General features: G+C 69.7%; 58 protein-coding genes and 2 pseudogenes (2 of these 60 running past the window's edge). 46 read left to right on the top strand and 14 right to left on the bottom strand.

Annotated elements, in window-relative coordinates; translation table 11 throughout:
• From BMY74_RS18760 to BMY74_RS46235, 3 genes are all read left to right on the top strand, one after another.
• On the top strand, positions 1-1,857 hold the 3' portion of the coding sequence (locus BMY74_RS18760; RefSeq protein WP_089917580.1) for a [protein-PII] uridylyltransferase. Its footprint begins 468 nt before the window's first position; 1,857 of the gene's 2,325 nt are visible here — the last part of the coding sequence; its start codon lies beyond the left edge, outside the window; the stop codon is at positions 1,855-1,857.
• A gap of 285 nt (positions 1,858-2,142) precedes the next feature.
• Entirely contained in the window at positions 2,143-2,703 is a 561-nt protein-coding gene (locus BMY74_RS18755) for an AAA family ATPase (RefSeq protein WP_089917578.1), read from the top strand.
• Positions 2,700-3,314: an HAD family hydrolase gene (locus tag BMY74_RS46235; RefSeq protein WP_089917576.1), complete on the top strand. Its 615-nt coding sequence runs from the start codon at positions 2,700-2,702 to the stop codon at positions 3,312-3,314. Before BMY74_RS18755 ends, BMY74_RS46235 begins: the two co-directional genes overlap by 4 nt.
• 617 nt (positions 3,315-3,931) lie before the next feature.
• Here the strand turns inward: BMY74_RS46235 and BMY74_RS46835 are convergent.
• Positions 3,932-5,716: pseudogene (locus tag BMY74_RS46835) on the bottom strand (nSTAND1 domain-containing NTPase); the annotation flags it as partial.
• Between the two features lie 72 nt (positions 5,717-5,788).
• Here BMY74_RS46835 and ffh point away from each other — a divergent pair.
• Positions 5,789-7,339 (top strand): signal recognition particle protein, encoded by a 1,551-nt coding sequence (gene ffh, locus BMY74_RS18740; protein WP_089917573.1) that lies wholly within the window; start codon positions 5,789-5,791, stop codon positions 7,337-7,339.
• A gap of 2 nt (positions 7,340-7,341) precedes the next feature.
• Positions 7,342-8,397: an amidohydrolase family protein gene (locus BMY74_RS18735; protein WP_089917766.1), complete on the top strand. Its 1,056-nt coding sequence runs from the start codon at positions 7,342-7,344 to the stop codon at positions 8,395-8,397.
• Here the strand turns inward: BMY74_RS18735 and BMY74_RS18730 are convergent.
• A complete protein-coding gene (locus BMY74_RS18730; RefSeq protein WP_089917571.1) occupies positions 8,394-8,870 on the bottom strand; it encodes a carboxymuconolactone decarboxylase family protein in 477 nt (158 codons plus the stop codon). The genes BMY74_RS18735 and BMY74_RS18730 overlap by 4 nt on opposite strands.
• 115 nt (positions 8,871-8,985) lie before the next feature.
• Here BMY74_RS18730 and BMY74_RS18725 point away from each other — a divergent pair, with 115 nt between their 5' ends.
• The 17 genes and pseudogenes from BMY74_RS18725 (at position 8,986) to BMY74_RS18645 (ending at position 23,166) form a co-directional block, all read left to right on the top strand.
• Entirely contained in the window at positions 8,986-9,861 is an 876-nt protein-coding gene (locus BMY74_RS18725; protein ID WP_089917569.1) for an RNA polymerase sigma-70 factor, read from the top strand.
• A 241-nt stretch (positions 9,862-10,102) separates the two neighbouring features.
• Positions 10,103-10,891, top strand: coding sequence for a CPBP family intramembrane glutamic endopeptidase (locus tag BMY74_RS18720; RefSeq protein WP_089917567.1), 789 nt, complete (start codon positions 10,103-10,105; stop codon positions 10,889-10,891).
• Entirely contained in the window at positions 10,891-11,622 is a 732-nt protein-coding gene (locus BMY74_RS18715; RefSeq protein WP_089917566.1) for a LamB/YcsF family protein, read from the top strand. The genes BMY74_RS18720 and BMY74_RS18715 overlap by 1 nt, the downstream gene beginning before the upstream one ends.
• A gap of 124 nt (positions 11,623-11,746) precedes the next feature.
• A complete protein-coding gene (gene rpsP, locus BMY74_RS18710) occupies positions 11,747-12,190 on the top strand; it encodes a 30S ribosomal protein S16 (protein ID WP_086663382.1) in 444 nt (147 codons plus the stop codon).
• A complete protein-coding gene (locus tag BMY74_RS18705; RefSeq protein WP_030468017.1) occupies positions 12,187-12,426 on the top strand; it encodes an RNA-binding protein in 240 nt (79 codons plus the stop codon). Before rpsP ends, BMY74_RS18705 begins: the two co-directional genes overlap by 4 nt.
• A 19-nt stretch (positions 12,427-12,445) precedes the next feature.
• Entirely contained in the window at positions 12,446-12,961 is a 516-nt protein-coding gene (rimM, locus tag BMY74_RS18700) for a ribosome maturation factor RimM (RefSeq protein ID WP_089917564.1), read from the top strand.
• Entirely contained in the window at positions 12,951-13,697 is a 747-nt protein-coding gene (gene trmD, locus BMY74_RS18695; protein ID WP_089917562.1) for a tRNA (guanosine(37)-N1)-methyltransferase TrmD, read from the top strand. The genes rimM and trmD overlap by 11 nt, the downstream gene beginning before the upstream one ends.
• Before the next feature lie 152 nt (positions 13,698-13,849).
• Complete coding sequence (rplS, locus tag BMY74_RS18690) at positions 13,850-14,209, top strand: 50S ribosomal protein L19 (RefSeq protein WP_089917560.1); 360 nt, start codon at positions 13,850-13,852, stop codon at positions 14,207-14,209.
• Between the two features lie 3 nt (positions 14,210-14,212).
• Positions 14,213-14,941, top strand: a pseudogene (gene lepB / locus BMY74_RS18685) (signal peptidase I); the annotation flags it as partial.
• A 16-nt stretch (positions 14,942-14,957) separates the two neighbouring features.
• Complete coding sequence (gene lepB / locus BMY74_RS18680) at positions 14,958-15,821, top strand: signal peptidase I (protein WP_089917557.1); 864 nt, start codon at positions 14,958-14,960, stop codon at positions 15,819-15,821.
• Positions 15,818-16,609, top strand: a complete 792-nt coding sequence (locus tag BMY74_RS18675; protein ID WP_089917556.1) for a ribonuclease HII — start codon at positions 15,818-15,820, stop codon at positions 16,607-16,609. Before lepB (BMY74_RS18680) ends, BMY74_RS18675 begins: the two co-directional genes overlap by 4 nt.
• The gene (locus BMY74_RS18670) at positions 16,609-16,932 is read left to right on the top strand and encodes a DUF2469 domain-containing protein (RefSeq protein WP_030468024.1); all 324 of its coding nucleotides are present in this window, start codon (positions 16,609-16,611) and stop codon (positions 16,930-16,932) included. The genes BMY74_RS18675 and BMY74_RS18670 overlap by 1 nt, the downstream gene beginning before the upstream one ends.
• A 374-nt stretch (positions 16,933-17,306) precedes the next feature.
• A complete protein-coding gene (locus BMY74_RS18665) occupies positions 17,307-17,699 on the top strand; it encodes a YraN family protein (protein WP_245786212.1) in 393 nt (130 codons plus the stop codon).
• Position 17,700: 1 nt separating this feature from the next.
• Positions 17,701-19,221 carry a YifB family Mg chelatase-like AAA ATPase gene (locus tag BMY74_RS18660; RefSeq protein ID WP_089917554.1) on the top strand — a complete coding sequence of 507 codons (1,521 nt, stop codon included), beginning with the start codon at positions 17,701-17,703 and terminating at the stop codon, positions 19,219-19,221.
• A gap of 527 nt (positions 19,222-19,748) precedes the next feature.
• The gene (gene dprA, locus BMY74_RS46225) at positions 19,749-20,933 is read left to right on the top strand and encodes a DNA-processing protein DprA (protein ID WP_425434844.1); all 1,185 of its coding nucleotides are present in this window, start codon (positions 19,749-19,751) and stop codon (positions 20,931-20,933) included.
• A 285-nt stretch (positions 20,934-21,218) separates the two neighbouring features.
• Positions 21,219-22,196 carry a tyrosine recombinase XerC gene (locus tag BMY74_RS18650; protein ID WP_089917552.1) on the top strand — a complete coding sequence of 326 codons (978 nt, stop codon included), beginning with the start codon at positions 21,219-21,221 and terminating at the stop codon, positions 22,194-22,196.
• Between the two features lie 31 nt (positions 22,197-22,227).
• Entirely contained in the window at positions 22,228-23,166 is a 939-nt protein-coding gene (locus BMY74_RS18645) for a FliA/WhiG family RNA polymerase sigma factor (protein ID WP_425434843.1), read from the top strand.
• 908 nt (positions 23,167-24,074) lie between these two features.
• Here the strand turns inward: BMY74_RS18645 and BMY74_RS18640 are convergent.
• On the bottom strand, positions 24,075-24,548 hold the full coding sequence (locus BMY74_RS18640) for a M23 family metallopeptidase (protein ID WP_089917548.1): 474 nt from the start codon (positions 24,546-24,548) through the stop codon (positions 24,075-24,077).
• A gap of 374 nt (positions 24,549-24,922) precedes the next feature.
• On the opposite strand from BMY74_RS18640, the gene rpsB reads away from it, so the two are divergent.
• The 5 genes from rpsB (at position 24,923) to BMY74_RS18615 (ending at position 29,024) form a co-directional block, all read left to right on the top strand.
• The gene (gene rpsB / locus BMY74_RS18635) at positions 24,923-25,765 is read left to right on the top strand and encodes a 30S ribosomal protein S2 (protein WP_089917546.1); all 843 of its coding nucleotides are present in this window, start codon (positions 24,923-24,925) and stop codon (positions 25,763-25,765) included.
• A gap of 71 nt (positions 25,766-25,836) precedes the next feature.
• Positions 25,837-26,652, top strand: coding sequence for a translation elongation factor Ts (gene tsf, locus BMY74_RS18630; protein ID WP_089917544.1), 816 nt, complete (start codon positions 25,837-25,839; stop codon positions 26,650-26,652).
• Between the two features lie 121 nt (positions 26,653-26,773).
• The gene (gene pyrH / locus BMY74_RS18625; protein WP_301325822.1) at positions 26,774-27,484 is read left to right on the top strand and encodes a UMP kinase; all 711 of its coding nucleotides are present in this window, start codon (positions 26,774-26,776) and stop codon (positions 27,482-27,484) included.
• 61 nt (positions 27,485-27,545) lie between these two features.
• Positions 27,546-28,103: a ribosome recycling factor gene (gene frr / locus BMY74_RS18620; RefSeq protein ID WP_089917541.1), complete on the top strand. Its 558-nt coding sequence runs from the start codon at positions 27,546-27,548 to the stop codon at positions 28,101-28,103.
• 66 nt (positions 28,104-28,169) lie between these two features.
• Positions 28,170-29,024 (top strand): phosphatidate cytidylyltransferase, encoded by an 855-nt coding sequence (locus BMY74_RS18615; protein WP_089917539.1) that lies wholly within the window; start codon positions 28,170-28,172, stop codon positions 29,022-29,024.
• A gap of 3 nt (positions 29,025-29,027) precedes the next feature.
• Here the strand turns inward: BMY74_RS18615 and BMY74_RS18610 are convergent, their stop codons facing one another.
• Positions 29,028-29,837 carry a VOC family protein gene (locus tag BMY74_RS18610; protein WP_089917537.1) on the bottom strand — a complete coding sequence of 270 codons (810 nt, stop codon included), beginning with the start codon at positions 29,835-29,837 and terminating at the stop codon, positions 29,028-29,030.
• A 94-nt stretch (positions 29,838-29,931) separates the two neighbouring features.
• Here BMY74_RS18610 and BMY74_RS18605 point away from each other — a divergent pair, with 94 nt between their 5' ends.
• Both BMY74_RS18605 and BMY74_RS18600 read left to right on the top strand, forming a co-directional pair.
• A complete protein-coding gene (locus tag BMY74_RS18605; protein WP_245786211.1) occupies positions 29,932-30,675 on the top strand; it encodes a class I SAM-dependent methyltransferase in 744 nt (247 codons plus the stop codon).
• Between the two features lie 22 nt (positions 30,676-30,697).
• Complete coding sequence (locus tag BMY74_RS18600) at positions 30,698-31,675, top strand: aldo/keto reductase (RefSeq protein WP_089917535.1); 978 nt, start codon at positions 30,698-30,700, stop codon at positions 31,673-31,675.
• 1 nt (position 31,676) lies between these two features.
• Here BMY74_RS18600 and BMY74_RS18595 read toward each other — a convergent pair whose 3' ends face one another.
• Positions 31,677-32,063, bottom strand: coding sequence for a PadR family transcriptional regulator (locus BMY74_RS18595; RefSeq protein ID WP_245786210.1), 387 nt, complete (start codon positions 32,061-32,063; stop codon positions 31,677-31,679).
• Between the two features lie 203 nt (positions 32,064-32,266).
• On the opposite strand from BMY74_RS18595, the gene rlmN reads away from it, so the two are divergent.
• Positions 32,267-33,373 carry a dual-specificity RNA methyltransferase RlmN gene (rlmN, locus tag BMY74_RS18590; RefSeq protein ID WP_089917533.1) on the top strand — a complete coding sequence of 369 codons (1,107 nt, stop codon included), beginning with the start codon at positions 32,267-32,269 and terminating at the stop codon, positions 33,371-33,373.
• Positions 33,374-33,395: 22 nt separating this feature from the next.
• Here the strand turns inward: rlmN and BMY74_RS18585 are convergent, their stop codons facing one another.
• Positions 33,396-34,370, bottom strand: coding sequence for a hypothetical protein (locus BMY74_RS18585; protein ID WP_143091615.1), 975 nt, complete (start codon positions 34,368-34,370; stop codon positions 33,396-33,398).
• A 133-nt stretch (positions 34,371-34,503) separates the two neighbouring features.
• Between BMY74_RS18585 and BMY74_RS18580 the strand changes: the two genes are divergently transcribed.
• The gene (locus BMY74_RS18580) at positions 34,504-34,932 is read left to right on the top strand and encodes a hypothetical protein (RefSeq protein ID WP_089917530.1); all 429 of its coding nucleotides are present in this window, start codon (positions 34,504-34,506) and stop codon (positions 34,930-34,932) included.
• On the opposite strand, the gene BMY74_RS18575 is transcribed toward BMY74_RS18580, so the two are convergent.
• Both BMY74_RS18575 and BMY74_RS18570 read right to left on the bottom strand, forming a co-directional pair.
• Positions 34,929-35,420 carry a beta-class carbonic anhydrase gene (locus BMY74_RS18575; RefSeq protein WP_089917529.1) on the bottom strand — a complete coding sequence of 164 codons (492 nt, stop codon included), beginning with the start codon at positions 35,418-35,420 and terminating at the stop codon, positions 34,929-34,931. The two genes, BMY74_RS18580 and BMY74_RS18575, sit on opposite strands and share 4 nt — an antisense overlap.
• A 118-nt stretch (positions 35,421-35,538) precedes the next feature.
• Positions 35,539-36,732 carry a ricin-type beta-trefoil lectin domain protein gene (locus BMY74_RS18570; protein WP_089917527.1) on the bottom strand — a complete coding sequence of 398 codons (1,194 nt, stop codon included), beginning with the start codon at positions 36,730-36,732 and terminating at the stop codon, positions 35,539-35,541.
• Between the two features lie 137 nt (positions 36,733-36,869).
• Here BMY74_RS18570 and BMY74_RS46830 point away from each other — a divergent pair, with 137 nt between their 5' ends.
• Complete coding sequence (locus BMY74_RS46830; RefSeq protein ID WP_342717294.1) at positions 36,870-37,688, top strand: serine/threonine-protein kinase; 819 nt, start codon at positions 36,870-36,872, stop codon at positions 37,686-37,688.
• A gap of 755 nt (positions 37,689-38,443) precedes the next feature.
• Here the strand turns inward: BMY74_RS46830 and BMY74_RS18560 are convergent.
• Together BMY74_RS18560 and BMY74_RS18555 are read right to left on the bottom strand one after the other, a co-directional pair.
• Positions 38,444-38,830, bottom strand: coding sequence for a winged helix-turn-helix transcriptional regulator (locus BMY74_RS18560; protein ID WP_218159662.1), 387 nt, complete (start codon positions 38,828-38,830; stop codon positions 38,444-38,446).
• 97 nt (positions 38,831-38,927) lie between these two features.
• Positions 38,928-39,185 carry a DUF2631 domain-containing protein gene (locus tag BMY74_RS18555; RefSeq protein ID WP_089917754.1) on the bottom strand — a complete coding sequence of 86 codons (258 nt, stop codon included), beginning with the start codon at positions 39,183-39,185 and terminating at the stop codon, positions 38,928-38,930.
• 155 nt (positions 39,186-39,340) lie between these two features.
• On the opposite strand from BMY74_RS18555, the gene BMY74_RS18550 reads away from it, so the two are divergent.
• Both BMY74_RS18550 and BMY74_RS18545 read left to right on the top strand, forming a co-directional pair.
• Entirely contained in the window at positions 39,341-40,480 is a 1,140-nt protein-coding gene (locus tag BMY74_RS18550) for an ABC transporter ATP-binding protein (RefSeq protein WP_089917526.1), read from the top strand.
• Complete coding sequence (locus BMY74_RS18545; RefSeq protein ID WP_089917523.1) at positions 40,473-41,603, top strand: polyamine ABC transporter substrate-binding protein; 1,131 nt, start codon at positions 40,473-40,475, stop codon at positions 41,601-41,603. Before BMY74_RS18550 ends, BMY74_RS18545 begins: the two co-directional genes overlap by 8 nt.
• On the opposite strand, the gene BMY74_RS18540 is transcribed toward BMY74_RS18545, so the two are convergent.
• Both BMY74_RS18540 and BMY74_RS18535 read right to left on the bottom strand, forming a co-directional pair.
• Positions 41,590-42,702 (bottom strand): cytochrome P450, encoded by a 1,113-nt coding sequence (locus BMY74_RS18540; protein WP_143091614.1) that lies wholly within the window; start codon positions 42,700-42,702, stop codon positions 41,590-41,592. The genes BMY74_RS18545 and BMY74_RS18540 overlap by 14 nt on opposite strands.
• Positions 42,677-43,216 carry a TetR/AcrR family transcriptional regulator gene (locus BMY74_RS18535; protein ID WP_089917519.1) on the bottom strand — a complete coding sequence of 180 codons (540 nt, stop codon included), beginning with the start codon at positions 43,214-43,216 and terminating at the stop codon, positions 42,677-42,679. Before BMY74_RS18535 ends, BMY74_RS18540 begins: the two co-directional genes overlap by 26 nt.
• A 55-nt stretch (positions 43,217-43,271) precedes the next feature.
• Between BMY74_RS18535 and BMY74_RS18530 the strand changes: the two genes are divergently transcribed.
• The 3 genes from BMY74_RS18530 (at position 43,272) to BMY74_RS18520 (ending at position 45,835) form a co-directional block, all read left to right on the top strand.
• Complete coding sequence (locus BMY74_RS18530; protein WP_245786209.1) at positions 43,272-44,111, top strand: ABC transporter permease; 840 nt, start codon at positions 43,272-43,274, stop codon at positions 44,109-44,111.
• Complete coding sequence (locus BMY74_RS18525) at positions 44,108-44,914, top strand: ABC transporter permease (protein WP_089917516.1); 807 nt, start codon at positions 44,108-44,110, stop codon at positions 44,912-44,914. Before BMY74_RS18530 ends, BMY74_RS18525 begins: the two co-directional genes overlap by 4 nt.
• 84 nt (positions 44,915-44,998) lie before the next feature.
• The gene (locus BMY74_RS18520) at positions 44,999-45,835 is read left to right on the top strand and encodes an ArsR/SmtB family transcription factor (RefSeq protein WP_089917514.1); all 837 of its coding nucleotides are present in this window, start codon (positions 44,999-45,001) and stop codon (positions 45,833-45,835) included.
• Positions 45,836-45,904: 69 nt separating this feature from the next.
• On the opposite strand, the gene BMY74_RS18515 is transcribed toward BMY74_RS18520, so the two are convergent.
• On the bottom strand, positions 45,905-46,369 hold the full coding sequence (locus BMY74_RS18515; RefSeq protein WP_143091613.1) for a hypothetical protein: 465 nt from the start codon (positions 46,367-46,369) through the stop codon (positions 45,905-45,907).
• A gap of 185 nt (positions 46,370-46,554) precedes the next feature.
• On the opposite strand from BMY74_RS18515, the gene BMY74_RS18510 reads away from it, so the two are divergent.
• Positions 46,555-48,159 carry a sensor histidine kinase gene (locus tag BMY74_RS18510; protein WP_143091612.1) on the top strand — a complete coding sequence of 535 codons (1,605 nt, stop codon included), beginning with the start codon at positions 46,555-46,557 and terminating at the stop codon, positions 48,157-48,159.
• Positions 48,156-48,806, top strand: a complete 651-nt coding sequence (locus BMY74_RS18505; protein ID WP_089917510.1) for a response regulator — start codon at positions 48,156-48,158, stop codon at positions 48,804-48,806. Before BMY74_RS18510 ends, BMY74_RS18505 begins: the two co-directional genes overlap by 4 nt.
• A gap of 292 nt (positions 48,807-49,098) precedes the next feature.
• Here the strand turns inward: BMY74_RS18505 and BMY74_RS18500 are convergent, their stop codons facing one another.
• Complete coding sequence (locus BMY74_RS18500) at positions 49,099-49,365, bottom strand: GlsB/YeaQ/YmgE family stress response membrane protein (protein WP_089917507.1); 267 nt, start codon at positions 49,363-49,365, stop codon at positions 49,099-49,101.
• A gap of 136 nt (positions 49,366-49,501) precedes the next feature.
• Here BMY74_RS18500 and dxr point away from each other — a divergent pair, with 136 nt between their 5' ends.
• The 7 genes from dxr to map all read left to right on the top strand — a co-directional run.
• The gene (gene dxr, locus BMY74_RS18495) at positions 49,502-50,632 is read left to right on the top strand and encodes a 1-deoxy-D-xylulose-5-phosphate reductoisomerase (protein WP_089917506.1); all 1,131 of its coding nucleotides are present in this window, start codon (positions 49,502-49,504) and stop codon (positions 50,630-50,632) included.
• 7 nt (positions 50,633-50,639) lie between these two features.
• The gene (locus tag BMY74_RS18490) at positions 50,640-51,851 is read left to right on the top strand and encodes a M50 family metallopeptidase (RefSeq protein ID WP_245786208.1); all 1,212 of its coding nucleotides are present in this window, start codon (positions 50,640-50,642) and stop codon (positions 51,849-51,851) included.
• A gap of 50 nt (positions 51,852-51,901) precedes the next feature.
• Positions 51,902-53,032 (top strand): flavodoxin-dependent (E)-4-hydroxy-3-methylbut-2-enyl-diphosphate synthase, encoded by a 1,131-nt coding sequence (ispG, locus tag BMY74_RS18485; RefSeq protein ID WP_089917747.1) that lies wholly within the window; start codon positions 51,902-51,904, stop codon positions 53,030-53,032.
• A 119-nt stretch (positions 53,033-53,151) separates the two neighbouring features.
• Positions 53,152-54,003 carry a GNAT family N-acetyltransferase gene (locus BMY74_RS18480; RefSeq protein WP_089917504.1) on the top strand — a complete coding sequence of 284 codons (852 nt, stop codon included), beginning with the start codon at positions 53,152-53,154 and terminating at the stop codon, positions 54,001-54,003.
• 18 nt (positions 54,004-54,021) lie between these two features.
• Positions 54,022-55,812, top strand: coding sequence for a penicillin-binding transpeptidase domain-containing protein (locus BMY74_RS18475; RefSeq protein ID WP_089917502.1), 1,791 nt, complete (start codon positions 54,022-54,024; stop codon positions 55,810-55,812).
• Positions 55,812-55,934, top strand: a complete 123-nt coding sequence (locus BMY74_RS46660) for a hypothetical protein (protein WP_281244984.1) — start codon at positions 55,812-55,814, stop codon at positions 55,932-55,934. Before BMY74_RS18475 ends, BMY74_RS46660 begins: the two co-directional genes overlap by 1 nt.
• A 393-nt stretch (positions 55,935-56,327) precedes the next feature.
• A protein-coding gene (gene map / locus BMY74_RS18470; RefSeq protein ID WP_089917500.1) for a type I methionyl aminopeptidase crosses the window boundary here: on the top strand, positions 56,328-56,420 show its 5' end (the start). It continues 765 nt past the right edge of the window; the window shows 93 of its 858 coding nt (coding positions 1-93); its start codon is at positions 56,328-56,330; its stop codon lies beyond the right edge, outside the window.

Below are 56,420 nucleotides of genomic sequence, written 5' to 3'. Positions count from 1 at the left end.
TGGCGCGGCAACGTTCGCAACCGGCTCGACGAGATGGCCGAGTCGTCGCAGAAGCGCTGGGCGCGCAGCGGTGAGATCGCCCACCGCGTCGAGCCCGACCTGAAGCACGGCCGCGGCGGGCTGCGGGACCTCACGATGCTGGACGCGTTGTCCCTCGCGCAGTTGGTGGACAGGCCGTCCGCCGACGTCGACGAGGCGCGCCGCCTGCTGCTGGACGTCCGCACCGAACTCCGCCGCGTGGCGCGCAAACCCCGCGACGTGCTGCGGGCGCAGGACGGTGACGAGGTCGCGTCCGCGCTCGGCCTGGCGGACCGCTTCGCTCTGGCCCGTTCGCTCTCCTCGGCCGCACGAACGGTCGTCTACGCGTTCGACGTGGCCATGCGGGCCGCCCGTGCCGCCGCACCCAAGCGCGGCCTCGGAGCGTTCCTCAGGGGACAACCGCCGCGCAGGCCGTTGGACGAAGGCGTTGTGCTGCACGGGTCTGAGGTGTCGCTGGCCCGTGACGCGATTCCGAGCCGTGATCCGGCGTTGTTGTTGCGTGTCGCGACGGCGGCTGCACGCAGCAAGCACCCGATCGCGAACGGGACGCTGACCCGGCTCGCCGACTCCGCGCCCGAGCTGCGCCAGCCGTGGCCGCGCGAGGCCCGCGAGGAACTGCTGGCGTTGCTGGGTAGCGGAAGCGGGCTCGTGGACGTCGTGGAGGCCTTGGACCGCACGGGTCTGTGGGGCCGGCTGTTCCCCGAGTGGGGCGCGGTGCGGGACCTGCCGCCGCGCGACGCCGCGCACGTGTGGACGGTCGACCGGCACCTGGTGCAGACGGTCGCGCACGCGGCCAGGCTGGCGACGACGGTGTCACGACCCGACCTGTTGCTGCTGGGCGCGATGATCCACGACATCGGCAAGGGCCGGCAGCAGGACCACTCCGAGGTGGGCGCCGCGCTGGCGACCCAGATCGGCGAGCGGATCGGGCTGTGGCCGCAGGACGTCGAGACGTTGTCGGCGATGGTGCGCCACCACCTGCTGCTGCCGCACACCGCGACCCGCCGCGACGTCGAGGACGAGGCGACGGTCCACCGGGTCGTCGAGACGCTCGGTGGTGACGCGGTCCTGCTGGAACTGCTGCACGCGCTGGCGGAGTCGGACTCCATCGCGACCGGTCCGGGTGTGTGGACGGACTGGAAGGCCTCGCTGCTGGCCGACCTGGTCAAGCGCTGCCGCACGGCGATGGCGGGGGAGGCGCTGCCCAAGCCGGAACCGCTCGACCCCGTGCACGTGGCCATGGCCGAACGAGTCGCGGCGTCGGGGAAACCGGACGTGCTGCTGGAGAAGCAGGACCACGCGGCGGTCGTGACGGTGATCGCGCCGGACCGTCCGGGACTGCTCTCCAAGGCCGCCGGGGTGCTCGCGCTGAACTCGCTGGAGGTGCACGCGGCGACGTTGCACTCGCACGGTGGCGCAACGGTCGACACGTTCACCGTGTCACCGCGCTTCGGCTCGTTGCCCGACGCGACCCTGTTGCGCGAACAGCTCTCCAGGGCGATCGAGGGCTCGTTGCCGCTGGCGGACAAGCTCGCCGCGAAGGAACGCGACTACGGCGGCCCGCCCGTCGACCCGCCGCCGTCGAAGGTGCTGTGGTTCGACGACGAGGCGACCGGCGCGGTGGTGCTGGAACTGCGGGCCGCCGACCGGATCGGGCTGCTGCACCGCGTGGCGGGCGCGTTGGAGCAGTGCGGAGCGGACGTGCAGTGGGCGCGGGTGTCCACGTTGGGCGCGACGGTCGTCGACTCGTTCAGCATCGCGGGCGACGACCTCGACCGCCGCCGGATCGAACGGGCGGTGCTCGACGCGGCCAGGTAGAGGTTGAGTAGCTCTACGCACAACCTCTCCGGGTGCTCACGCTCCTGCGCGACCTCCGGAACCGGCAGTCTTCGTGGTGTCCGGAAAGCGTCCTCGAGGGGTGGACCGCTTCCCGGACGGGCAGAAGCGGTGGTGCGCGGTGACGGTGCCGGGGGAGGTCCCGCGCACCCGCACCACCGCCGAGTCCCTCTCGGGTGTTCCGTCACCGTTGCGCGGAAAGCTATGCATTTCGTGTGAAATCGGACCAAACTGAACGAGAGGGATGGTCAGAACGTCTTCTAGGACATGACCGCCGTGTTGAACACGCAGATCGCCACCGTCCGAGTGGAGCCGCGCTCGCTCGTCGTCCTCGCCGGGATCCCCGGCGCGGGCAAGACGACGCTGCTCACCCGCCTGGACGCGGACGAACCGGTCACCGTCCTCGACTCCGACCAGGTGCGCACGTGGCTCGAACCGCGCGTGCGGCTCCCGTACCGGTTCTGGCGCGTGTTCGTGCACCTCACACACCGGATGCGCGTGTTCTGGGCAGCGCTGTTCAGCCCGGGCCTGCTGGTCGTCCACGAGCCGTCCACGAGGCCCGGCACGCGCTTCATGCTGCTGCTCGCCGGCGTGCTGTCGCGGCGTTCCCGCCACTTCCTGTGGCTCGACGCCTCGGCGGCCCAGGCGCTGGACGGCCAGATCGCCCGCAAGCGCGTCGTCCGCACGCACGCGTTCGAACGGCACGTCCGCCGCGGCTCGTCGATGCGCGCGCGGTTCGAGGCGGGCTGGGTGCCGTTCGGATTCACCGGCGTGACGCTCCTCACCCGTGCGGGGACCTCGGGTGGTCTGCGCATCATGGTGTCGTGATCAAGGCCGTCCTCTTCGACTTCGCCGGCACCCTCTTCGGGCGCCCGTCCCACCCGTGGCTGCCGGCGCGGCACCTCTCCGTGCTGCGCGCCCCGGCACCGTTCGTGGCGCGGATGAACGCCGCCGAGCGCGCGGTCTGGGACGCCAGGGACCTCACGGCCCTGGCCAACCGCTCCGCCCACTGGACCCTGTTCCGCCTGGCCGGGCTCACGATGACCGACGACCTGTTCCACCGCCTGCACAACCCGGCCTTCTGGCTGCCCTACGCGGACACGGCGGCCGCCCTGGCCACCACCCGTCCGCTGAAGGTCGGCGTGCTGAGCAACATCTCGTGGGACATCCGCGCCCTCTTCCGGCGCGAGTCGCTGGCCGTGGACGCCTTCGCCCTGTCCTACGAGATCGGCTTCTCCAAGCCCTCCCCGCGCGCCTTCGACGCCGCCTGCACGCGGCTCGACGTCGCCCCGTCCGAGTGCCTGTACGTCGGTGACGACCCGGTGGCCGACGGCGCGGCCGTGGCGGCGGGGCTGCGGTTCGCGCAGATCTCCACGGCCCCGGTGGGGCGCCGCGAGCCCGTGCTGCTGGAGGCGCTGGCGCAGCACGGGATCAGCTGATCCGCCAGGAGCCGGTGGTGGTCGTCGTACCGGACGCCGGCCGGCCAAGACAATGAGCCGATCTCGTTCGCCCGCCGTTCCTCGATCTCGCGCGTTCTGCGCAGCCAGGCCGAAGGCGTGAACCGTTCGCTCCCGTGCAGCGAGCACAGGGCGTCTTCGAGTGAGTCGGCGGTGGAGTACCTCTGCAGGTCGTGGACCCCGTCCACAGCGCCGGTGACCTGCCGGGGCATCTCGAGCCGTCTGTCGACCAGCGGCTCGGCGTGCCCGACGTCGGCCGAACTGCTCTGATCGGGTTCCGGGCTCTGGTCGGGCACGCCCTGGTCGTGGTCGCGCGGGCCGGCGTCCGAAGACCTCCTGGTCCCGTCCTCGACGGAGGTGCCAGGAGGCGCGCCGGGTTCGCGGTGGCCGGCCACCCGCTCGCCGGACGCGGTGCCTGCTGGTCTGCGGGGCTCGTCGACCGGTACCGGGGTGTCGCTCTCGGCTCTCCACAGGTACGCGCCACCGTCGTCGCAGGCGACCAGGACGCGTTGCCCGTCGCTGTCGAAGCGCACCGACCGCGGGCCGGCCGGGAGCCCGATCACCTGGATCTGCCTGCGGGTCCGCGCCGACCACAACCGCAGCGTCCTGTCGGTGGAGACCGAGGCGACGACGTCACCCTTCGGCGACCAGGCGACGGCCCTGACCTCGCCGCGTTCGTCGCCGTGGGTGAAGACGTGCTCGCACTCGCCCGTCTCGGCGTCCCACAACCGGACCGTGCCGTCCTTCGAACCTGTCACGAGCGCGGTGTCGTCCGGCGACCAGTCCACGCCGCAGACGCCGTCGGAGTGCCCGGTGAACGACCGCAGGAGGTGCGTGGAGGCCGTGGCGCGCAGAAGACTTCGCCGCCAGCCGGTCGGGTCCGGCGCGTTCACGAGCAACCGGACGGCGTCGTCGGGGTCGAGCCCGTCCGCTCCGCGCCACGCCCACGAATGATCGCGTTCCAGTTCCTCCCGTAATCGCGGCCAGTGCAGGAACAGGCTCTCGTGCGCCACCTCCACGGTCTCGCGGGTCGCGGTGAGCACGCGGTTGGTGATGAACGGGTCCAGCAGCCGCCGGTTCTCCGCGGACAGGTCGGACGCCGCCACCGAGCAGCGGGTGAACTTCCCCGTCTCGTCGACCGCGACCAGCCGCCGCAGGGCCTGCAGCACGCGGTGCTCGGCGTCGCGGACCGAGGGCCACGAGCCGTCCTCGTCGCGCACCAGGTCGCGGGCCATCGCGAGGGCCTCGTCGGCCTGGAACCGCAGCACGTCCATGACGCGGCCGGACGCCACGTACTCGGCGCGGGTGATCGGCCTGGGGGCGCGTTTGCCGTCCGGGTTCACGTGGCGCCACAGGTTCTCCAGTGCGAAGGCCAGCAGCGGCAGTGACTCACGGCTGGCGTCTTCCTGGATGAGGCCCAACGCGGCGTCGTCGACGCTCCAGCCGAAGGAGCGCAACGGACCGTTCACGACCACCGGTAGTTCGGCCTTCGTGAGTGGCGTGACCAGGAAATCGTCGCGTAAGAGAGGTGCGAAGTCCTCTCTGCTCATGAGCTCGTCCAGGAAATCGGCGCGCACGGTGTACACGACCCATGCTTCGCCACGGCTCGCGTCGACCAGTTGCTGCACCAGGTCGGAAGACTCGGTCATCAGCAGTTCCTCGGCCTGGTCGAGCACCACGAGCCGGCGTCCGGGGCCCTCGATCGGCGGCAGCACGCCCTGCGAGGGCGTCACCGGGCCGATGATCGTCCAGCCCTCGCGGCGCAGCAGCGGGATCAGACCGGCGCGGACCAGCGACGACTTGCCGGCGCCAGACGGGCCGATGACCGCCATCGCGCCGTGCGAGCGGCGGCCGAGCAACGGTTCGGCGAGGCGCTGGATGTCGTCTTCGCGCCCGAAGAAGAGAGAGGCCTGGTGTTCGTCGAACGCCTTCAGACCGGGGAAGGGGGACGAGAGAGGTGCGGCCTTGCTGACCCCCGCACGTTCGAGCACCTCCAGCACCGTGTCGCGGGCGGCGGCCAACGAGGCGGGCGAGGTGGCATCGACGCGTTGGGCTTGGAGGTCGTTGAGGATCGCACGGTGCTGGGAGCGGGCACTGAAGAACTCGATGCACGGCGCGTGCGGCTTGCGTTCGCGGAAGACAGACGACTCCCAGATGCACCACTCCGAGAACGAACCGGGTGAGGTGACCGCGATCAGGGCGTCGGCGCCGAGCAGTTCGCGGCGCAGGCTGTCCTTCCACGGCAGGGAGACGTCGGGTCCGGAGCCGGGCGCGGTGTAGGCGTGGACGTCCTCGAAGCCCGCGGCCAGCAGGGCGTCACGCAGGTAAAGCGCGATGGCGTCGCCCTCGTCGTGACCGTGGTAACTGAGGAAGATTCGCCCCATGCGCAGCATCCTGCATCACGGGCCTGGGGAGGCACACCGGGCGCGACGAGGTGAACGGCTAGTCTGGGAGGCGTGTTCTCCACGCTTTCCGACCGGCTGACCACGGTTCTCCAGGGCCTTCGCGGCAAGGGCCGGCTCAGCGACGCCGACATCGACGCGACCGCCCGCGAGATCAGGGTCGCCCTGCTCGAGGCCGACGTCGCGCTGCCCGTTGTGCGCGGCTTCATCGCCAAGGTGAAGGAACGCGCCAAGGGCGCGGAGGTCCACCAGGCGCTGAACCCCGCCCAGCAGGTCGTGAAGATCGTCAACGAGGAGCTCGTCAACGTCCTCGGCGGCGAGACCCGCAGGCTGAACCTGGCGAAGAACCCGCCCACGGTGATCATGCTGGCGGGTCTGCAGGGTGCCGGCAAGACGACGCTCGCGGGCAAGCTGGCCAAGTGGCTGAAGGGCCAGGGCCACACGCCGCTGCTCGTCGCCGCCGACCTGCAGCGCCCGAACGCCGTCACGCAGCTCCAGGTCGTCGGTGAGCGCGCGGGCGTGCCCGTGTTCGCCCCCGAGCCCGGCAACGGCGTGGGCAACCCCGTCGAGGTGTCGCGCCGCGGCATCGACGAGGCCAAGGCCCGGCAGCACGACATCGTCCTCGTCGACACGGCCGGCCGGCTCGGTGTCGACGAGGAGATGATGAAGCAGGCCATCGACATCCGGGCCGCCGTCAACCCGGACGAGGTCCTGTTCGTGGTCGACGCCATGGTCGGTCAGGACGCGATCAACACCGCCACGGCGTTCCGCGACGGCGTCGGCTTCACCGGTGTCGTGCTCACCAAGCTCGACGGTGACGCCCGCGGTGGTGCCGCGCTGTCGGTCCGCGAGGTCACCGGCCAGCCGATCCTCTTCGCGTCCAACGGCGAGAAGCTCGAGGACTTCGACGTCTTCCACCCCGACCGGATGGCCTCGCGCATCCTCGGCATGGGCGACGTCCTGACGCTGATCGAGCAGGCCGAGCAGCACTTCGACCAGGAGCAGGCCGAGAAGGCCGCCGCGAAGCTGCACACCGGCCAGCTCACGCTCGAGGACTTCCTCGAGCAGATGCTCGCCATCCGCAAGATGGGTCCGATCGCGAACCTGCTGGGCATGCTGCCCGGCGCGGGTCAGATGAAGGACCAGCTGGGCCAGCTCGACGAGAAGCACCTCGACCGCATCCAGGCGATCATCCGCGGCATGACCCCGGCCGAGCGCGACGACCCCAAGATCATCAACGGCTCCCGCCGGCTGCGCATCGCGAACGGCTCGGGCGTCAAGGTCAGCGACGTCAACGACCTGGTCAACCGCTTCTTCGAGGCCCGCAAGATGATGGCCTCGATGGCCGGCCGGATGGGCTTCGGCGGCGGTGGCGGCAGCAAGAACCGCAAGGGCAAGAAGGGGAAGAAGGGCAAGGGCGGACGCGGCCCGACGCCTCCCAAGATCAAGGGCGGCTTCCCGCCGGGGATGTTCCCCGGTGGCATGCCCGGGATGCCTCCCGGCGGCATGCCCGACCTGTCAAAGCTCACCGGCGGCATGAACGAGCTCCCGCCCGGCTTCGACCCGTCGAAGTTCAAGTTCGACGGGGACGACAAGAAGAAGTGACCATGCACCTGCGCGGCGTCGTCCTGCCGGACGGCGAGCCGCGAGACCTGTGGGTCGTCAACGGCCGCGTCCGCACCAGGCCGGTGCCGGGCGCGCAGACCGTGGTCGACGGCGGGTTCCTCGTCCCGGGCCTGGTCGACGCGCACTGCCACGTCGGCCTGGGCCCGCAGGGCGGGGTCGAGCTGCCCGAGGCCGTCGAGCAGGCGATCACGGACCGCGACGCGGGCACGTTGCTGATCCGCGACTGCGGCTCGCCGATCGACACCACGCCGTTGCAGGAGCGCCTGGACCTGCCGCGGATCATCCGCGCGGGCAAGCACATCGCCCGTCCGAAGCGCTACATCCCGGGCATCAGCGTCGAGGTCGAGACCGACCTGGTGTCGGCGGTGGCCGAGCAGGCCGCGCACGGCGACGGCTGGGTGAAGCTGGTCGGCGACTGGATCGACCGCGGCGAGGGCGACCTCGCTCCACTGTGGACGGACGACGAGCTGGAGCAGGCGATCAAGGTCGCCCACGCCGCCGGCGCGAAGGTCACCGCCCACGTGTTCGGCGAGGACGCGCTGCCGGGCCTGATCAACGCGGGCATCGACTGCATCGAGCACGGCACCGGCCTGACCGACGACACGATCTCGCTGATGGCCTCGCGCGGCACCGCGCTGGTGCCGACGCTGATCAACATCGAGACCTTCCCCGGCATCGCCGAGAAGGCCGGCAAGTACCCGAAGTACGCGAACCACATGCGTGACCTGCACGCCCGTGTGTCGCGCACGGTGGCCTCCGCGATCGAGGCGGGCATTCCCGTCTACGCGGGCACCGACGCGGGCGGTGGCATCCGGCACGGCCGCATCGTCGACGAGATCGTCGCGCTGCACGGCGTGGGGATGAGCCCTCTGGACGCCATCGGCGCCGCGTCGTGGAACGCCCGCGAGTGGCTCGGCTTCCCGTCGCTGACCGAGGGCGCGGCCGCGGACATCGTCGTGTACGACGAAGATCCGCGGGAGAACCTCGAGGTCCTCCGGTCGCCGCGCGTGGTCATGCTCAGGGGCCGCATCCACTAGCCGTGCTGGGCGAACGCGCCCACCTGGTAGTCGCCGCCCTTCTGGCGGGTGATCACGTTGAGCCGGTTCGCGGCGTTGATCAGGCTGATCAGGCTGACCAGCGCGACGGTCTCCTCGTCGTCGAAGTGCTTGCGCACGGCCTCCCAGGTCTCGTCGCTCGTGCCGAGCGGCGTCAGCTGGGTCCCCTCCTCGGTGAGCGCGAGCGCGGCCCGTTCGGCGTCGGTGAAGACGGTGGTCTCGCGCCACCCGGCCACGAGGTGCAGCCGCAGCGGGTCCTCGCCCTGCGCGATGGCCTCCTTGACGTGCATGTCGAGGCAGAGGCCGCAGCCGTTGATCTGGCTCGCGCGCAGGCTGACCAGTTCGATCACGCTCTTCGGCAGCGTCGACTCGTGCAGCACCGCGTTGAGACCCGCGAACCGCTTCGCGAGCTTGGCGCCGGTCTGGGTGGCGAAGAGGTTGATGCGCGGTTCCATGGTGGTTCCTCCCTCGTGGGCCTTGCTGGACGACCACGAGATGCCGGTGCCGCGTTCCGTGTGACTATGATCCGCGCCACTGTCACAAACGCCGTTCCCCTGGTGTCTTGTGTCCATGGACGTCGCGACCGACTCGTTCGTCAGCCACCGCAACCTGCTCTTCACGATCGCCTACGAGATGCTCGGCTCCGCCGCCGACGCCGAGGACGTGCTGCAGGAGACCTGGCTGCGCTGGTCCGGCGTCGACCACGGCACGGTCGACAACCACCGCGCCTACCTGGTCAGGATCGTGACCCGCCAGGCGCTGGGCCGCCTGCGCACGCTGGGCCGCCGCAAGGAGTCCTACGTCGGCTCCTGGCTCCCGGAACCGCTGCTGACCACGCCGGACGTCGCCGAGGACGTCGAACTCGCCGACAGCGTCTCGATGGCGATGATGCTGGTCCTCGAAACCCTCACCCCGACCGAACGCGCCGTCTTCGTCCTGCGCGAGGTCTTCGACCTGGACTACGACGAGATCGCCAGGGCCGTCGACAAGAACCCGGCCGCCGTCCGCCAGATCGCCCACCGCGCCCGTTCCCACGTGGCGGCCCGACGCCCGCGCGAGGTCGTCACCCAGGCCGCGTCCCGCGAGGCCCTGGCCGCCTTCCAGCGCGCCACCGAGACGGGCGACCTCCAGGCGTTGCTCGACCTGCTCGCCCCCGACGTGGTGTTCATGGGCGACGGCGGCGGCGTCAAACAGGCCGTCCCGCGCCCGGTCGTCGGGTCCTCGAAGGTCGCGCGGATGCTGCTCGGCGGCATGCTCAGGGTGACCGGCTGGACGATGGAACCCGCCCAGGTCAACGGGTACCCGGCGCTCGTCGTGCGGTTCGGTGGCGAGCTCGACACCGTGATCGCGGTGCGGGTGGAGGACGGGCGGATCAGCGGGCTGTACGCGGTGCGCAACCCGGAGAAGCTCTCGCACATGACCCGGGAGACGTCTCTGCGTCGTTGATCAGCGGTCAAGGGTTTAGTAGCAGCCGTTGTACGCCGATCCACCCATCGGGAGCAGGACAACCGGCGGAGACCCGATCTGACCAATTATTGGCCAGGCGGTTGGTCCGGTTTCCGCCGGTGCCGCACAGTAATCTCGGATTTCCTGGGCGGCTGCGTCGATCGCGAGGTGGGCTGATCATGTGTGTGCCAGTGCCTGCTGTTCCGCCGCCGGCAGCCGCCCCGTGACTAGATTGCAGAGCGTGAGTGAGCCGGAATCCCTGAAGCCCAAGCGCGGCTTCGTCGCGGGCTTTGTCGACTCGGTGCGGGACATCAGTCGCAACCCGGAGCCCGAACGGGTGGGCCAGCGCTGGGGGTTCGGCGCGTTCCTGCTGGTGGAAGCCGTCTTCATCCTGAGCGCCGTGTTCATCACGGCGATCGCGAAGCAGTTCGGCGTCAGCCTGCTCGACTCCGTGCCGCTGGTGCTGATCGGCTCGATCGTGCCGACGGTGCTCGCGGCCGGCGTCGCGATCGTGATCACGTACGTCCGCGGCAACGGCCCGAAGATCGACCTCCGGTTCAGCATGACCAGGGAGGACGTGGCGATCGGCCTGAAGCTCGGCATCCTCGGCCTCGTCCTCACCTACGCCGCCGCCACGGTCTGGGCGAAGGTGGTCGGCGAGGAGAACGCCACGAGCGCGGTCGGGGACCTGCTGTCCGGGTCGAACCTGCCGCTCGGCGCCGCGATCACGATGTTCCTCTACGTCAGCCTCATCGGGCCGGTCTGCGAGGAGATCATCTACCGCGGCCTGCTGTGGGGCGCCGTCGAACGCCAGGGCTGGAGCCGCTGGGCCGCGTTCGGGCTCACCACGGTGATCTTCGCGATCGGCCACTTCGAACCGCTGCGCACGTCGTTGCTGCTCGTGATCGCCATCCCGATCGGCATCGCCCGCCTGCTCACCCGCCGGCTCGGGGCGAGCATCGTGGCGCACGTGATGAACAACTTCCTGCCGGGCCTCACGCTCCTGCTCGTCGCCGTCGGGGTCATGTGATGGACCTGAACAGCGATCTCGGCGAGGGCTTCGGGATCTGGGAGCTCGGCGACGACACCGCGTTGCTCGGTGTCATCAGCAGCGCGAACGTGGCGTGCGGCTTCCACGCCGGTGATCCGTCCACGATGCGTCGTGTGTGCGAGGAGGCCGCGCGCAACGGCGTGAAGATCGGCGCCCAGGTGTCCTACCGCGACCTGGCCGGGTTCGGTCGCCGGTTCATCGATGCCGACCCGGTCGAGCTCGCGGACGAGGTGCTCTACCAGATCGGTGCGCTCGATGCGTGTGCACGAGCAGCAGGTACCGAGGTCGTCTACGTGAAGCCGCACGGTGCTCTCTACAACGCGACGGTGCACCACGAGAAGCAGGCCGAGGCCGTCGTGAACGGCACCAAGGCGTTCAAGGACCTGCCGATCCTGGGTCTGCCGGGCTCGCAGTTGCTGGAGAAGGCCTCCCGGGCCGGGCTGCGGCCCGTGCAGGAGGCGTTCGCCGACCGCGGCTACACGCCGGAGGGCACGCTCGTACCGCGCAAGGAGCCCAACGCCCTGCTCACCGAGACCGCGCAGATCATCGAACGGGCCACCCGGCTGCTGGACGGCGAGATCGTCGCGGTCGACGGCACGGTGCTGAAGACGCAGGCGGAGTCGTTGTGCGTGCACGGCGACACGCCTGGTGCGGTCGCGCACGCGCGTGCGGTGCGAGAGGCGCTCGGCTCCGTGGCGCCGTTCGCGTAGCCCCGATTCGGATCCACCGGCCCCCATCTGGCACAATTGCCCGCTGTCCGTCGTGGTCGGCCCCTCTGCCCGGGCCACGGCTGTGCGAACCATCAACACAGAGCTCTCGAGGAGTACCAGGCCAATGGCCGTCAAGATCAAGCTTCAGCGTCTCGGCAAGATCCGCCAGCCGTACTACCGCATCGTGGTCGCCGACGCGCGCACCCGTCGCGACGGCAAGGCCATCGAGACGATCGGCAAGTACCACCCGAAGGAAGAGCCGTCGTTCATCGCGGTCGACTCCGAGCGCGCGCAGTACTGGCTGGGTGTCGGCGCGCAGCCGACCGAGTCCGTCCAGCGCCTGCTGGAGATCACCGGTGACTGGCAGAAGTTCAAGGGCCTGCCGGGTGCCGAGGGCACGCTGAAGGTCAAGGAGCCGAAGCCGTCGAAGGCCGACCTGTTCGCCGCCGCGCTCGCCGCCGCGAACGAGGAGCCGATGACCGAGGCCACCACGCCGAAGGCGAAGAAGGCCAAGAAGGCCGACGACGCCCCCAAGGCTGACGCCGAGGCGCCCAAGGACGAGGCGTGAGTTTGTTGGCTGACGCCCTCGAACACCTCGTTCGCGGCATCGTCGACCACCCGGACGACGTCCGGGTGAACCTCGTCACGACCCGCCGCGGCCGCACCCTCGAGGTCCACGTCCACCCGGACGACCTCGGCAAGGTGATCGGTCGTGGCGGTCGCACCGCGACGGCCCTGCGCACCGTGATGGCCGGCATCGGCGGTCGTGGTGTGCGGGTCGACGTCGTCGACACCGACCGCTGAACGAAGCTGCAAAGGGCAAATGGACGTCGTTGTCGGCCGTGTGGCCAAGGCGCACGGGATCACCGGCGAACTAGCCGTTGACGTGCGTACTGACTCTCCCGAGATGCGCTTCGCGATCGGGGCGACGATGCAGGCCAAGCTGCGTGACGGCACGTCCCGAAGCCTCACCGTGACAGCCGCCCGGCCTCATGCCGGGCGGCTGCTCGTGCGTTTCGCCGAAGTCGTGACACGCGACGTGGCGGAGGCATTGCGCGGGACGTTGCTGCTGGGCAGCACCGACGACCTGCCGCCGACCGACGACCCCGACGAGTTCTACGACCACGAGCTCGAAGGGCTCGCGGCCGAACTCGTCGACGGCACGAAGATCGGCACGGTCAAGGAGGTCCTGCACGGTCCCGGTGGCGAGCTGCTCGTGGTCCTCCGCGACAAGGGCGAGGCGCTGATCCCGTTCGTGCGCGAGATCGTGCCCACCGTGGACGTCCGCGGCGGCCGCGTCGTGATCGACCCGCCCGAGGGCCTGCTCGATGCAGATTGACGTCGTCACGATCTTCCCCGAGTACCTCGCGCCGCTGCGCGCGGCGTTGCTGGGGAAGGCGATCGACAAGGGCCTGATCAGCGTCGGCGTGCACGACCTGCGGGACTGGACCCAGGACGTGCACAAGGCCGTCGACGACAGCCCGTACGGCGGTGGGCCGGGGATGGTCATGAAGGCCGACATCTGGGGTCCCGCCCTGGACGACGTGTGCACGGACGAGACGCGTCTCATCGTGCCGACGCCGGCCGGACGCCCGTTCACGCAGGCTTTGGCGCACGAGTACGCGAGCGAGTCGCACCTCGTGTTCGCGTGCGGTCGCTACGAAGGCATTGACCAGCGTGTGGTCGATGACGCTCGTCGCCGCGTGCGTGTCGACGAGGTGTCCATCGGGGACTACGTGCTGGTCGGCGGCGAGGTGGCCGTGCTGGCGATCGTGGAAGCGGTCGCGCGGTTGCTGCCCGGCGTGCTCGGCAACCCGAAGTCGCACGCCGAGGACTCGTTCCAGGACGGGCTGCTCGAAGGGCCGAGCTACACGCGGCCGTTGGTGTGGCGCGACCTGGAGGTGCCGGCCGTGCTGCGTTCCGGCAACCACAGGATGATCGACCGCTGGCGGCGTGACCAGTCACTCGCCCGCACCTTCGAACGCCGTCCCGACCTGCTGGAATCCCTGCCGGCGGAGGCGTTCGACAAGCACGACCGGGCCCTGCTCACGCGCCTGCGCGAGGGCGGGGAGTAGCCCGATTTCATTCCGGAGTGCCCGGTCTGGCACACTGGAACAGTTGCCGCTGCCGGTGTGCTACCGGCGTGCGCACACAAGCCGACCCCCATCATGTCGTGCACAGCCATGGAACATGCTCTGGGGAGTTCAAGACACGTGAGGAACCACCGATGAACATCCTGGACGCACTCGACGCCCAGTCGCTGCGCACCGACATCCCGGCGTTCCGCGCCGGTGACACGCTGAAGGTTCACGTCCGCGTCATCGAGGGCTCGCGCGAGCGCGTCCAGGTGTTCCAGGGCGTCGTGATCCGTCGCCAGGGTGGCGGCATCCGCGAGACCTTCACCGTCCGCAAGGTCTCCTTCGGTGTCGGCGTCGAGCGCACCTTCCCGGTGCACTCCCCGAACATCTCCGAGGTCGAGGTCGTCACCCGCGGTGACGTCCGTCGCGCCAAGCTGTACTACCTCCGCGACCTGCGCGGCAAGGCCGCCAAGATCAAGGAGAAGCGCGAGGCCAAGCCGGTCTCCTGATCGGTGGCTTCGAGCCCAGAAGACACGGAGGACGCCTCCGCGCCGGACGAACCGGAGCGGGGGCGTACTCCTGTGTGGAGAGAAGTCCTCTACGTCGCGTTGACGGCCGTCGTGCTGACGGCGCTCATCCAGGCGTTCGTGGCGCGGGTCTACGTGATCCCCTCGGCGTCCATGGAGAACACGCTGCACGGGTGCACCGGCTGCGAGAACGACCGGGTGCTGGTCGACAAGATCACCTACCGCTTCGGTGACGTCGAGCCGGGCGAGGTGGTCGTGTTCCGCGGCCCGGAGGCGTGGACGTCCCACGAGTTCAGGCAAGCCCGCTCGACGAATCCCGTCGCGGGCTTCGTGCAGAACATCGGTTCGCTGCTGGGGATTGCTCCCGCGAACGAGCGCGACTTCGTCAAGCGCGTGATCGCGCTGCCCGGCCAGACGGTGATGTGCTGCGACGAGCAGCACCGCGTCGTCGTGGACGGAAAGCCGTTGGACGAGCCGTACGTGCATTGGCAGACCGGCACTTCCCCCGCGGACCACGAACCGTTCGCTCCCGTGCGCGTGCCGGAGGGGCGGTTGTTCGTGATGGGGGACAACCGGATGAACTCCACCGACTCGCGCAAACAGGGCGGTGGGGGCGTAGCGGGCACCGTTCCGCTCGAGAACGTCATCGGCAAGGCCCGGTACGTCGTTTTCCCGAAAGATCGGTGGAGTGTTGTGTCGGATCACAACCCGCAGCCCCTAGGCTGATCTCGTGGTCGACGACGCTCCAGAGCAGAACCAGCCCGGTGACGAGCCCAGTTCGGACGCTTCGGACAAGCCCGCGAAGCAGAAGAAAAAGGGCAACTTCTGGAAGGAACTGCCCGTCCTGATCCTGGTCGCCTTCGGCCTCGCGATCGGCATCCAGATCTTCCTCGGCCGCGTCTACATGATCCCGTCGGAGTCGATGGAGTCGACGCTGCACGGGTGCACCGACTGCTACGGCGACAGAGTGCTCGTCGACAAGGTCACCTACCGCTTCACCGATCCGGCGCCGGGCGACGTGATCGTGTTCCGCGGGCCGCCGTCGTGGCAGAACGACTTCATCTCCGCCGAGCCGGGCAACCCGATCTCGCAGGGGCTGTCGTGGCTCGGGTCGCTCGTCGGCCTGCCGTCGGCGAACGAGGAGGACTTCGTCAAGCGCGTGATCGCCGTCGGCGGCCAGACCGTGAAGTGCTGCGACGAGCAGAACCGCGTGACGGTGGACGGCAAGCCCCTCGACGAGCCGTACAAGCACTACGACGAGGGCTCGCCGGCCGAGCAGGAGTCGTTCGAGGAGCTCAAGATCCCGGACGGGATGCTGTTCGTGCTCGGCGACAACCGCAACCACTCGTGCGACTCGCGCTGCCAGGGCCAGGGCGGCCTCAACGGCCTCGTGCCGGTCGACGACGTGATCGGCAAGGCGCGCGTGATCGTGCTGCCCCCGTCCAGGTGGGGCGGGGTGTCCGACCACAACCCGCAGACCGTGGCGATGGGTGCGCCGGGCTGGCAGGAGAACGTGCCGCTGGGCCTGGGTATCGTCGGCGCGTGGCCGCTTCTGCTGCTCGGACGTCGAGTGCGAGACCGATTCCGCCGATGACCATGCTGATGCCGCCCCGCGCGGTGGTGCGGGGCTCGTCGGGGAACTGGGCGCTGCAGAGCACGCTGGAGCGCCGGGGCCTGGGCCCGGTCGCCGGCGTCGACGAGGCGGGCCGAGGCCCGTGCGCAGGCCCACTGGTGATCGCGGCGTGCGTCCTCCGGCCGGGCGACGCAGCACGGTTCGAGGGCCTCAACGACTCGAAGCTGATGACGGCCGCCGCCCGCGACCGCATGTACGACCTGGTCCTGAAGCGTGCGCTCGATCACTCGATCGTGGTCGTCTCGCCCGCAGACATCGACTGGCTGGGCATCCACGTCATGAACATCGAGGGCATGCGCCGAGCCGTGGCCCAGATGGACACGCACCCCGGCTACGTCCTGACGGACGGCTTCAAGGTGCCCGGCATGCCCGCACCGAACGTGGCGGTCCTCAAGGGCGACCAGGCCGCAGCCTGCGTAGCAGCGGCATCAGTGCTGGCCAAGGTCACGCGAGACCGGATCATGGCAGATCTGCATGATCGCCATCCCGAGTACGGCTTCAACGTGCACAAGGGCTACTGCACACCAGACCACACGGCAGCGTTGATGGAGCACGGCCCGTGTGCAGAGCACCGCTGGTCGTATGTAAATGTGGCAGCAGCGGCTGCCAAGCACGGCCTCGCCGCGCCGCACAGGGTGGCGCGCGCCACGACCGCGGCGGCCGTGGTCCAGAATGATGCAGCCCCGGCTGACGCCGGGGAGCTCGCGACGAGGGAGGGCGCGGAGCAGATGACCCGCGCGGAGGCGTAATGAGTGCAGAGGATCTCGAGAAGTACGAGACCGAGATGGAACTGTCGCTGTACAAGGAGTACCGCGACATAGTCAGCCAGTTCTCGTTCGTCGTGGAGACCGAACGGCGTTTTTACCTGGCCAACTCGGTGGACGTGCAGGTGCGCAACGCCGACGGCGAGGTGTACTTCGAGGTGCGCATGTCGGACGCGTGGGTGTGGGACATGTACCGCCCCGCCAGGTTCGTCAAGAACGTTCGCGTCATCACCTTCAAGGACGTGAACGTGGAGGAGCTGGACAAGCCGGACCTCCGCTTGCCGGAAAGCGGCCCGTTCCCCACCTGAGCCTTCACCACACCGCCCCCGCATCCCGCGTCGCACCGGGAGGCGGGGGCGGAGTCATGCCACCGGCCGTTCCGGTTGGCAGCAGCCCCGGCTGCACCTCCGAGTTCTCGCCGCTCCGAGCCCGCCGGCCCCTGCCCCGTCCGCCGCCGCTCCGCCGCCGCCGCCGCCGCTTCGCAGCCCCCCAGTCCCAGTCCCAGCTCCAGCCCCAGCCCCAGCCCCTTAGCACACCCCACCGACAATTCCGCCGTTCCAACATCCACAACGGCCGACTTGTCCACAGCCGCTGAGTTGTCCACAGATTCCCCTCAGCCCGGCCACCCACCCCGCCCCGCCCTGCAAGGTCGAACCCAACGACCCGCAGGGAGGCGAGGGCAGTGGTGGCACAGGCACAGGCACAGGCACAGGCACTGGTCGAGACCAGGCAGCAGGAGAAGGGGCGCCAGGGCGAGGAGCTGGCGTGCAGGTACCTGGAGGGGCTGGGCCTGGTGGTCCTGTCGCGCAACTGGACCTGCCGCGACGGCGAGCTCGACATCGTGGCCGTGGAGGGCGACAGACTGGTCGTCTGCGAGGTCAAGACCAGGTCCGGCCCGGCCTGGGGCCGCCCGGACGAAGCGGTCGACCAGCGCAAGCTCTCCCGCCTGCGCCGCACAGCGCTGCGTTGGCTGGCGGCGCACGGCGTCGGCTGGTGCAGCGTCCGCGTCGACCTGATCTCGATCACCTGGCCGCCGTCGGGCGAGCCGCACCTGGAACACCTGCGGGGAGCCTGAGATGGGCTTGGCGCAGGCGTGGTCCGTCGCCCTCTGCGGCGTCGACGGGCTCGCGGTCGAGATCGAGGCCGACGTGGGCGTGGGCCAGCCCCGCACCCACCTCCTCGGGCTTCCCGACGCGTCGTTGCACGAGTCGAAGGAGCGCGTGAAGGCCGCCGTCCGCAACAGCGAGGAGGAGTGGCCGAAGCAGCGCATCGTCCTGGGCCTGTCTCCGGCGAACCTGCCCAAAGGCGGCAGCAGCTACGACCTCGCCATCGCCTGCGCCACCCTCGCCGCGGCGGGCTCGGTCCCGTCCGAACGCCTGGCCACCACGGTCCTGCTGGGCGAACTGGCCCTCGACGGCCGGGTCCGCCCGATCCGAGGCGTCCTCCCAGCGCTGCTGGCGGCACGCCGAGCAGGCCTCAAGTCGGCGATCGTCCCGGTCGACGCCCTACCGGAGGCCGCACTGGTCGACGGCATCGAACTCCACGGCGCCGCGACCCTGTCCGAGACGTTGGCGTGGCTGCGCGGCGAAGACGTGTCACTGCAACCCCCTCCGGCCTCAGCCGACCCACCGCTGCCGGAAGTCCCGGACCTGGCCGACGTCGTCGGCCAGCCAGAAGCCCGCTGGGCGCTGGAAGTGGCCGCGGCCGGCGCGCACCACCTCCTCCTGGCGGGCCCACCAGGCACCGGCAAGACGATGCTCGCTGAACGCCTCCCAGGCCTGCTCCCGCCACTGACCCGCGAGGAGTCCCTGGCGGTGACGGCCGTCCATTCCGTGGCAGGCGTCCTCTCGGCCGACTACCCGCTGGTGGCCAGCCCGCCGTTCGTCAACGTCCACCACACGACGTCGATAGCGGCCCTGATAGGCGGCGGTGCCGGAATGGCCAAGCCAGGTGCAGCCTCCCGAGCCCATAAAGGCGTGCTTTTCCTCGACGAAGCCTGCGAGTTCGGCCAGAAGACCATCGACACCCTCCGCACGGCCCTGGAAGAGGGCGAGGTCCGCATCGCGCGCCGCGACGGCATAGCCCGCTACCCGGCCCGCTTCCAGCTGATCCTCGCCACCAACCCGTGCCCCTGCGCCCCACCCAAAGAGGTCGACTGCATCTGCACGGCCACAGTCCGCCGCCGCTACCAGGCCCGACTCTCGGGCCCGCTGCTCGACCGCGTGGACCTGAGGGTCCGCATGAGGGCCACGACCGCCATGTCCAACGCCGACGCCACCCCACCAGAACCGACAGCCGTAGTCCGCGAACGAGTCCTCAAAGCCAGGTCGAGAGCCGCCACCCGCTGGTCGTCCCACGGCCACACCTGGCCCGCCAACGCCCTCGTCCCAGGCCCAGCCCTGCGCCGCGAGTTCGCACTGCCAAAACCAACGACGGCCCTGCTGGACCGAGCCTTGGCAGTGGGCGCCCTGACGGGCCGAGGGGCAGACCGTTGTCTACGCGTGGCATGGACCCTTGCCGACCTGGCCGAAGCCGACCGCCCAACCCCGGACCACGTGGCAGCGGCCCTCCAGTTCCGAGAACGCCGAGCCCCTTGACTTCGGCCCGGCCCCGAAGCAGCCGGCCGCGGAGCTCCAACGCCCCGACTCCGCGCCCGGCCCCATCCGAGCGGGCGCTCGTCTCCCCAAGCGAGCGCCCGCTCACCCGACACGGCCCTGCCCGCCCCAAGCCGCCGGGCGCGAGGCCCACTCCCACTTCGCGCCCGGCACCTTTTCACCCAGCCGGACAGGCCCACCCCAGACGTTCGGGCGTCTGCCCCGACCCAGACGCCCGAACCCGGCCACGAGCCTCGATCGAGCCCCGGCCCGTGCCCGGCCCTGAGCGGGCCGCCCGCCTCTTCCCCAGCGGGCGGCCCGCTCACCCCACCCCACAACCCCACATCAAGGAGCCAGACCATGTCCCCGCTTCTCATCCCGGCCATGGCCCCCATCGCAACCGCTGCCGCCGCCACACCCGCCTTCCTGCAACTGCCGTGCACGATCCGAAGGCGCACGTCAGGCGCCAGCCCGCCGAGCCCGTGGCGCCCCGATCCCTGGCAACGCTGGCTCCCCTGGTGGTGGTTCCGGTGACCACCCCGCCCACTGCCTCCGCCACCCCGGTAGCCACTCCAGCCGCCGCTCTGGCCACCGATGCCGTTCGCCTCGCGAGGGCCTACCTGTCTCGCGTCGCGGAGCCTTATCCGGCGGCGCTCGCGGCCCTGATCGCCGAGGTCGGGCCGGTCGAGGCGGCGGAGCTCGTGAGGTCCGGTGAGGTGTCGCCGTCCGTGGCCGGCCAGACGTCCGCGCGGCGCGCGGAGGAGCGTGCCCAGGCGGATCTCGCCTCCATCGCCAGGGTGGGCGGGCGGCTGGTCGTCCCCGAGGACGAGGAGTGGCCGCGGTGGCCCCTGCTCGCGCTGGAGAACGTCGCTGCCCGGCGGTGCGGGGGAGAGCCGATCGCGCTCTGGGTGCGCGGGCCGCACTTCCTGGCCGACGCGGTGGAAAGGGCCGTGGCCGTCGTCGGGTCGCGGGCTGCCAGCGGATACGGCGAGCACGTGGCCGGTGAGTTCGCGCACGGGCTGGCGTCGGCGGGCCTGACCGTCGTCTCCGGCGCCGCGTACGGGATCGACGGTGCTGCTCATCGCGGTGCGCTTGCCGCCTGCGGGCTGACGATCGCGGTGCTGGCTTGTGGTGTGGACACCGCCTATCCCGCCGGGCACCAGGGGCTGCTCGCCAGGATCGCGCGGGAGGGGCTGATCGTCAGCGAGTACCCGCCCGGCGTGATGCCTGCCCGGCATCGGTTCCTCACCCGCAACCGGCTCATCGCCGCGCTGGGTGGTGGCACGGTGGTCGTCGAGGCCGGGCGGCGCAGCGGGGCCAAGAACACGGCCGCGATCACCCAGGCGCTGGGGCGGCCGCTGATGGTGGTGCCCGGCCCGGTCACGTCTGCCAGCTCCATCGGCTGCCACGAGCTGCTGCGGGACGGGCGGGCGGTGTCGGTGAGCTCGGTGGCCGAGATCGTCGAGTCGGTGGGGCGGTTCGGTGACGACCTCGCCACGGAGCCCGCCGAGAAGGAGAGCGAGCTCGGGGCGCCCCAGGGCGAGGCCATGCGCGTGTACGAGGCCCTGGGGCGGCGCAACGGGGTCAGCGCCGAGGCCGTGTCGGTCGAGTCCGGGGTGCCGCTGCAGCGGGTGCGGGCGTTGTTGCCCGAGCTGGAACTCGCTGGTCTGGCCCTGCACGTCGACGAAGGCTGGCAGAAGCTGGAGATGAGGTGAGGACTGTCCACTGTGGATTGAACGCGCTCGTCGGCCGCAGGTGTCCCCGGCGGTGATCGTCGGGGAGTGCGGACGACTTGCGGTCCGCTGGGGTCGTCGACTGTCCGGACAGTCGTGACGGCCGCTGTCACTACTCCGAAAGGTGATCTGTGCGGGTCGTTGAACCACTGGTCGTCACAGCGAGTTGAAACGTTATCGTCTTCTCGATCATGAGAGCGCTCTCAAATGGCGCGAGGGTGTGGCGATACTTGACCTATCGCCCCGACTGGCGCAGCGTCTTGGCCTATGTCCCCGCCGCCGCATGGTCGGACACGTCGTGTCGATCTCGTTCGCCTGCGCGAAAAACTGCCGGCGACCGTTGCGGACGTGTTGCGGCAGTTCGAGCGGTACCTGATGTTGGAGCGTGATCTGTCGCCGCACACGGTTCGCGCTTACCTCGGTGATGCCGTGGCGCTGCTTGGACACGTCGCTGGGAATATCCCGGAGAACGCCGACGTCGCGGACATCGACCTGACCAACCTGCGGTCGTGGCTTGCCGCGCAACGCACTTCGGGTGCCAGTCGCACGACCCTTGCCAGGCGTGCCGCGGCCGCGCGCGCGTTTACCGCGTGGGCGCACCGAGCAGGGCATTTGGCCTCGGATCCCGGCCCGCGGCTCGCTGCCCCGCGACCGCACCGGACGTTGCCGTCGGTGTTGCGCGAGGACCAGGCGAAGGACGCGATGCGCGCCGTATCCTCTGGCGCGTCCCAGGGCGATCCGGTTGCGCTGCGTGATCAGGCCGTGGTGGAGTTGCTGTACGCCACGGGTATCCGCGTGGCCGAGCTCTGTGGTCTTGATCTCGACGACGTGGACTACTCCCTAAGGGTGATTCGGGTTCTGGGCAAAGGTGGACGCGAGCGCACCACACCATTCGGTGTGCCGGCCGAACGAGCGCTGCGGCGATGGGTGGACGAAGGGCGAAACGCCCTGGTGGCACCGGATTCGCCGCCCGCGTTGTTCCTCGGTGCCCGTGGCGGCAGGCTGAACCAGCGGGCCGTCCGCACCCTGGTGCACGAGGTCGTCGCCGTGGTACCGGACGCACCGGACATCGGGCCGCACGGGTTGCGCCACTCCGCCGCGACCCATTTGCTGGAAGGAGGAGCGGACCTGCGCACCGTCCAAGAACTGCTTGGTCACGCTACGCTCGCAACGACTCAGCTTTACACACACGTCACTGTCGAACGGCTGAAGGCGATCCATGACCGAACCCACCCCCGTTCCTGACGCCGCAGGGGGAGGATCGCGTACGGCGACCGTGCCCCCTGAACCCGTCCTGCCCGCACCAGTGTCGAAGCAGGCGAGCAACGGGCACCGTCAGAACGGCGCGCCACGCACCGAGGCGACCCCCGAGCCCGGTGCCAACACGCATGTCAACGGCACGCCCGTGGCCGTGCCGACTGCGGTGACGCGCACGGACGTCCGGTCCGGTGACGACGTAGAGGCCGGCATCGTCGCCCTGTGGCGCAGCTACGGCGAGTCCCGCGACCAGAACCAGCGCGACCGCCTGGTCCTGCACTACGCGCCGCTGGTCAAGTACGTCGCCGGCCGCGTCGGCACGGGCCTGCCCGCCCACGTGGACGTGGCCGACCTGATCCAGTCCGGCATCTTCGGCCTGGTCGACGCGATCGAGAAGTTCGAGCCGGAACGCGGCCTCAAGTTCGAGACCTACGCCATGCAGCGCATCCGCGGCGCGATCCTCGACGACCTGCGCTCCCAGGACTGGGTGCCGCGCTCGGTCCGCAGCCGAGCCCGCGACGTCGAACGAGCCCTCGAACGCCTCGGCGCCAAGCTGCAGCGCACGCCCACCGACCGCGAGCTCGCCGCAGAGCTCAAGATCGGCCTGGCGGAGCTGCGCGAGCTCTACGGTCAGCTCCAGCTCACCAGCGTCGTGGCCCTCGACGAGCTGATCGCCCCGAACAAGGGCGGCTCGTCCCTGGCCGAGTCGCTGCCCGACGACGCCGCGGAAGACCCGGTGGCGAGCCTCGTCGACCAGGACAGCCGCCGCCAGCTGGCCGACGCGATCGCCCAGCTCGCGGAACGCGACCGCGTGGTCGTGACCCTCTACTACTTCGAGAACCTGACCCTCGCCGAGATCGGCAAGGTCCTCGGCGTGACCGAGTCCAGGGTCTGCCAGCTGCACACCCGCGCGGTCCTGCGCCTGCGCACCAAGCTCAACGAGCAGTCCGAGGCCTGACCGCACCTCGATCCCCAGCAGCCTGGCGGGCGCCGGGCTGCCGAACACCCGTACCGGGAGAGCCGCACAGGGCCGCTCGACGCGGCTCAAAACCCCTTTCCGCCTGTTGCCAGGACTAATTCACTCGAACGGGTGGGCCTTGGAGCACCTCCAGGCACGCCGCGTGCCCGCTCGGGCATTCGAGGCGTGGCGACCGTGAAGCCGGACGGGCTGCAGGCAGCTACGCCGAGGTCATGAGACGTGGGCTGTCGCCACGGCAGACGTGCGGTCGAGGAACCGCTGTGCCTGGGACGGGCGTGTTGTGCATGAGTCCTCCCGCAGGTGCTGGTGATGGGCGGTCTCGCTAACAACCGGGCAATTGGCGGGCAGCCGCGCCTGACGTGAGTCGTTGGTGAGGGCCGGGTCAGAACTGAGCGGTTGGACGTGCGCGGCTGGGCCGGGGAGAGCTGCGGGGCGGGCGTGAGCGGCTGGTCAGGGATGTTGGGTCGATGGTGGGCTGCTGAGCAGGTGTGGGCCGTAGGCGGGTTGGGCGCTGGGGCGTTGCTTGCTGGGGTCGGCGGCTGAGCCGGGGATGGTGGTCGGCGGCAGCCCGGTCGGTGGTGGGTGGCTGCTCCGGGAGCGGCTGCGGCGTCCCGGGGGCGAGGAGTCGCTGGGGCGGGTGTGAGCCGCTGAGGCGGGCGTGGGTAGTTGGCGGGTGGTGCGCGGGCTGGGTCGCCTGGGTGGACCCGCCTGTGGTGGGGCTGTGCAGGGCGGCCAGGTGGCCGGGAGGCGGCTGAGTGAGCGGGGTGCCGCCTTCCCGGCCCCTGGTGGGCGCTTGCGGCGGGGGAGGGGTGCGCCGCTGGTCGACCCGCCGGGGTTGCGGGGAGCGCCCTGCGAGGGCCGCGCGCCTCGGGCTGCGCGGCGGGTGGTCAGCCGCCTCTTGGCGGGGTGGCGAGGGGGAGGAGGCGTACGCGGGCCGTCGTGACCAGGTGGAGCGGGTTCAGGTAGGCGTTGGCCCTGCGGGCTCCCCAGTGCAGGCAGGGGGTCGGGCAGTGGCCTGGTTGGAGGTGGCCGATCACCTCGCCGCGGCGGACCGGGTGGCCTGCCGTCACTGTTGGGGCGATGGGTTCGTAGGTGGTGCGTAGGCCGTTGCGGTGGTCGAGGGAGACGAGGGTTCTTGCTGCCACCGCGCCTGCGAAGACCACTGTCGCGTCGGCTGTGGCCAGGACCGGGGTGCCCGCGGGTGCGGCCAGGTCGGCGCCGCGGTGGCCCGGGCCGAACGGGGTGGCCGGGGCCTCGAAGGCGCGCACCACCTGGTGCGGCGGTGGGAGGGGCCAGGTGAAGCGGGCCGGGGGTGGGGCCAGGAGCGTCGTGAGGAGCAGGGCGGTGGGGAGGAGGGGCATGGGGTCAACAGTGGGGGTGGGGGTGTGCGGGGGACCAGGGGTGATGGCGAAGCTGTGGATTACTCGCCGGTTGTGGACAACTGCCCTTCGGGAGGTGGGGGCGATTCGAGTTTTGTCGGGGATGGGGAGTAGACTTTTGGGCGCGTCCCGTCTGTGCGCGGGACGACTTCGCGTGCCAACGCAGATCCGACCTGCTTTTCCAGCTTGGTCGAGTCACGACGTCCGACGGTCCTGACGGTGCAGAGATGCTCCTCGGGTGCGGGCGGCGGCGGAGGCACCAGGGCTGACTGGCCGAACCCGGCCTGAGGCGACAACCGGCAACGACGTGCGAAGGCGAGACCTCGCGCGTCCGACAGATGAGGTGCGAACCGGCCATGGCCGTCGTAACCATGAAGCAGCTGCTCGACAGCGGCGTGCACTTCGGGCACCAGACGCGGCGCTGGAACCCGAAGATGAAGCGCTACATCTTCACCGAGCGCAACGGCATCTACATCATCGACCTGCAGCAGACGCTGACCTACATCGACCGGGCTTACGAGTTCGTCAAGGAAACGGTCGCGCACGGCGGGTCGATCCTGTTCATCGGCACCAAGAAGCAGGCGCAGGAGGCCATCGCCAACGAGGCGCTCCGCGTCGGCATGCCCTACGTGAACCAGCGCTGGCTGGGCGGCATGCTCACCAACTTCTCGACGGTCCACAAGAGGCTCCAGCGCCTCAAGGAGCTCGAGTCGATGGAGCAGACCGGCGGTTTCCAGGGTTTCACCAAGAAGGAAATCCTGATGATGAACCGCGAGAAGGACAAGCTGGAGCGCACGCTCGGCGGTATCCGCGACATGTCCAAGGTGCCCAGCGCCGTGTGGATCGTGGACACCAAGAAGGAGCACATCGCGGTCGGTGAGGCTCGCAAGCTGAACATCCCGATCGTCGCGATCCTCGACACCAACTGCGACCCGGACGAGGTCGACTACCCGATCCCGGGCAACGACGACGCGATCCGTTCCGCGGCCCTGCTGACCAAGGTCGTGGCCGAGGCCGCCGCCGCCGGTCTCATGCAGCGCTCCGGTGGTCGTCGTGACGCCGCTGACGGCCAGGACAAGCCCGAGGTCGCCACCGACGAGCCGCTGGCGGAGTGGGAGCAGGAGCTCCTCACCTCCAACGCCGCCGTCGCGACCGAGGCCCCGGCCGAGGCTCCGGCCGAGCAGCCCGTCCAGTCCTGATCTCCCCCATGAGGTGCCCGCGACAAGCGGGCACCTCATGACCTAAGCGCGTACATCGCAGAAGGAAAACGATGGCGAACTACACCACCGCGGACGTCAAGAAGCTCCGCGAGCTGACCGCCGCCGGCATGATGGACTGCAAGAAGGCCCTGGACGAGGCCGACGGCGACTTCGACAAGGCCGTCGAGATCCTCCGCATCAAGGGCGCGAAGGACGTCGGCAAGCGCGCCGAGCGCACCACGTCCAACGGCCTCGTCGCCGTCAAGGACGGCGCGATGGTCGAGCTGCGCTGCGAGACCGACTTCGTGGCCAAGAACGCCGACTTCATCGCCCTGGCCGACGACATCGTCGCAATCGCCAAGGCCAACAAGGTCGCCGACGTCGAGGCCCTCAAGGCCGTCGAGGTCGACGGCAAGACCGTGGACGCGCTGGTCCAGGAGTTCTCCGCCAAGATCGGCGAGAAGCTCGAGCTGGCCAAGGCCGTCGACTACGACGGCACCGTGTCGGTCTACCTGCACAAGCGTGCCGCCGACCTGCCGCCCGCCGTCGGCGTGCTGGTCGAGTACACCGGTGACAACGCCGAGGTCGCCAAGGGTGCCGCGATGCAGATCGCCGCGATGCGCCCGAAGTTCGTCACCCGTGACGAGGTGCCCGAGGAGCTCGTCGCCAACGAGCGCCGCATCGCCGAGGAGACCGCTCGCGAGGAGGGCAAGCCCGAGGGCGCGCTCCCCAAGATCGTCGAGGGTCGCGTCAACGGCTTCTTCAAGGACGTCGTGCTCCTCGAGCAGGCTTCCGTGACCGACAGCAAGAAGACGGTCAAGGCTCTTCTGGACGAGGCCGGCGTGACGGTGACCCGTTTCGCTCGGTTCGAGGTCGGCCAGAGCTGATTCGCATGAGGGCGGGGTTGCGGGTACCAGCGACCCCGCCCTTGGCGTGTCCACACCAGTTTTCCAGGGCGCAAGGAGAGGACCTGTGAGCGAAGACGGCAGCCACGGCTACAGCCGGGTGATGCTCAAGCTCGGTGGCGAGATGTTCGGCGGCGGTGGCGTCGGCGTCGACCCCGACGTCGTCCAGACGGTCGCCCGCCAGATCGCGGCCGTCCACAAGTCCGGCGTGCAGGTGGCCGTCGTGATCGGCGGTGGCAACTTCTTCCGCGGGTCCGAGCTCCAGCAGCGCGGCATGGACCGCTCGCGCGCCGACTACATGGGCATGCTCGGCACGGTCATGAACTGCCTGGCGCTGCAGGACTTCCTCGAGCGCGAGCACGGCATCGACACGCGCGTGCAGACCTCCATCCAGATGACGCAGGTCGCCGAGTCCTACATCCCCCGCCGCGCGATGCGCCACCTCGAGAAGAAGCGCGTCGTGATCTTCGGTGGCGGCGCGGGCCTGCCGTACTTCTCCACGGACACCACGGCCGCCCAGCGCGCGCTGGAGATCGGCTGCGAGATCGTCCTGATGGCCAAGGCCGTCGACGGCGTCTACACGGCGGACCCCAAGATCGACCCGGACGCGTTGATGTTCGACAACATCACCCACCGCGAGGTGCTGGAACGCGGCCTCAACGTCGCCGACGCGACCGCGTTCAGCCTGTGCATGGACAACAACATGCCGATCCTCGTCTTCAACCTCCTCACCGAGGGCAACATCGCCCGGGCGGTGCGTGGTGAGAAGATCGGCACCCTGGTCAGCACCCCCGGTGGCCGTCCGGCCTTCTAGACCTGGTGGGATCTCTCCAGGACCGGGAATCAGGCACGAACACGCAGAGCAAGGAGCAGTCGTGATCGACGAGACCCTCCTCGACGCCGAGGAGAAGATGGAAAAGGCGGTTTCGGTGGCGAAGGAGAACCTCTCCTCCGTCCGAACCGGTCGTGCGACTCCCTCGATGTTCAACCGCATCCACATCGACTACTACGGCTCGATGACGCCGCTGAACCAGATGGCCAGCATCACGGTCCCCGAGGCGCGCATGGCTGTCGTGAAGCCGTACGACGCGAGCCAGCTGGGCGCCATCGAGAAGGCGATCCGGGACTCCGACCTGGGCGTCAACCCGAGCAACGACGGCTCGATCATCCGCATCGTCATCCCGCAGCTCTCCGAGGAGCGCCGCCGGGACATGGTGAAGGTCGCCAAGCAGAAGGGCGAGGACGCGCGCGTCTCCGTCCGCGGTGTCCGCCGCAAGGCGAAGGAAGAGATCGACCGGCTCGTCAAGGACGGCGAGGTCGGCGAGGACGACGGCTCCCGCGGTGAGAAGGAGCTCGACGCTCTCACCCACAAGTACGTCGCGCAGGTCGACGAGCTCGTGAAGCACAAGGAAGCCGAGCTCCTCGAAGTCTGATTTCCCCGATGGTTCGCCCGGCCGAGTCGCGGCAGGCGTGATGGCCCTGGCCGGGCGGAGGTCGTGATGGGAGCACAGGTGGCAGGCGGTCCCGCGGACGTGCCCGCGTCGAAACCGTCGCGCGCGGGGCGTGACCTGCGGGCGGCGATCCTCGTCGGCGTCGGGCTCGGCGCGGTGATCATCGCGTCGCTGCTGACGGTGAAGGAGACCTTCATCGCGATCGTCGCGGCCGCGGTGGCCGTGTCGACGTGGGAGATCGCGACCGCCTTCAAGAAGGCCGGCATCAACGTGGCCCTGTGGCCCGCGTTGATCGGCGGCCAGGCGATCCTGTGGCTGTCCTGGCCGCTGGAGCGCGCCGGCATGATGACCGCGTTCGTGGTCACCGTGCTGGTGTGCATGATCTGGCGGTTTCGGGGCGGCTCGGACGGCTACCTGCGCGACCTGAGCGCGTCCGTGTTCACGGTCGCGTACGTGCCGTTGTTCGCGGCGTTCGCGGCCATGCTCGTCGTTCCTGACGACGGCGTGGGCCGCGTTTTCGCGTTCATCATCGGTGTCGTGCTGTCGGACGTCGGCGGCTACGCGGCCGGTGTCTTCCTGGGCAAGCACCCGATGGCGCCGTCGATCAGCCCGAAGAAGTCCTGGGAGGGCTTCGCCGGTTCGCTGACCGCCGGTGTGGTCGGTGGCGCGATCACGGTGTCGACGCTGCTCGACGGCCAGTGGTGGCAGGGCGCGCTGTTCGGCGCCGCGCTCGTCGTCACGGCCACCGCGGGCGACCTGGTCGAGTCGCTGATCAAGCGCGACCTCGGCATCAAGGACATGGGCACCCTGCTGCCCGGTCACGGCGGCCTGATGGACCGGATGGACTCGCTCCTGCCGTCCGCCGTCGCCTCCTGGCTGCTGCTGCACCTCTTCGTGCAGTAGGCGCTAGTCGTCGAACGGGTCGTCCACCTCGGTGCGCGGCTCGGCCTCGATCACGCGGGACGGGTCGATCACGGAGAAGGCCATTCCCGCGTGGTCCTCGACCACGGTGATGCGTCCGAACGGGGTGTCGTAGGGCTCCACGGTCACCCGGCCACCGAGCTCCAGCACGCGGTAGGCCACCGAGTCGATGCCGATCTCGGGCGCGGCGTTGAAGTACACCATCCAGTGGGAGCGCTCTCCGTACGGGAACTCTCGCCCCATCTTCTGCCGGCCGATCACCTCGGTGCCCTCGACGGACCACGACGCGTAGTCCAGCCGGTGCCCGTCGCCGATCTGCGTGATGTCGAAGTGGCACAGCTCGCCGAAGAACTCGTCGGCCACGGCGCCGTCGCGGGTGTTCAGCTCGGCCCACGCGTAGGAACCGTGGCCGCCCATCCCGAACCGCCAGTCCGGCATCACGTGCCGGAACCCGACGACGGCGCCGGTCGGATCGGCGATCACCGTGCTCTGCGTGTGGTCGGCGGTGTCCTCCGGGTTGCGCAGCACCGATCCGCCCAGGTGGAAGGCCTTCTCGGCGGTGGCACGCGCGTGTGGTGTGACCAGGTACAACCGCCACGGTTCGGGGTCGCCCTGAGGGAGACCCGCGACGGGGATGCCGTCCACCATCGCGACGGCGTCGTCGGCGTAGTGCCAGCCGAACAGGCCGGTGTAGAACTCGATGGCGCCCTTGAGGTCGTCGACGGATCTCTCGACCCAGCAAGGGCTGCCGGACAACAAAGGCGCGAGCTGGGGAGAGTTGGGCGCGATCGACACAGCCGCCTCCTGCAGGGAAGAGATGCTGTCACGCTACGCCGTGATTGGACGAATTCGTACGGTCACAGGCAAATAGAGGCCCTACAGTGGCCCTGTGAGGGGATTCGTGCGGGCGGCGTTGAACGCGGTGCGTCCGGCGGACGTCGTGCCGAGCCCGAACATCTGGCACTGGCCCGACGTCTACGAGGTCGAGAACCGCGCCCAGGACGTCCACGGTGCGATGTGGACGGCGATAAGCGAAGAATGTCCGTTTGACGGCGGGGACGTCGTGGACGTCGGTTGTGGCGACGGGTTCCACCTGCCGTTGTTCGCCGCGACCGCGAAGTCCGTCACGGGTGTCGAACCGCATCCGCCACTGGTCGTGCGGGCCAAGCACCGCGTCGCAGACCTGCCGAACGCGCGCGTCGTTTCCGGTCCCGCACAACGGCTCCCGCTCGACGACGCCTCCGCCGACCTGGTGCACGCGCGCACCGCGTACTTCTTCGGGCCCGGCTGCGAACCCGGTCTGCAGGAGGCGGACAGGGTACTGCGGCCGGGCGGTGCGACCGTGATCATCGACCTGGACGGGTCGGCGGATCCGTACGGGCCCTGGCTGCGCGCCGACGAACCGCGCTACAACCCGGCCGCGGTCGAGAAGTTCTTCGCCGACAACGGGTTCTCGCTTCGCCGCGTCACGGCGGAGTGGCGGTTCGAGACGCGCGAGGACCTGGAGTCGGTGCTGCGCATCGAGTTCTCCGCGAAGGTCGCCGAACGGGCGATCGCCTCCGTCAGCGGGTTGAGCTTCCCGGTCGGGTACCGGCTGCACGTGCGGCGCAAGCCGACATCGCTGATCGTCTGAACCGCCATTAGGCTCTCGATTCGTGGAGAAGCGAAACGCAGGCAGGTTGAACCGCCAGGTCGGGGTCGTCGGACTCGGCTGCTGGCAGCTCGGCGCCGACTGGGGCGACGTGGACGAGAGCGACGCGCTCGCGTTGCTGCACGCGGCGGCCGACACCGGGGTCGACTTCTTCGACACCGCCGACGTGTACGGCGACGGCCGCAGCGAGACGCTCGTCGGCCGGTTCCTCAAAGAGCGCAAGGACGACGGGATCTTCGTCGCCACGAAGATGGGGCGGCGGCTGCCGGCGCAGGTCGCGGAGGGGTACAACCGGGAGAACTTCCTCGCGTGGAACGACCGGAGCCGCCGCAACCTCGGTGTCGACACGCTGGACCTGGTGCAGCTGCACTGCCCGCCCACCGCGGTCTACAGCCGTGACGAGGTGTACGACACCTTGGACGAAATGGTGGAGCAGCAGCGGATCGCTGCTTACGGCGTGTCGGTGGAGAAGGTCGAGGAGGCGCTGGAGGCGATCAAGCGCCCGAACGTGGCCAGCGTCCAGATCATCCTGAACGCGTTCCGGCTCAAGCCCCTCGACGAGGTGCTGCCGAAGGCCGCCGAGGCGGGCGTCGCGATCATCGCGCGGGTGCCGCTCGCGTCCGGGTTGCTGTCCGGCAAGTACACGGCGGAGACGACCTTCGGGGCCGACGACCACCGCAACTACAACCGCAACGGTGAGGCCTTCGACGTCGGCGAGACCTTCGCCGGGGTGCCGTTCGAGGTCGGCCTCGAGGCGGTGGAACGGCTGCGGCCGCTGGTGCCGGAAGGTGCCACGATGGCGCAGTTCGCGCTCCGGTGGATCGTGGACCAGTCCGGCGTCACGGTCGTGATCCCCGGTGCCCGCAACGTGGAGCAGGCTCGGGGCAACGCGCAGGCGGCGGACCTGCAGCCGGTGGACGGCAAGGCCGTCGAGGCCGTGTACGACGAGCTGATCCGCCCGCACGTGCACGATCGGTGGTAGGTCACTCTTCGGCGAGGATGGCGTAGAGCCTGCGCCGCAGCTCGTTGTAGAGCTCGGCGGCGCGGGCCTTCTGCTCCGGCGTGCCCGCGTGGGAGATCTGCTCCATCGCGGCGCCGAGCAGCCGGACCGCGGTGCGCAGTTCACCGTCGACCGGGTCGAGCTGGATCTCGATGTCGCGCCAGGGCGGGGCCGTGTGCTCCGTCCTGCCGCGCTCGGTGAGGTCGAACAACTTCTTGCCTCCTTCTTCCTCCGCGGAGACGAGGCCCTCGTCGGCGAGCATCTGCAGCGTCGGGTAGACCGAGCCGGGGCTCGGGCTCCACACGCCTCCGGTGCGCCTGGCGATCTCCTGGATGATCTCGTAGCCGTGCATCGGCCGTTCTGCCAGCAAGGACAGAACCGCCGCCCGGACGTTGCCGCGCCTCTGGCGGCCGCCGCCCCTGCCTCGCCCGCCGCCCCCGAAGGGTCCGTGGCGATGCCTCTGGTGGTGTTCTCGGTGGTGTGGTCGCATCATCATGTCGTTAACGATATATCGGAACCTATCGCGATGCAACGGTCTTGTGTTGGTGAAGTTCGTGGGACACTAGATGTGCTATGACCTCGCTTCCCCTTGTCTTCGACGCGCCCAAGCGCGGCCTGCCGCCGCGCCACCTGGTCGACCTCTCGCCCGCCCAACGCGCGGAAGCCGTTGCGGCGCTGGGTGAGAAGCCGTTCCGGGCCAAGCAGCTGTCGAACCACTACTTCAGCCGCCTGACCGTCGACCCCGCCGAGATGACCGACATCCCGGCGTCCACGCGCGACAAGCTCGTGGCCGACCTGATGCCGCCGTTGTTCACGGTCGTGCGCAAGGTCACCACCGACGAGGGCACGACGGCCAAGACGCTGCTGCGCGCGCACGACGGCACGCTCATCGAGTCGGTGCTGATGCGCTACCCGGACCGCGCGACGCTGTGCATCTCGTCGCAGGCGGGCTGCGGCATGGCGTGCCCGTTCTGCGCGACCGGCCAGGGCGGCCTGCAACGCAACCTGTCGACCGCGGAGATCGTGGACCAGGTGCGCCTCGGCGCCGCCGCCATGCGCGACGGCGACCTGCCCGGTGGCCCCGGCCGGCTGTCGAACATCGTCTTCATGGGCATGGGCGAGCCGCTCGCGAACTACAAGCGCATCCTCGAGGCCGTCCACCGCATCTGCGACCCGGCGCCGGACGGCCTGGGCATCTCGCAGCGCCACGTGACGGTGTCGACGGTCGGGCTCGTGCCGGCGATCAAGAAGCTGACCGAGGAGAACCTTCAGGTCCGCCTCGCGGTGTCGCTGCACACGCCGGACGACGAGCTGCGCGACACGCTGGTGCCGGTCAACACGAAGTGGAACGTCTCCGAGGTGCTCGAGGCGGCCCGCGGGTACGCGGACAAGACCGGGCGCCGGGTCAGCATCGAGTACGCGCTGATCCGCGACATCAACGACCAGGGCTGGCGCGCCGACCTGCTGGGCAAGAAGCTGCGCAAGCACCTCGGGCAGCTCGTGCACGTGAACCTGATCCCGCTGAACCCGACGCCGGGCAGCAAGTGGGACGCGTCGCCGAAGCCGGTCGAGCGCGAGTTCGTGCGGCGGGTGCGTGAGCAGGGTGTCGAGTGCACCGTGCGGGACACGCGGGGTCAGGAGATCGCCGCGGCCTGCGGTCAGCTGGCGGCCGAGGGCTGACCGCGGCGATCCCCGCCGGGGTCTAGACGTCGGTGTACCAGTGCACGCCGAGCGTGCCGCGGTTCGCGACCCGTTGCTGGGCCTCGATGCCGACCCAGCCGCGGAACCTCTGCGCGTCGTCGATCACCTGGAGCTGCGGCTTGAGGTGCGAGCCGCCGGTGTAGCACTTGTTGGTGCCCTGCAGCAGGCACGTGCAGAAGTGCTCGTAGTAGTTCTTCCGGCCGCCGTCGGACGCCAGGTAATAACGGACCGCCCGTTGTTCGCCGGGTTTGCACGCCGAGCAGGCCTTCGAGTTCGGGTCGGTGATCTCGACGGCGCCGCTGAGGCAGTTGTCGTTGCACTTCTGGAACTGCTGCAGGTTGATCCCCGAGGTGCCCCAGTCGGAGGTCATCTTCTCGTTCACGGCGTCCCAGGCGTTGTACCGGAACTCGCCCGGGTAGCGCTTCTTCGGGATGTCGTTGACCGGCACGGAGACAGTGGTCCTGACGTTGCTGCCGTAGCCCTTGCCGACGTTCGCGCCGTAGTTCGACGCGGTCAGCGCGATCACGCTGATGCCGGTCTCCGGGCGGGTCACCGTCCAGCTCTCGGTGGCGCCGTTGCTCCAGGTGATGGCGAGCTGGTCACCGGTGGTGGTGTAGCGGCCCCTCAGTTCCTTGACCTCGGCGCCGTTCTGGAACCCGCCGGCGGTGTGGATCTTGCAGTTGTCACACCCCGCCGAGGTGGGCGCGATCGTCGCCGCCGGGTAGCCGATGCTCCAGCTCCAGAACCAGAACGCCTCGCGCACGGTGCCGTCTAGGTCGAAGTAGTACATGGCGAGCCGTGCGAACTCCTTGCCCGTGGGCGGAGTTCCCTCCGGAGCCACCTGGCCGATGGAGACCGCGTAGCTCTCCTTGCCGCCCGGCCGCTCCGCCGCCTGTGCCGCGCTGGGCGACACCACCCCGATCAGCGTGAGCGCTCCGAGCAAGACGAGGCACAGCCTCGAGAACCTGCTTTTCAACGTCGTCCTCCCCAAGAGACGTGATCTGCAATCCGTTCGACCGTAGCGCGGTGGCACGAGGGCCTCCAGGAGTGTCACCTGGTCGTGGTCTACTGCGACGAACATCGCGTGCACGCTGGAGAGGGCTCTACACATGGGTGTCCTGTACGACTACTTCGCCGCGCCGTCCGATGAGGACGCCGCCACGGCGATCACCGAAGGACCGAAGCACCGCTTCCCGACGGTGGAGACCAAGTCGCTCGACCCGATGGTCGTGATGGGACAGCTCGAGCAGCTGCTCACCGGGCGCGACTACGACGACATCGGCGAGGACCCGCGGTGGGGTGGCGACATCGCTCTCGAGCACGACGGTGAGGTGCTGGTCATCAGCGTCACCGACGGGCTGCGGGACGGGCTGGCGGCCGGCGGGGACTTCGGGGCGGTCGCGGTGCGGTGGGCGGAGGCCGAGGAGCTGGAAGGCTTCGATCCCGTTGTGCTCGCGGACGTCCTGCAGCAGCTCGCCGCGCTGGCCGTCGGGGCGAAGGAGCGCGGCGAGCGGCTGTACTGCTGGGCCTGCGTCTAGGGCTTGACCTCGTTCAGCGCGCCGGTGGCCACGTCGAACACGAAGCCGCGCACCGAGTCCTTCACGGGGACGAACGGGTTGCCGGTGATGCGCGCGATCGACTGGCGGACGTCCTCCTCGAGGTCGCCGAACGCCTCGGCGGACCAGGAGGGCTTCACGCCGACGTCGTCCTGGATCGAGCGCTTGAAGTCGTCGTCGGTGAACGTCAGCATGCCGCAGTCGGTGTGGTGGATGAGGATGATCTCCTTGGTGCCGAGCAGGCGCTGGCTGATCGCGAGGGAACGGATCTCGTCCTCGGTCACGACTCCGCCGGCGTTGCGGATGACGTGCGCCTCTCCCTCCTGCAGCCCCAGCACGCGGTAGACGTCGATGCGGGCGTCCATGCAGGCGACGACGGCGACGTGCTTGGCGGGCGGCAGGGGCAGCGGGCCGGAGAACTGTGCGGAGTAGAGGGCGTTGTTGGCGAGCAGTTCGTCGGTGACCGACATGGTTCGGTTCCTCTCACCTGGGGTGATGCTTGAGCCAACTGCCGCATGCGCATACGTGCAAGTGGGCCCATCACGTGAGAAACGCCCTCACTCCGACACAAGCGGGGACAGACGCGAATCAGAGTCGCCAGTTCTGGTTCGCGCCGCCCGTGCACGTCCAGATGTTCAGCCTGGTGCCGTCTGCCGAGGAGTTGCCGGCGGCGTCGAGGCACTTGCCGGACTGCGGGTTGCGCAACGTGTTCCCGACGCGCGACCACACCTGCGCCCCGGTGCCGTTGCACGTCCAGAGGTGCACCACCGTGCCGTCGGCGACGCCGGAACCGTTGACGTCCATGCACTTCCCGAAGGCGCGCAACGTGTCACCGGCGCGTGACCACTGCTGGGCGCCGGTGCCGTTGCAGCCCCACAGCTGGATCGCGGTGCCATCAGCGGTGCCGGAGTTGCTGACGTCGACGCACTTCCCGCCGATGCCCACGATGGTTCCGGAGCCCGACGAGGTCAGGAACTGGCTGCGCGCCACGTTCCAGTGCGTTGCCAGGTAGGAGCCGGAGGCGGGGTTGGTGTGGAAGTAGTCGTTGCCGCCGCAGTCGATCTGGTTCTCGGGTGCGCCGGGGCAGACCTTCACCAGGCCACCGGGCGGGTTCGGGATGCCGCCGTCGTCGTAGCACATGATGTCCTCGTCGTCCCAGCAGTGACCGAACGCCGTGGAGTTGGGCGCCGAACGCTGCACTGCGCCCAACGTGTGCAGCAGTTCGTGCGCGCTGGCCTGCCACGTCCAGCAGCCCGTTCCCACTGCGGCGTAAGAAGGTCCCGAGTTGTAGCCGTTGTCGGCGCCGGGGCGGTCGTCGCCCGGCGCGCCCCACGCCACACCGCAGCCGCCGGAGTCGTGCCAGAACAGGTACTTGCGGTCCGTGCGGTTGTGGCCGCGGGCGGCCAGCTGGTCGGCGACCGCGGAGGGGGACGACATCGCCGACTGCGGCACGACAACGTTGTCCACCTTCGCGCGGCAGTCGGACTGCGTCACGAAACGCACGTGCCGCACGCCGCCGCCCAGGCGCGAGGCCGCCTCGACGAACGCGTTGTCGATCTGGTCGGCGAAGGACTGGAACTGGCCCACGAGCTGCGGGTACCGGTCCGCCGACTGGTCGCCGCGCACGTACACGGCCTGAACGCGCTTGCCGCTCACCCCGTCGCCGTCGCAGACGACGGACTGGACGGACAGGGCGGGCGAGGGCTGCCGGAACTCGTCCGGCAGGTCGTCCACGATCGGACTGAGCAGGGTCAACGCCGCCAACAACACGCCCAGAGACATGAGCAGACCGCCTTCAACGCGAGGACAGGGAAGCGGTCTAGACCATCTCGAACGGTAGCGAACCCGGTACGCACTGTCAGCGGACAGAACAGGACAGGAAACCGGCCGATACGACCGTGCGGCTACCATGCGGCGTCGTGGGGGACGAGACGAGGCTGGTCGCGGGCAGGTACGCGACGATCAGAGAGCTGGGCCGCGGCGGCATGGGGGTCGTCTGGCTCGCCGAGGACAGGGTGATCGGCCGGCAGGTCGCGCTCAAGGAGCTGCGGACCACCGAGACCGAGCGGGTGCTGCGCGAAGCCCGCACGGCAGGGCGCCTGAACAGCCCGAACGTCGTCGGCATCTACGACGTCATCGTCGAGCACGGCGTGACGTACCTGGTCATGGAGCTCGTCGAGGCGCCGACGCTGTCCGAGGTCATGGCCCGCAGGAGCCTCACCGAGGACGAGGTCGCGAACATCGGCCTGCAGACGCTCAACGCGCTGGAGGCGGCGCACGCGGCGGGCATCGTGCACCGGGACGTCAAGCCCAGCAACATCATGGTGCTGCCCGACGGGCGCGTGAAGCTCGCCGACTTCGGCATCGCCCGCGCGATGGACGACCCGGGCCTGACGGCGACCGGCGGCATCATGGGCTCGCCCGGTTACATGGCGCCGGAGCTGTTCGCGGGCAAGCAGCCCTCACCGGCGAGCGACCTGTGGGCGTTGGGCGCCACCATGTTCCACGCCGTCGAGACCGTTCACCGTTCCAACGGGACACGACCGCGGCCACCATGCACGCGATCATGTACGAGCAGCCGGTCCTCCAGCGGACCAGGGGCCCGCTCGCCGACACGGTCATGGCGTTGCTGGCCCAGGACGACACGCGCCGGCTCACGGCCGCCCAGCTGCGGGAACGGCTCAGCGGCGCCACCACGACGGTCAAGCCGCTGTCGCCGTCGGAGCAGACCGTGGTGATCGAGCCGGTCACGAGCTTCGTCGCGCCGAACACGCCCACGCACGCGGACTGGGACGAGAAACCGAAGTCCCGCAAGAAGGTCGGGCTGTTCGCCGGTGCCGCGGCGGTGGTCGTGGTGGTCGCGCTCGCGGCCGTGTTCCTGATCAAGCCGGACACGCGGCAGGGCGAGGCGGCCGCGGCGCAGCAGGGCCTGGCCTCCGAACAGCCGTCCTCCACGACGAGCAGCGCGCCCTCCAGCACGGCGGTGAGCAGCAGCAGCGCCGCCCCGAGCAGCAGCAGCGCGGCGCCGTCGTCCACTCAGACCTCGAAGTCCGTGCAGGCGACGCAGCCGGGCCAGCCCCCGCAGCAGACGACGCCACCGGCGCCCCCTCGCGAAAGCCTCGCGTTCTCCCGCTACCGCAACGGGAACGGCTGGCACTACAGCGGAACGCCGAACATCGCCGTCCCGCCCGGCTTCGCGGTCGAGAACACCGGTGGCCTGGGCAAGCTGCTCGCGAAGCAGGAGCCGAACACCAAACCGCTCTACAGCTGCGTCATCAACAACTCCGAGGACCGGATGACCTCCTCCTCGGCGACCTGCGAGGGGCAGACCCGCTACGGCGGCGTTCTCGGCTACGTCTTCACCGCGAAGCCCGCCGACGTGAAGACCCTGCCGCTCTACCGCTGCAACCTGGGCGGGCACCACTTCGACTCGGTGGTGGAGAACTGCGAGGGCTACAAGCAGGAGTTCCTGCAGGGGTGGGTCCTCGCCTGATCAGCGGGCCGTGGCGGGCTCCGCGCCGACCGGCTCGGCCTTGTCGAACGTCTCCCGCGCCTCGGCCACGGTCTCGTAGTTCCGCTGCGCCCACGACCGCAGCGCGGCCAGCGGCTCGGTGACGCTTCGCCCCAGTTCGGTCAGCTCGTACTCGACGCGCAACGGCACCGAGGGGTAGACCGTGCGCGTGACGAGCCCATCGCGCTCCAGCGTGCGCAACGTCTGGGTGAGCATCTTCTGGCTGATGCCCTCCAGCCGCTTCTTCAGCTCGCTGAACCGCCGCGGCCCGTCCTCCAGATCGCCGATCACCAGCGCGGTCCACCTCGACGCGACCATGTCCAGCAGGCCGCGGCAGGGGCACTCCTTGCTGTAAACGTTCCTGATCACCCCTGGTTTCTACCAGAGACCAGGTCTCCAGGGGCGTCAGAAACGGCTCATGCCCCGGATGCGGTGGACCGCATTCGGGGCATGAGCGGAAGGCTGATCAGCTGCGCCAGGGCTTCTTGCGGCGCGCGGCGTCCCACAGCAGCAGTGCGATGATCGAGACACCGGAGGCGACGAGCCAGATGTTCTCGGTCTGACCGTGGTGGTTGCCGATCAGCATCAGGAAGCAGAAGATCGCGGAGAGCCAGCCGGCGATGCGCGTGCCCTTGGGCAGCTGGCCGTGCCAGCCCCACTCGTGCGACGGCTCCTCGTGAGGGTCGACGGCAGGACGCTTGTCCAGTTCCGAGGACGAAGCCACGGTTTCCTCCACTGCTCATCCGGATTACGAGGTCATCGTCGCACATGTGGGTGGGCACGGATGTGTGAGGTCGCGCGCGCACGCCTTACGAGCCAGGTCGGGCGGGTTACGCTCTGGGCGGCCCCACCCGTTCGACCTTGCGAAGGCGCCTCGACTTGACCGGCTTCTCCCCCGCCGAGGCCTCCACCCCGGACACGTTCGCCCCCGTCGAGATCGGTCTCCACGGCGTGCGCAAGCGCTTCTCCGACCAGGTGGCGGTCGACGGCGTGTCGCTGAACGTCCACGAGGGCGAGTTCTTCTCGGTGCTCGGCCCGTCGGGCTGCGGCAAGACCACGGTGCTGCGCATGATCGCCGGGTTCGCCGACCCCGACGAGGGCCGCATCGAGCTCGACGGCAACGACATGGTGGGCGTCCCTCCCTACCGGCGCGACGTCAACACCGTCTTCCAGTCGTACGCGCTGTTCCCGCACATGTCGGTGTGGGACAACGTCGCGTACGGCCTCAAGCGCAAGAAGGTCCGCGGCGCCGAGTTGAAGAAGCGCGTCGGCGAGCACCTCGAACTCGTGCGGCTCTCGCAGTTCGCGAAGCGCAGGCCCGCCCAGCTCTCCGGCGGTCAGCAGCAGCGCGTGGCCATCGCCCGTGCGCTCGCCGCCGGTCCCCGGCTGCTCCTGCTCGACGAACCGCTCGGCGCACTCGACGCCAAGCTCCGCAAGGAGCTGCAGATGGAGCTGATGCGCATCCAGCGCGAGGTCGGCACGACGTTCCTCTACGTCACGCACGACCAGGAGGAGGCGCTGGTCCTCTCGCACCGCGTCGCCGTCATGAACGCGGGCAGGATCGAGCAGGTCGGCTACCCCGAGGACGTCTACGAACGGCCCGCGACCCGGTTCGTCGCCGGGTTCATCGGCACGTCCAACATCCTCGACGCCAGGGTGTCCGGTGTGGACGGTGGGATGGTGTCGCTCGACGCTCCCGGCGCCACGAACCTGCGTGCCGGGTTCTCCGGCGCGGTGGGCCACGGCAGGGAGGTCGCCGCGACGGTGCGCCCGGAGAAGGTGCATCTGTTCGACGAGACCGCCGAGCCGCCGACGGGCTGGTGCGTGCTCCGGGGCGTCGTCCAGGACGTCGTCTACACCGGCGTCTCGACGCAGTTCGTGGTCGAGACGCCCGCGGGCGTGCTCACGGCGTTCGTGCAGAACGCCCGCCGCATCGACGACGCGGGCGCGCCTGGCCAGGCCGTGCGGATGGCGTGGGACCCCGAGTTCACCGTGCTGCTGGAGCCGGGCGATGGGTGAGCTCAGGATCGCCCGGCTGTGGGACGTCGACAGCCCTCGGGTGACCCGGCGCACGATGCTGGGCTCGATGGCGTTCTTCGCCCTGGCGGCCTGCGCGGTCGGTCCGGCGCCCACGGACTCCGGCGGTGCGAGCGCGGCCAAGGCCGCGAACCTGGCCGACGAGCCGAAGCTCAACTTCTACAACTGGACCGACTACATCGCGCCGGAGACGTTGCCGGGCTTCAGCTCGATCAGCGGCATCGAGGTCACGTACGACAACTTCTCCACCAACGACGAGATGGAAGCCAAGATCGCGTCCGGTCAGGCCGGCTACGACCTCGTGGTGCCGAGCGACAACTTCCTGCGCCGGTTCCTGCGGTCCGGCCTGCTGCAGCCGCTCGACCACGACGCGATCCCGAACCTGCGCAACCTGGAACCGAGGTTCGCCGAGGCCGAGTACGACCCCGGCAACCGGTTCTCCGTGCCGTGGGCCTGGGGCACGACGGGGCTGGCGTACTCGAAGTCGCAGATCGGCGGCGAGGTGACGAGCTTCGACGCCTTCGACCTGCCGGACGCCCGGGGGCGCAGCTCGATCCTCGACGAGGCCCGCGACGGCATGGCGATCGGGCTGCTGAAGCTCGGCCACGACCCGAACACCACGGATCCGAAGCAGATCGACGACGCCGCGAACTTCCTGCTGTCGCTGAAGAAGAAGCTCGGCCAGATCACCTCGGACGTGATCGAACCGCTCACCTCGGGCCAGGTGCGGCTCGCGCAGGCGTACTCCGGTGACGCGTTCCAGGCCAGCGACACCAACGACGACATCGGCTACGCCATCCCGAGCGAGGGTGGACTGTCCTATGTGGACCTCCTGGTCATCCCGAAGGACGCGCCGCACGCCGCGAACGCGCACCGGTTCATCGACTTCGTCCTCGGTGCGGAGGCGGGGGCGGCGCTGTCCAACGCCGTCCGCTACGGCAGCCCCAACGCCGCCGCGAAGCCGTTGATCGACAAGGAGCTGCTGAACGACCCGGTGGTCTACCCGCCGGACGACCAGCTCGCGAAGCTCCCGTTCACCAAGGACCTCGGCGGCGACGCCGAAGCGCTCTACGCGGACGCCTGGACGAAGGTCAAGACCGGCTGACCGGCATAGACCTCATGCCGCGGATCACCACCGAGTCGCGGAACTCGATCGGGCCGGTCTGCCGGAGATCGGGCATCCGGCGGGCGAGCGCGCGCAACGCCACGTCGCCCTCCATGCGCGCGAGCGTCGCGCCCAGGCAGTAGTGGATGCCGCTGGAGAACGCGAGGTGCTCCGGCTTGTGCACGCGCATCACGTCGAACTTGTGCGCCTCCGGGTACACCTCGGGGTCGCGGTTCGCCGCGCCGATCAGCACGGTGATCCACTCGTCCTTGGCGATCCGGTCGACGTCCTCGTGCGCGATGCGGCTGGTCAGCTGCACCGGCGGCGCCCACCGCAGGGTCTCCTCGACGACCGCGGGCGCGAGCTCGGGGTTCGCCTTGAACAGCTTCCACTGCGCGGGGTGGTCGAGCAGCGCCCGCGTGGCGTTGCCGATGAGGTTCACCGTGGTCTCGAAGCCCGCGACCAGCAGCAACACCAGCGTGCCGACCATCTCCTGCGCGGTGAGCTTCTGCTCCGCCTCCGCGGCGACGAGCGAGCTGATCACGTCGTCACCGGGTGTCCGGCGGCGTTGCGCGATGAGCCGGTCGAACAACGCGAGCACCTTGTCGTGGGCGTTCGCCATCTCCGGCGTGACACCCGAGTCGAACGACGCGGCGACGAGCGCGCCGTAGTCGGCGAACTCGGCGGTGTCGGAGTCGGGGATGCCGAGCAGGTCGCTGATCACCGAGATCGGCAGCGGCGCCGCGAAGTCCGCGATCAGGTCGAACTCGTCCCGGTCGAGCAGGGCGTCGGCGACCTTCTCGACCCGCGCCCGGTACTCGTCGATCTTCTTCGGGCTGAACGCCGGCATCGCGAGCCTGCGCAGCCGCGTGTGGTCCGGCGGGTCGAGCTCCAGGAACGAGTCGGGCAGCAGGCTGCCGTTGGCCGGGGAGCTGCCGTCGGCGAGCCGGACGCCGAACCGGCGGTCACGAAGGACCTTGTTGGCGATCGTGTGGCTCGTGGTGATCCACATTCCGTTGTCGGTCGTCAGCGGGCCGTGCGCGCGCAGCCGTTCGTAGATCGGATGCGGGTCTTCATGCCCGGTCAGTTGCTCCAGCACCTGCTACCCCCTCGAACACAGTGGTGAGCACGAACCGGGGAGCGTCCAGCGGCGCGAGACGGCCGTCGCTGATCGCCTCCCAGGCGTTGAAGAGCCCGGCGTAGAGGGTCTGGAGGATCCACCACGCGGGCAGGTCGCGGCGCAGCGTCGTGCCCTGCAGCCGGGTGATCAGGTCGAGCACGGGCCGGTCCATCTCGCGGATGCGGGCCGCCAGTTCCTCGTCGCGTTCGAGGCCGGGGAAGCGGAGCAGGAACTCCACCCGCGGGCCCAGCGCGACCAGCCGGGTGACCAGGTCCTCGAGTGCTCCGTCGGCGTCGAAGTCGACCTGGCGCGCGACCGAGTAGATGAGGTCGAGCGCGTCGCTCGCGACCGCGCGGACCAGCGCCGCGCGGGTGGGGAAGCGATTGTGGAGTGTGGTCCTCCCGACACCGGCCGCCCGCGCGACGTCGCTGAGGGACGCCGTCGGGTCCTTGAGCAGCACGGACGTCGCCGTCTGCAGCAGGTGAACACTCATGTTCACAACGGTACACGAATGTTCGCGGCCGTGTCGGGTGGCAGGATGTGCGCTCGTGTTCCGACGCTGGCTGAAGGCCAACGCCCTCCTCGCCCCGACCGGGGTCTGGCTGGGGTTCTTCCTGATCGCGCCGCTCGTCGTGGTCGTCGAGTTCAGCTTCGCGACGCGGCACACCGGTGTCGCCCGCGCGGTGCTGCCGTGGACGGTCCAGGCGTACCGGACGGCGCTGGACCCGGCGTTCCTGCCGATCTTCGGGCGGACCCTGCTCTACGCCGGCGCGACCACGCTCGCGTGCCTGCTGCTCGGCTTCCCGCTGGCGTGGTTCATCGCGCGGTACGGCGGGCGCTACCGGACGGCGCTGCTCGCGGCCGTGCTGATCCCGTTCTGGTCGAGCTACCTCGCGCGGATCTACGCGTGGAAGGCGTTGCTGGACGGCGAGGGGCTCGTGAACACCGTGTTCGGGTGGGTCGGACTGGACCGCGACGGCGGATTCCTGCTGACCGACGGCGCCGTGGTGCTCGGTCTGACGTACGGCTTCCTGCCGTTCATGGTGCTGCCTCTGTACGTGGCGTGCGAACGGTTCGACATGCGGCTCGTGGAGGCGTCGTACGACCTCGGCCACGGCCGTGTGTCGACGTTCTTCCGAGTGGTGCTGCCTGGGGTGATGAGCGGTGTGCTGGCCGGGTCGTTGCTGGTCCTGGTGCCCGCGGCGGGTGACTTCGTGACGCCGAAGCTGCTCGGCGGCGTGGACCAGTCGACGTTCGGGTCGGTGATCGACGACCAGTTCCGCGGCGGCAACAACTGGCCCCTCGGCTCGGCGATGGCGGTGCTGCTGCTTGTGCTGGTGGTGTTCGTGCTGGTCCTGCGCGGACGGCGTGGGGAGGACGTGCTGTGAACCGTCGTCCGTGGGTGCTCGGTGTCGTGGTGGCCCTCGTGTTCCTGTTCTTGTACGCGCCGATCGCGTGGCTCGCCATCGCGTCGTTCAACTCGTCGCGGTCGTTGTCGCGCATCAGCGGGTTCTCGCTGCAGTGGTACGCGGAACTCGCTGACGACACACGGGTTTTCGCGTCGTTGCAGCTGACACTGCAACTGGCGCTGGCGTCGGCGGTGATCTCGACGGTGATCGGGACGCTGGCCGCTTTCGGCCTGCGCAGGGCGTTTCCCGGCCGTGCTCTGTGGACGGTGCTGCTGTCGCTGCCGCTCGTGGTGCCCGAGGTCGTGATGGGCGTGGCGATGCTCGGCTTCTTCGTCAAGCTCGCCGGTGTGCCGCTGGGGTTCGGGGCGCTGCTGTGCGCGCACGTGGCGTTCTCGCTGAGCTTCGTGGTCGTCGTGGTGCGGTCGCGGGTGTCCGGGATGGACGTGCGGATGGAGGAGGCCGCGGCCGACCTCGGGGCGTCGCCGTTCGTGGCGTTCCGGACCGTGACGCTGCCGCTCGTGGCGCCCGCGGTGGCGGCGGGTGCGGCGTTCGCGTTCTTGCTGTCGTTCGACGACGTGGTGATCTCGTCGTACCTGACCGGTGTCGGCTCGACGACGTTGCCGGTGTTCGTCTACGCGCAGGCGTCGAAGCGCGGGATCTCGCCGGAGGTCGTGGCGCTGTCGACGTTGATGGTGACGGCGACGGCACTGCTGTTGATCATCGGTGTCGTGTTCGCGTCGTGGCGTGCGCGCAGGGCCGGATCCGTCGCACGGCTGGCCTAACTTCTGGCCGGGGCTGTATCTCCGCTCCTGCGCGCACGACTTCTCTCACGGAGGCCATCGGCAGTTCCTTGGGGGAGGAAAGTCGTGCCGCAGCTGCGCATCCACTTCACCGACCGCGACATCGCGCTCACGCGGTTGAAGCTGGAGACCGACCTGATGTGGGAGACCATCAGCAGCGCCCTGGTCCTGGGGAGACGAGAGGACGACCCGTGTTTCGGCCCGTGGCGCCGCCGCGTGCGCGAGCTCGCCGCACGCGACCCGGACCTGCGAAGGGCGGTGCACACCGTGCTGGCGGTGGCGCCCCACTGGCCTGACGACCTCGTCGCGGCCGGGCCCGCCGCTCTCCGGCGGCTGCGCCGGGCGTTGTCCGTCTACCGCCGGTGCGTGATCGAGCCGCACCTGCCGGTCATCGAGCACGGGCTGTGCGCCGACGCGGCGGCCAGGATCCACCAGTACCTGAACCGCGGTCCGGAAGGGCTGCTGAGCACGCTCGGCGCCGCCACCCGGTGGCATCCGCCGGTGCTGTCCGTGGACCACGCGCACGGCCGCGACCTGCACCTCGGCGGACGGGGTCTCACGGTGATCCCCTGCTATTTCGCCGCGCACCACCTGGTCGCGCCGGCTCACCCGGCGCTGGTGTTCCCGATCCGGGCCGAGGTCCGCCTGCTGGCCGGTGAGCGGGCGGCCGGGTGCCGGCTGACCGCGTTGCTGGGCGCCACCAGGGCGTCGATCCTGAGGTCCGTGGTCGGCGGGAGCACCACCGGCAGGCTGGCGAAGCTGGTGGGCGTCGCCCCCGCCACGGTGAGCCACCACACGGGTGTCCTGCGCGAGGCGGGCCTCATCGCCACCGAGCGGGAGGAGAACTTCGCCCGTCACCTGATCACCCCGCTGGGGCTGCGGGTGCTCGGCGCGGGGCGGTGAACGCGGCCGGGGCCGTCACGGCGCGCGTCCACTTCGGACGGTGCCGGACGGCCCCAGGTGGTCACCCGGTCACCAGCAGGTGTTCCCGGTGACCCACTTGTGGGAGCGGATCAGCACGTTCGGGAAGTTCGGTGCCTCCGCGCCGCGGGCCACCCAGTAGGCGACGCTGCCGCTGTAGTTCGCCCCGGGGTACAGGCACACCCTGGTGTAGGACGTGCTGACACCGGCGTTCTCGACCGCTCGCACCGCGCGCGTTCCCGACCACGAGCACCGGACGTCCCCGCCCTGCCAGTCGGGGTCGGCGACACCCCAGCCGCAGCGGCTGCTGCTGCCGTCGCCGACCGGCCACGCGCACATGTTGCCGCTACCGCACGACAGGGCCTGGGCCGAGACGTCGGGCTGTGCCGGCGCCCCCACCTCCGCGGGACCGCTCAGGTTGACCTCGACCGGCTTCGCCACCGACGCCGACGCCGTCCCCAGCAGCGTCATCAGAGCCAGAGCGGCGGCGAACAGAACACACAACGCTTTTCTCATCTTTCCCCCTGAGATCGATGTGCAGGGGGCGGAGTCTGCCGAGGCGGTCGCGAGCGGGGAGGGTTCTTCGAACCTCGTCGAACGGGTTCCACGCGACCTGGATGACCGCGACATCAACTTTCGTCGCGGGAAATCGATACTCCAGCGTGCCGCGCGGACATGGGACGTCTCGTTAACTTGAGAGCGTGATTACTGCTGTGCGCACCAGGGCGGAGGTGTTCCGCGCCGACACCCTGGCGCGGCTGCGCGGGCTGACCGTGGTGCGGCTCGTCGGCGACCTGATCGTGCTGGTCGCGGCGCTCCTGCTGGACGTGTGGCCGGGGCCGTGGGCCGAGACGAAGGCGTCGGGCTGGACGCTCGCCGGGATCTTCGCGGTCTACGTCGTCCTGCTGCCGTTGCGGCACCTGCTGCCCGCGACGGCGATGATCGGCGGCGCGGCGCTGACGTTCCTCGGGCCCGCGGCGATGGTGGTGCTGAGCTACACGGCGGGCCGCCGGATCGAGTCGTGGGTCAAGGCGGTGGTGTCGACGACGATCACGTTCGTCGTCGTGGTGCTGCTGTGGGACTGGGACGCGCGCCCGCTCGACATCGAGCCCGTCTACGGGATGCTCATCCTGATCACGATCTTCGGCGTGGGCGTGGCGCTGCCGTTCCTCGTCGGGCGGTACCTGGCGCAGCGCGAGGCGCTGGTGCTCGCCATGCAGGAACGCGAGGCCCGCATGCGCGGCGAGCACAAGATGCTGTCGCGGCAGGTCCGCCTGCGCGAGCGCAGCCGCATCGCCCAGGACATGCACGACAGCCTCGGCCACCGGCTGTCGCTGATCTCGGTGCACGCCGGCGCGCTGGCTTTGGACCCGTCGCTGGGGGAGAAGCAGCGCGAGGCGATCGGGGTGCTGCGCTCGGCGGCGTTGACCGGCATGGGGGAGTTGCGGGCGATCATCGGCGTCCTACGGGCCGAGGACGGCCCCGACGACGACCCGGCGACACGCACCGCGGAGTCCATCGACTCGTTGGTCGCCGACGCGCGCAAGGCAGGCGTTCTGGTCAGTCTGGTGCGCGGCGGACAGGCACACCCGTTGCCGTCACGCGTCTCTCACGCCGCCTATCGCGTCGCACAGGAGGGCCTGACCAACGCCGCCAAGCACGCGCCAGGCGCAGCCGTGCAGGTGACGGTGAAGTACGAGCCGGACGCCCTCGTCGTGGAGGTGCGCAACAACCCGTCACGCGCCGGTTCGCCGGCCGGTGCACCGGGTGTGGGCCTGATCGGCCTCACCGAACGAGTCCGCGTCGCCGGCGGCATCCTGCACGTCGGCGCACTCCCGTCCGGTGGCTTCCGCATCGCCGCCGTGCTGCCCTACGAGGAGACCGCGCTCCCCGACGAGCCCGAGGACGAGCAGGACGAGGCGGAATCGCCGCGCGGCATCCGCAAGTGGGCGGGGGTCGGCTCGATCGCGGGCGCGACCCTGGTGCTGACGATCATCATCGGCGGCTTCACCTTCCTCGGCGCCCAGCCGGTGACCGAGGTGGTGTCGCAGGAGAACCTGGACCGCATCCAGGAGGGCCAGCCCGAGGCCGACGTCCTCGCGCTCCTCCCGGCGGGCGACGAACCCCTGGTGGCCGACGGCGAACGCAAGTCGCAGGCGTCCCCCGAACCACCGGGCGCCCGGTGCGTCTACCACATCACCGACGAGCAGTCGTACCTCGCGAAGGGCACCAGGGTGGTGCGTTTCTGCTTCCGAGACGGCAAGCTGGTCGAGAAGAAGATCCACGTGCAGAGGACAGGTCAATGATCCGGGTGCTCATCGCCGACGACGAGCCGCTGATGCGCGCGGGCATCAAGGCCATCCTCGGCACCGCCGACGACATCGAGCTCGTCGCGGAGGCGGGCGACGGCCGCGAGGCGGTGCAGATCGTCCGCGAGCGCCGGGTCGACGTGGCGGTGCTCGACATCCGCATGCCCCGCATGGACGGCCTGGCGTGCGCGAAGGAACTGCGGGTCGTGGCACCTTCGGTGCGGGTCGTGATGCTGACGACGTTCGGCGAGGACGACAACATCGTGCGCGCGTTGTCCGACGGCGCCGCTGGATTTCTGCTGAAGGACTCCGCGCCCGAGGAGCTGCTGCGCGCCGTGCGCGCGGTGCACAACGGCGAGGCGTACCTGTCGCCGATGGTCACGTCCCGCGTGGTCGGCATGGTGGCGACGTCCGGCCAGCCGAAGCGGCAGGAGGCGCAGAAGGCCGTCGAGGGCCTGACCGACCGCGAGGTGGAGGTGCTCGCGCTGCTCGGGCAGGGGATGTCGAACGCCGACGTGGGCGCGAAGCTGCACATGTCGGAGGCGACCGTGAAGACGTACGTGTCGCGCCTGCTGGCGAAGCTGGGCCTGACGAACCGCGTGCAGGCGGCCCTGCTGGCCCGCGACGCGGGCATCGCGACCTGAGGCCGGGGATGCCTGGAGTGACCGGCGCCGCGCAGCTCCAGCAACACTGGCGTGCCCGCTGACCGTTGGCGTCGCCGAAGGTCAGCCATGCCCACAGCCGCGAGTTCGCGCTGGTCGTCCGGTCGCCCCTTCGTCGTGATTCGGCGAAGCCCAATCGCGGCGAAGCGGCGGCCGGACGACCAGCTCCCCGGCGAACTCGCCGCCGCGGCGGAGCCGCGGCAAAAAACACAGCCGCGACCAAAAAACAGGGCCGTTCGAGTGTCACCCGAACGGCCCCAAACGTCTGAAGCGGCTAAGCGTGGCTCCGCCGACCCGTGACCAGCCGGTAGATGCCCAGCAGGATCAGCGCTCCGACAATGGCCAGCAGCCACGTCCGAATCTCGAAGAACGAGCCGAGGTCGGTCCCGAAGACGGCAGATCCGATGAATCCGCCCAGGATCGCGCCAACGATGCCGATCAGCATCGTGATGATGATTCCGCCCGGGTCTTTGCCCGGCATGATCGCCTTGGCGATGGCTCCGGCCAGCAGGCCGAGCACGATCCATCCGAGGATGCCCACCGAGAGTCTCCTTCCAACGACTTGACGCCGCTGGAATGCCCTCGATCTGGCGACTTCACACCTCCAAAACCACTCCGTTATCAAAGTAACGGGCTGTGCCGAGGCTCTCAGGCACTCTCCGGAACAATGAGGGGCGATGAGTACTCCACGCACTGTCCTGATCCTGGGGTCGACCGGCTCGGTCGGCACCCAGGCGCTCGACGTCATCCGGCGCAACCGCGACCGCTTCCAGGTCGTCGGGCTCGGCGCGGGCGGGCGTCAGCTGGACCTGCTCAAGGAGCAGGCAGCAGAGTTCGACGTCCCCGCGGTCGCCGTCGCGAACGGTGCCGACGTGCCCGGTGTCAGGACGCTGACCAGCATGGTCGACCTGATCGAGGCGTGTCCGGCGGACGTCGTCCTCAACGGCATGGACGGGTCCAGGGGGCTGGAGCCGTCGCTCAAGGCCCTCGAGACCGGGGCCACGCTCGCCCTCGCGAACAAGGAGTCGCTCATCGCGGGCGGGCCGCTCGTGCTGGGGGCGGCGAAGCCCGGTCAGATCGTGCCGGTCGACTCCGAGCACTCGGCGCTCGCGCAATGCCTTCGCGGTGGCACCGAGAACGAAGTGCACAAACTGGTTCTCACGGCATCCGGCGGGCCTTTTCGGGGCAAAAGCCGCAAAGAGCTCGAAGCGGTCACCGTGCAGCAGGCCATGGCGCACCCGACGTGGTCGATGGGGCAGGTCGTCACCATCAACTCGGCGAACCTCGTCAACAAGGGGCTCGAGCTGATCGAGGCGCACCTGCTGTTCGGGGTCCCCTACGACCGGGTCGACGTCGTGGTCCATCCTCAGTCCATCATTCACTCGATGGTCACCTTCACGGACGGCTCGACGCTCGCGCAGGCGTCGCCTCCGGACATGCGGCTGCCGATCTCGCTCGGGCTGGGGTGGCCCGAACGCGTCGCGGGTGCCGCGCCCGCCTGTACCTTTGACACCGCCACCTCGTGGACGTTCGAACCGCTGGACAGCGTCACGTTCCCGGCGGTCGAGCTCGCGCGGCAGGCCGGCACCACCGGTGGTTGCCATCCTGCGATCTACAACGCCGCGAACGAGGAGGCGCTCGCCTCCTTCGTCGCCGGCCACACGTCGTTCCTGTCGATCGTGGACACCATCGGCCAGGTTCTCGGCGAGGCGAACGAATGGGTGAACGACCCCGCGGACGTCGCGGAGGTCATGGCCGCCGAGGACTGGGCACGCGCACGTGCCCGCGAGCTGGTTGGAAGGAACTGAACTTCTCGTGAACACATTCATCAACATCCTCGGGGTGCTGTTGTTCGCGTTCGGCATCGCGGTGTCCATCGCGCTGCACGAGTTCGGGCACCTGCTGACCGCCAAGGCCTTCGGCATGAAGGTCACCCGCTACTTCATCGGCTTCGGCCCGAAGCTCTTCTCGTTCCGCAAGGGCGAGACCGAGTACGGCCTGAAGGCGATCCCGGCCGGTGGGTTCTGCGAGATCACCGGCATGACGGCGCTCGACGAGGTGCACCCCGACGACCGCAAGCGCGCCTTCTACAACCAGAAGGTGTGGAAGCGCGTCGTCGTGCTGTCCGCCGGCTCCATCACGCACTTCATCCTCGGCTTCATCATCCTGTTGATCCTCGCGATGTCCCTCGGCCTGCCGAACAACAAGGACCTGCCGGTCCTCGCCGAGATCACGCCCTGCGTGCAGGACCACACCGTCGGCCTCACCGCGCCCTGCCAGCCCGGCGCCCCGGCCCCGGCCAAGGACGCGGGCCTGCAGCCCGGTGACGAGGTCACGGCCATCGCCGGCAAGCCGATCTCGACGTGGTCGGAGATGCTCAAGGTCACCCGCGACCTGAAGGGCCCGACCGAGTTCAAGGTGCTGCGCGACGGCAAGGAGCTCGCCCTCACGGTGAACGTGCCGCAGGTCACCCGCGAGGTGCTCGACGGCAAGGGCGGCCGCGAGGTCAAGGAGGTCGGCGCCATCGGCGTCACCTGGCAGCAGAACTTCGAGTACAGCCCGCTCGCCGCGGTGCCCGCCTCCATCGCGTTCACCGGCGACATGTTCGTGAACACCTGGAAGGGCCTCATGCGCTTCCCGGAGCGCATCCCGGCCGTGGTCAAGGCCATCGGCGGCGGCGAGCGCGACCTGGACACGCCCATCTCGGTGGTGGGTGCGTCACGGCTGGGTGGTGACGCGGCCGAACGCGGTCTGTGGGCGTTCTTCATCCTTATGCTCGCAGGCCTGAACTTCTTCGTCGGTGTGTTCAACCTCCTGCCCCTGCTGCCGCTTGACGGTGGTCACATCGCCGTCAACCTCTACGAACGGGTGCGAGACTGGGTGAGGAAGCTGCGCGGGAAGCCCGCCGGCGCCCCGGTCAACTACATGCGCCTGTTGCCGCTCACCTACGTGGTCATCTTCATCGGCGGCGCCATCACGCTGCTGACCGTGACCGCCGACATCGTCAACCCGATCAGGTTGCAATAAGTGATCCACGGAAAGGTGCACAACCCATGAGTGACGGCGTGATGCTCGGAATGCCGGCACTGCCGCCGCCGGTGCTGTCGGAGCGACGCAAGACCAGGCAGCTGATGGTCGGCAACGTCGGTGTCGGCAGCGAGTTCCCCGTCTCCGTCCAGTCGATGACGACGACCCTCACGTCGGACGTCAACGCGACGTTGCAGCAGATCGCGGAACTCACCGCGGCCGGCTGCGACATCGTCCGGGTCGCCTGCCCCTCGCAGGACGACGCGGACGCGCTGCCGGCGATCGCCCGCAAGTCCCAGATCCCGGTGATCGCCGACATCCACTTCCAGCCGAAGTACGTCTTCGCCGCCATCGAGGCCGGCTGTGCCGCTGTCCGGGTCAACCCGGGCAACATCCGCAAGTTCGACGACCAGGTCAAGGAGATCGCGGCCGCCGCGAAGGACCACGGCACCCCGATCCGGATCGGCGTCAACGCCGGTTCGCTCGACCCGCGCCTGCTCGCCAAGTACGGCAAGGCCACGCCCGAGGCGCTGGCCGAGTCGGCGATGTGGGAGGCGTCGCTCTTCGCCGAGCACGACTTCCACGACATCAAGATCTCCGTCAAGCACAACGACCCGGTCGTGATGGTGCGGGCGTACGAGCTGCTGGCCGAGCAGTGCGACTACCCGCTGCACCTGGGCGTGACCGAGGCCGGTCCCGCGTTCCAGGGCACCATCAAGTCGGCCGTCGCGTTCGGCGCGCTGCTGCGCCAGGGCATCGGCGACACCATCCGGGTGTCGCTGTCGGCCCCGCCGGTCGAGGAGATCAAGGTCGGCCACCAGATCCTCCAGTCGCTCAACCTGCGCCCGCGCAAGCTGGAGATCGTGTCCTGCCCGTCGTGCGGCCGCGCCCAGGTGGACGTGTACACGCTCGCCGAGCAGGTCACGGCCGGTCTGGAGGGCATGGAGGTGCCGTTGCGCGTCGCCGTCATGGGCTGCGTCGTGAACGGCCCCGGCGAGGCCCGCGAGGCCGACCTGGGTGTCGCGTCCGGCAACGGCAAGGGCCAGATCTTCGTCAAGGGCAAGGTCATCAAGACCGTGCCCGAGCACGCGATCGTCGAGACCCTCATCGAGGAGGCCATGCGCCTCGCCGAGGAGATGGAGCCGGTCGAGGGCGGCGCGCCCGCCGTCACCGTCGGCTGATAACCAGCAACGACGTGAGGGGCGTCTCTCGTTCTGAGAGGCGCCCCTCACCGTGTGTCCAGGCACAGGGCACTGTTGGCTGATGTCGAACACACGGTCCATCTGGCACGCTAGGTGACGTGCTGAGGCTGTCCGGAGCGCGCGTGCTGGACGAACGCGACCTGATCGACGTACGCGGGGTCTTCGAGACGGACCCCGTTGCCGCGTGCATGGTCGCCGCGAGGGTCGAAGTCGCCGGCCTCGACCCGTGGCGGCTGGGCGGTGAGATGTGGGGCTCGGACTCCAAGCCGGTCAGGGGCAAGGTCGACGGCCTCTGCTTCTCCGGCCCGAACCTGATCCCGCTCAAGGGCAGCGCCGCGGCGATGCGCATGTTCGCCGACCGCGCCCGGCGCCGTGGCCGCATGTGTTCCAGCCTCGTCGGCCCGGCCGAGCAGGTCCTGACGCTGTGGGACGAGCTGCAGCCGGACTGGGGCCCTGCGCGTGAGGTCCGCGCCGACCAGCCGCTGATGGCCCTCTCGACGGCCCCGAAGATCACCCCGGACCCGATGGTCCGCCAGGTCCGTCCCAGCGAGCTGAACCGCTACCTGCCCGCCGCCATCTCGATGTTCATCGAGGAGGTCGGCATCGATCCGTGCGCCGAGGACGGCGGCGCGGGCTACCGGGCGCGGGTGAGCGAGCTGATCGCCGCGGGCAGGGCGTTCGCGAGGTTCGAGCACGGCGAGGTCGTGTTCAAGGCCGAGATCGGCGCGATGTCGTCGAAGGTCGGCCAGATCCAGGGCGTCTGGGTGCGCCCCGACCGCCGGGGAGAAGGCATCGGAACAGCGGGAACGGCGGCGGTCGCGGACCGGCTGACCCGCGTTCTCAACCGCACGGCGAGCCTCTACGTGAACGGCTACAACCACGTCGCGCAGGCCGCCTACCGCCGGATCGGTTTCGAACAAGTCGGGCAATACGCCACCGTCCTCTTCTGACCGGGCATACTCGCGCGGGTGCGCCTTCTCGCGACGATCACGGTGGTCCTGGTGACGGTGAGCGGCTGTGGGCTGTTCGAATCGGAACCGGGGGCACCCGAGATCACCAACGAATTCCTGGCGAAGCTCGCGTCCGGTGACGTGCAGGGTGCCGCCGGGATGACCGACAACCCGACCGACGCCAAGGAGACCCTGGACAAGTTCCGGGCAGCGCTCAAGCCGGAGGGCCTGACCAGCAAGGTCGACCAGATCCGCAAGAACGGCGAGCTCGCGTCCGAGGCGTCCGTCACGCTCGACTGGAACCTCGGCAAGAACCGCCACTGGACGTACCCGACCAAGTTCGACGTGCGCCAGGAGGGCGACACGTGGAAGGTGCACTGGGCGTCGTCGGTGGCCCACCCGAAGCTCGCGCCGCAGCAGTCGGTCAAGCTCACCGAGCTCACCCCGGACCCGGCGCCGGTGCTCGACCGCGACGGCACGCCGTTGCTCGCCCCCGAACGCGTCGTGTCGGTGCTGCTCGTCGCGAAGGAGGCCGGTGACGTCGCCGCGGTCACCAAGACCCTCGCCGAGGCGTTGAACCCGATCGACAAGGCCATCACCCAGCAGACGATCACCGACGGCGTCGCCAAGACGCCCGAGGGCCAGGCCTACCAGGTGGCGGCGCTGCGCGACCCCGACTACCAGACGGTGAAGCCGAAGATCTACGAACTGCCCGGTGTGCGGTTCAGCGCGCAGACCTCGCTGCTCGCGCCGAGCCGCACGTTCGGCTCCCAGGTGCTGCCCGCGGTGCGCAAGCTCATGGAGAACGAGATCGCCGGCAACGCGGGCTTCCGCGTCAGCACGGTCGACGCGCAGGGCGCCGAGGTCGAGGAACTGCACTCGAAGGCCGCCGAACCGGCCAAGGCCGTGAACACCGCGCTGTCGAGGATCGTCCAGGCCGCTGCCGAGGACGCCGTCGAGCCGGTGAAGGAACCCACGATCCTGGTGGCGCTGCAACCGTCCACCGGCGACATCCTGGCCGTCGCCCAGAACGACCCGGCCGACGCCCAGGGAGCCCTGGCCCTGACCGGCCGCTTCCCACCGGGCTCCACGATGAAGGCCGTCTCGGCACTCGCCGTGATCCAGTCCGGCAAGGTCACCGCCGACACCCCGGTCCCGTGCCCCGGCAAGACCACCATCGACGGCCGCCGGATCGTGCCGAACTCGAGCGAGTTCGACAAGGGCACGATCCCGCTGCACTCGGCGTTCGCGTTCTCCTGCAACACCACCTTCGCGCAACTCGCCGTGGACATGACCCCGGAGATGCTGCCGAACGCGGCGCTGTCGCTGGGCCTCGGCGTCGACTTCGACATCGCGGGCCTCACCACGATCACCGGCTCCGTCCCGCCCGCGACCGACGTCGTGGAACGCGCGGAGGACTCGTTCGGCCAGGGCAAGGTGCTGGCCTCGCCGTTCGGCATGGCGCTGGTAGGCGCGTCCATCGCGAAGGGCTCGATGCCGGTGCCGCAACTGGTGCGCGGCAAGGAGACCAAAGCGGACAAGCAGCCCACCGCACCGCCCGCCGCCGCTCTGGAGCCGGTGCGCGCGATGATGCGCGAGGTCGTCGAGAACGGCACTGCACCGCAACTCAAGCCGTACGGGGACGTGCGCGGCAAGACTGGTACCGCGCAGTTCGGTGACGGCGTGCACTCACACGGGTGGTTCATGGGTTATCGGGGCGATCTCGCGTTCGCGACCCTGGTGCTCAGCGGAGAGACTTCGACTCCAGCCGTGGACGTGGCGGCGAGGTTCCTGAAGGCGGTGCCGTGATGAGCAGGACCAAGGATCTGACGGTGCGGGAGCGGCTGGTTCGGGCGGGGATCCTGTTGCCGGCGCCGCGGCAGCCGGAGCCGGGGGAGATGCGGGACGAGCCACGCAGGGGTGAGGGCTGACCGCAGTGGGGTCAGGCTGAGGTGGGCCGTGCGCGCGTAGGCGCCGGGTTGTGGTGGGGCGTGTGAGGCGGAGGCCGCCGTGTGGGCCGTGGTGAACCGTGCGCGCGTGGGCGCCCGCTTAGCCGTGACGGGTTGTGCGCGTGGGCGGCGAGTTGTGGTGGCGCGCGTGTGGGTGCGAAGCCTGCCGCGCGTGCCGCGGTGAACCGTGCGCGCGTGGGGTGCCCGAGGTGGCTGCCTGAGCTGTGGCGGGTCGTGCGCGCGTGGGCGCTCGCCTAGCCGTGACGGGCTGTGCGCGCGTGGGTGCCCACCTCAGCCGTGCACAGCCGTGCGCGCACACCCCACCCAAGGACCACACTCCGGGCCCCACGCGCGTGCAAGGCTAATCTGGGAACCATGGCTGTTCGTGCTGTGCTGCAACCCGGTGTGCAATCCCCGCGTCGTCAGGTGCCGTCGCGCATCGTGCGTCCCGAGTACGTGGACAAGCCC

This window comes from Lentzea albida (assembly GCF_900111005.1).
Classification (GTDB): Bacteria; Actinomycetota; Actinomycetes; order Mycobacteriales; family Pseudonocardiaceae; genus Lentzea; species Lentzea albida.
The sequence above is the reverse complement of the archived record's forward strand: the minus strand, read 5'-3'. Positions and strand labels throughout refer to the sequence as shown.

Coding starts and splice junctions, on each gene's coding strand:
- BMY74_RS18755 (WP_089917578.1), top strand. CDS start 2,143: ATGACCGCCGTGTTGAACACGCAGATCGCCACCGTCCGAGTGGAGCCG.
- BMY74_RS18735 (WP_089917766.1), top strand. CDS start 7,342: ATGCACCTGCGCGGCGTCGTCCTGCCGGACGGCGAGCCGCGAGACCTG.
- BMY74_RS18730 (WP_089917571.1), bottom strand. CDS start 8,870: ATGGAACCGCGCATCAACCTCTTCGCCACCCAGACCGGCGCCAAGCTC.
- BMY74_RS18725 (WP_089917569.1), top strand. CDS start 8,986: ATGGACGTCGCGACCGACTCGTTCGTCAGCCACCGCAACCTGCTCTTC.
- BMY74_RS18715 (WP_089917566.1), top strand. CDS start 10,891: ATGGACCTGAACAGCGATCTCGGCGAGGGCTTCGGGATCTGGGAGCTC.
- rpsP (WP_086663382.1), top strand. CDS start 11,747: ATGGCCGTCAAGATCAAGCTTCAGCGTCTCGGCAAGATCCGCCAGCCG.
- rimM (WP_089917564.1), top strand. CDS start 12,446: ATGGACGTCGTTGTCGGCCGTGTGGCCAAGGCGCACGGGATCACCGGC.
- trmD (WP_089917562.1), top strand. CDS start 12,951: ATGCAGATTGACGTCGTCACGATCTTCCCCGAGTACCTCGCGCCGCTG.
- rplS (WP_089917560.1), top strand. CDS start 13,850: ATGAACATCCTGGACGCACTCGACGCCCAGTCGCTGCGCACCGACATC.
- BMY74_RS18675 (WP_089917556.1), top strand. CDS start 15,818: ATGACCATGCTGATGCCGCCCCGCGCGGTGGTGCGGGGCTCGTCGGGG.
- BMY74_RS18670 (WP_030468024.1), top strand. CDS start 16,609: ATGAGTGCAGAGGATCTCGAGAAGTACGAGACCGAGATGGAACTGTCG.
- BMY74_RS18660 (WP_089917554.1), top strand. CDS start 17,701: ATGGGCTTGGCGCAGGCGTGGTCCGTCGCCCTCTGCGGCGTCGACGGG.
- BMY74_RS18650 (WP_089917552.1), top strand. CDS start 21,219: ATGTCCCCGCCGCCGCATGGTCGGACACGTCGTGTCGATCTCGTTCGC.
- BMY74_RS18640 (WP_089917548.1), bottom strand. CDS start 24,548: ATGCCCCTCCTCCCCACCGCCCTGCTCCTCACGACGCTCCTGGCCCCA.
- rpsB (WP_089917546.1), top strand. CDS start 24,923: ATGGCCGTCGTAACCATGAAGCAGCTGCTCGACAGCGGCGTGCACTTC.
- tsf (WP_089917544.1), top strand. CDS start 25,837: ATGGCGAACTACACCACCGCGGACGTCAAGAAGCTCCGCGAGCTGACC.
- pyrH (WP_301325822.1), top strand. CDS start 26,774: ATGCTCAAGCTCGGTGGCGAGATGTTCGGCGGCGGTGGCGTCGGCGTC.
- BMY74_RS18615 (WP_089917539.1), top strand. CDS start 28,170: ATGGGAGCACAGGTGGCAGGCGGTCCCGCGGACGTGCCCGCGTCGAAA.
- rlmN (WP_089917533.1), top strand. CDS start 32,267: ATGACCTCGCTTCCCCTTGTCTTCGACGCGCCCAAGCGCGGCCTGCCG.
- BMY74_RS18580 (WP_089917530.1), top strand. CDS start 34,504: ATGGGTGTCCTGTACGACTACTTCGCCGCGCCGTCCGATGAGGACGCC.
- BMY74_RS18575 (WP_089917529.1), bottom strand. CDS start 35,420: ATGTCGGTCACCGACGAACTGCTCGCCAACAACGCCCTCTACTCCGCA.
- BMY74_RS18570 (WP_089917527.1), bottom strand. CDS start 36,732: ATGTCTCTGGGCGTGTTGTTGGCGGCGTTGACCCTGCTCAGTCCGATC.
- BMY74_RS18545 (WP_089917523.1), top strand. CDS start 40,473: ATGGGTGAGCTCAGGATCGCCCGGCTGTGGGACGTCGACAGCCCTCGG.
- BMY74_RS18535 (WP_089917519.1), bottom strand. CDS start 43,216: ATGAGTGTTCACCTGCTGCAGACGGCGACGTCCGTGCTGCTCAAGGAC.
- BMY74_RS18515 (WP_143091613.1), bottom strand. CDS start 46,369: ATGAGAAAAGCGTTGTGTGTTCTGTTCGCCGCCGCTCTGGCTCTGATG.
- BMY74_RS18505 (WP_089917510.1), top strand. CDS start 48,156: ATGATCCGGGTGCTCATCGCCGACGACGAGCCGCTGATGCGCGCGGGC.
- dxr (WP_089917506.1), top strand. CDS start 49,502: ATGAGTACTCCACGCACTGTCCTGATCCTGGGGTCGACCGGCTCGGTC.
- ispG (WP_089917747.1), top strand. CDS start 51,902: ATGCCGGCACTGCCGCCGCCGGTGCTGTCGGAGCGACGCAAGACCAGG.
- BMY74_RS46660 (WP_281244984.1), top strand. CDS start 55,812: ATGAGCAGGACCAAGGATCTGACGGTGCGGGAGCGGCTGGTTCGGGCG.